The sequence below is a fragment of the Sphingobium sp. FG11 genome, assembly GCF_057809915.1.
In genome coordinates this window covers 1-57,671 of sequence record NZ_JBMDKW010000017.1, presented here as the reverse complement: position 1 = coordinate 57,671, position 57,671 = coordinate 1, and the positions used below count along the sequence as shown (strand labels likewise).

The window sequence follows — 57,671 nt, the reverse complement described above, 5'->3', positions numbered from 1 at the left end:
CACCAACGATACCCAAGAAAAGGACCACTCATGAGTGAGACCGCGGATCGCGTTAAGAAAATCGTCGTCGAGCATCTGGGCGTCGAAGCCGAGAAGGTGACGGGGGACGCAAGCTTCATCGACGATCTGGGCGCGGACAGCCTGGATATCGTCGAGCTGGTCATGGCGTTCGAAGAGGAATTCGGCGTCGAAATCCCTGACGATGCCGCCGAGAAGATCGCGACCGTCAAGGACGCGATCGATTATATCGACAGCAAGCAGTAAGGCGTCTTGCGGCCCGCCCGGCCAGGCGCGGGCTGCTGACCGCTTTCAAGTGAATCGGCTCCCTTGGTCCGGCACAACCGGAGCGTGGGGAGCCTTTTCGTATCTGGCGCGCCGCCAGCCCCGCTTTCCCATTTCGACAATCGCGTTCGAAACGGTTAGGGCACGGCGCAAGTTGAAGTAGTTCGGAGCAAGATATGCGTCGCGTCGTCGTAACCGGCCTTGGCATGGTCAGCCCGCTGGGCGGGGATGTCGAAACCACATGGAAAAATATCATCGCGTCGAAATCCGGCGCGGCGCGGATCACCCGCTTCGATCCCACCGACTATAAATGCCGCATCGCCTGCGAAGTGAAGCCGGCCACCCATGAATATGGTTTCGATCCCAATCTGGAAGTGGATCACAAGGTCCAGCGCCAGGTCGACCTGTTCATCGTGTTCGGCATCGCGGCGGCGAGCGAGGCGCTCAGGGATGCGGGTCTGCTCGACATGACCGAAGAGGAGCGGCTGCGCGCCGGTTGTTCGATCGGATCGGGCATCGGCGGCCTGCCGGGCATCGAGAGCGAGTCGCTGGTGCTGGCCAACAAGGGACCGAGCCGTGTTTCGCCGCACTTCGTCCATGGTCGCCTCATCAACCTGATCTCCGGGCAGGTGTCGATCAAATATGGCCTGATGGGTCCGAACCATGCCGTCGTCACCGCCTGTTCGACCGGCGCGCACTCGATCGGCGACGCTGCGCGCATGATCGCGATGGACGATGCCGACGTGATGCTGGCGGGCGGCGCGGAAAGCGCGATCTGCCCGATCGGCATTGCGGGCTTCGCGCAGGCGCGGGCGCTGTCCACCAATTTCAACGATTCGCCCGAACGCGCGAGCCGCCCCTATGATGTCGACCGCGACGGCTTCGTCATGGGCGAGGGCGCGGGCGTCGTCGTGCTGGAGGAATATGAGCGGGCCAAGGCGCGCGGCGCGAAAATCTACGCCGAAGTGCTGGGCTATGGCCTGTCGGGCGACGCCTATCATGTGACCGCGCCGCACCCCGAAGGATCGGGCGCGTTCCGCTCGATGCAGATGGCGCTCAAGAAGTCGGGCCTCAGCCTTGAGGATATCGACTATGTGAACGCGCATGGCACCTCCACGCCGCTCGGCGACGAGCTGGAGCTGGGTGCGGTGCGCCGTCTGTTCGGCGACCAGATCGGCAATATGTCGATGAGTTCGACCAAATCGGCGATCGGCCATCTGCTGGGTGGCGCGGGCGCGGTGGAGAGCATCTTCTGCATCCTCGCCATGCGTGACGGGATCGTGCCGCCGACGCTCAACCTCGATAATCCGAGCGAGAGCTGCCTTGGCGTCGATCTGGTTCCCCATGTCGCCAAGGAGCGTAAGGTGCGCGCGGTGCTGAACAACAGCTTCGGCTTTGGCGGCACCAACGCATCGCTCATCATGCGCGCGATCTAAGAGGCATCGTCATGCGGCGGCTGGGCCTTGGCATATTGCTGATCGGCCTTGCCGTCGCGGCGTTCGTCGGCTTCCGCTTCTTCCATGGATGGACCGAGGCCGGTCCCGCGCCGCGCGCGATCACGCTGGTCGTGCCGGAAGGATCGACGCTGAGCGACGCGGCGGTGCTGCTCAAGCGTTCGGGCGCGGTGCGCTCCGCCGACGCCTTCCTGACCCGCGCGAAGTTTCTCGGGCGTGGCGCGTCGATCAAGGCGGGTGAGTTCGTCATCCCGAAGGGTGCGAGCAACCGCGATATTCTGAAAATCCTTCAGGGCGGCAAGACGCTGACGCGCCTCGTCACCATCCCCGAAGGCATGCCCTCGATCCTCGTGTACGAACGGCTGATGGCGAATGACGAGCTGACCGGCGACATTGCCGTACCGGAGGAAGGCAGCGTGCTGCCCGACAGCTATGCGTTCGACAAGGGCGAGGCGCGCGCCGCAGTGCTCAGGCGGATGCAGACCGCGATGACCAAGCTGCTGGCACGCATGTGGGCGGAGCGGGCGTCGAATACCGTCGCCAAAACCCCGCGCGAGGCGATCATCCTCGCCAGCATCGTCGAGAAGGAAACCGCGCTCGGCAAGGAGAGGCCGATGGTCGCGGGCGTATACAGCAACCGGCTGCGCGCCAATATGATGCTCCAGGCCGATCCGACGATCATCTATCCGATCACGCGGGGCAAGCCGCTCGGCCGCCGCATTCGCAAGTCGGAAATCGCGGCGGTCAACGACTATAACACCTATGCCATGGTCGGCCTGCCCAAAGGACCGATCGCCAATCCGGGCAGCCTGTCGATCCTCGCCGTGCTGCACCCCGCGTCTACGAAGGCGCTCTATTTCGTCGCCGACGGCAAGGGCGGGCACATCTTCGCCGATACCTATCAGCAGCATAACGAAAATGTCCGCAAATGGTTCGAAATCCGCCGCGCGCGCGGGGAATTGTGATCGTCAGCGCAGCACGCGCCGGATCACCATGGAGCGCGCGTACAGCCACTGGCCGACCGCGATCAGGAAGATGACCGCGGGGAAGATCGCCGCCGTCCCGCCTTTGACATGCAGCAGGTCGGTGGCAAGAAACGTGTATCCGAACTGCACGATGACGGCCATCATCGACAGCAGGAGCAGCGATGCGGCGAGCGCCTTGCGCATCAACAGGGCGATCGCGCCCAGCGTGCCCGCGCCGACGGCGATCGCGTAAACGACCCAGGCCCATTGCGGCATCGCGGCAAAGGCGCGGGCGGTGTCGGGGTCGGTCTTGGCCAGTTGATCGAGGTCCGCGCCATATTGCATGACGAAGGCGGCAACGCCCATCAGGTTCCATAAAGCCAAGATAATGCCGATGACGATGAAGGATCGAGTGGCGCGCATGATCGTTTTCCCCTCCCGGCGCCCCGTTGCGGGTTCACCAATTGCCGATCATATACCAAATGAAGGTTGCGCGAAACCGCGTACCCAGCCGTAAAGGAGATCCTCCATGCAGGGACGTTCCGTACCCGATGTGACGCTCAAGACCCGTATGCGGGACGACAGCATCGAAGGCCCCAACCCGTTCCGCTGGCAGGATGTCCAGACCGGCGACCTGTTCCGGGGCAAGCGGGTGGTCGTATTCTCGCTGCCCGGCGCGTTTACGCCCACCTGTTCGACCGAACAATGTCCGGCTTTCGAACGCTTTTACGATGATTTCAGGGCGCTTGGCGTCGATGACGTCTATTGCATCGCTGTCAACGACGCCTTCGTCATGTATCAGTGGGGCAAGCATCTGGGCGTGAAGAAGGTCAAGCTGTTGCCTGATGGATCGGGCGATTTCACCCGGCGCATGGGCATGCTGATCAAGAAGGACCATCTGGGGTTCGGCGACCGCAGCTGGCGCTATGCGATGGTGGTCGATGACGGCAAGGTCGTCGCATGGTTCGAGGAGCCGGGGATCAACGATGTCGGCGAGGATGACGACCCCTATGGCGAGACGCGGCCCGAGCCGGTGCTGGAATGGCTGAAGGCGTACGCATCGGCCTGAATCGATTGGCCGATAGCGCAAACAGCGCGCCCATCATCGTGACGGCGCTGATGGGCGCAGCCGACTTCGCCTGGGCGGACGGATTGCGCCGCGCGCATTTTCCGCCCGAGCGCAATGTGCTGCCGGCGCATATCACGCTGTTTCACCATCTGCCGCCGTCCGCGCTGGCGGAGGTGAAGCAGCGTTTGCGCCTGCTGTGCGCTGCGCCGCCGCCGCCCGCTCGGCTGGCCGAACTAATGCTGCTGGGGCGGGGTGTCGCCTACCGGATCGAAAGCCCGGCGCTGATGGCGATCCGCGATGCGCTCGCGGAGGCATTTGCGGGTATGCTGACGCCACAGGATCAGGCGCGGCCCCGGCTGCATGTCACGGTGCAGAACAAGGTTTCGCCCGCCGAGGCGAAGGCGCTCGCTGTGCGGTTGCAGACGGACTTCCGGCCCCGGTCTTTCGCCATTGCCGGCCTCGCCGCATGGCATTATCGCGGCGGGCCGTGGGAACTGGCGGCTGAATACAGGTTCAGGGGGTAAGGTCAGGCCGGATCAGGCCAGCCCGACTTCCTTCAGCGGCACCGAAGCATCCGCCAGTTGCGCCTGATCGAGCGCCGCACTCGCAATCACATGGGCGCGGCCCTGCACATAATCCTTCACCGCGTTGACGCAATCGAGCGCGAGCAGCTTGCCGCCACGCAGATAGATGACCGAAAAGCTGCGCGTCGCCGGATCACCGCGCACGATCGTCTGGTCAAAGCCGGTGGAGAGGCCGACGGTCTGGAGCTTGAGATCATATTGGTTCGACCAGAACCAGGGCACGGCATGATAGGCTTCTTCCTTGCCCATGATGTGCGCGACGGCGGTCTTGGCCTGATCATTGGCGTTCTGCACCGATTCGAGCCGCATCCGCGCGCCACGGGCGAAGTGATTTTCATGCGCGGCGCAATCGCCCACGGCATAGATGTCGGGCAGCGAGGTGCGGCAATATTCGTCCACATCCACGCCATTGCCGCCCACCGCGCCCGCCGCGATCAGCGGGCCGGTTTCGGGGACGATGCCGATGCCGACGATCACCATGTCGGTTGCGATCCGCTCGCCATCCTGCATCAGCACGGCGGTCGCCTGACCGTCCGTCACTTCGATGCAATCCATCTTCGCGTCGGTGCGCAGGTCGACGCCATGGGCGCGATGCTCGCCCTCGTAAAAGCGCGACAAGGGTTCACCGGCCACCCGCGCCAGCACCCGGTCGAGCGCTTCGAGCAGGACGACCTTCTTGCCGAATTTCGACAGCACCGCCGCCGCTTCCAGCCCGATATAGCCGCCGCCGATCACCGTCACATGGTTGATGCTGTCGATCTTCGCCATCATCGCGTCGACATCATCGCGGCGGCGCACGCCATGGACGTTGGGCGCATCGGCGCCGTTGCAGGTCAGCATGCGCGGATTGCCGCCGGTGCACCAGATCATCTTGCCATAGCCGATCTCGCGGTCGCCCACGGTCACGAATTTCCCGACCGGATCGACGCTTTTGACGCGGTGGCCGAGCAGCATGTCGATCTTTCGCTCTTCCCAGAAGGAGGCGGGGCGGATCAGGATGCGGTCGAAGCTCTTGTCGCCGGCGAAATATTCCTTGGACAAGGGCGGGCGCTCATAGGGCGGGTCCTTTTCGTCGCCGATCATCGCGATCGACCCTTCAAAGCCCGACTGGCGCAGCGAAATTCCCGCCTGAGCGCCGGCATGGCCCGCACCCACGATCAGAACGTCATAATAGCTCACTGCATCCCCCTAGCATATTCGTTGCGGCGTGATTTGGCCCGCTTTGGACAGGCTTTCAAGGGGAAACCGCAGCGGACGATGGGTGGCCGCGGTGAGCGAGGCGACCGGATAGGGTCGCCTCGCTCGATCTTCATGACGGTCAGAAGCGGGCTTTGAAGCCGCCATAAGCGGCGCGGCCTGCGGTCTGGAAGCCGATATTCTCGCGATACTCCTCGTCAAACAGATTTTCGACCCGCCCGTATAGTGAGAGGCCCGGCATGATCTGCACATCCGCGCCGATATTCACCACCGTATAGGCCTTGAGCGTCTCGACGTTGAAGGTCGCGAAATTGGTGTCCAGCGCCTTGCCATTATAGCGCGCCGTTACGTTCGCGCCGAAACGGTCATCCTTCGACCGCCAGGCGAGATTGGCGCTGCCGATATTGCCGGGGCGACGCACCAGGCGGAGGTCGTTTTCGTCCTTCGCGGTCAGATAGGTGTAGGCGCCATCGAACCGGAAGCCTGCGGGCAGCACGAAGTTTGCCGACACTTCGACACCCTCATGCGGGGATTTTCCCGCGAGATTATCGACGGTGTAGACGGGAAAATAGACCGTTATGATGCGGTCGCGCAGCTTCGCGTTGAAATAGGTCACGTCGATCCGGCCATGGCCGCCCAGGAACGACTGTTCCGCGCCCACTTCCCAGCCGGTCGACTTTTCAGGCTTCAGGTCGGGCTTGCCGACGAAACCGCTCGTCGGTGAAAATCCGAACAGTTCGAAAAAGTCGGGCGCCTTGACGCCAGTGCCGCCCGCCGCGTGGAGGCGGGTGCCGAAATCGAAGCGATAGCTGGCCTGTGCATGCCAGGTGGTCGAATCGCTGAAACGGTTGTTGAAATCCTTGCGGATCGATCCGCCCACGCCGATCCGGTCGCCGACGGTCAGCTGATACTGGCCGACGATGCCCCAATTATCCGTCGTGTTGAACGGGTTCGGACCAGTGAGGAACAGCGAGGTGCCCTGAAACTCCTCCCGCTCATAATCCACCGCGCCGGTGATCGCATGGGTGACAGTGTCGTCGCCCAGTTTCAGCGTCGAGGCAAGCGACACTTTGCGGCGGCGGCCGGTATTGCCGAAAGTCTCGACGCCATTGTCATCAAAGGCGCGGCGGCGCGAATTGTTGAGCTGGGCGCTGAGGTCGGTGGTCCAGCGGCCATCCTGTGTGCTGTAATTGGCGCCCACGAGCGCATAGAAGGCGCTGTTGGTATAGTGGCCGCCGGAATCGATCGCATTGCCGGTCAGGAAGTAATCCTGATCGTTGAGGTCCGCATCGGTGTAATTGTAACGCGCGACGGCCCGCAGCGTGAGCTGGCCGATTTGATAGCCGAACTTGCCATGCACGGTTCCGATCTTCGATCCGATGTCGCGCGAGCCGCCCGGCGCGACGACGAAACCGCCAATGCCCGAATAGGAGCCGCCAATGGCATAATCGAGATCGCCCACGACGCCCGCGCCGCGCACCGCTCCCTCAAGGGTGCCGAAGGATCCGCCCTCCAGCCGCGCCGCGAAGCCCGGCATCTCGCGCCCGCTGGCGGTGATATAGTTGATGACCCCGCCGATCGCGTCGGAGCCGTAGAGCGCGCTCTGCTCGCCGCGCAGGATTTCGACCCGCGCGCCTGGATCGGACGTCAGCGTCGCGAAGTCGAACTCGCCGGCATAGGGATCGGCCGCTTCGATACCGTCGATCAGCACCAGCGTATGATTGGCCTCCGCGCCGCGAATGCGAACCTGCGTCTTGCCGCCGACCGGGCCGGTGCGGTTGACCGCAATGCCCGGCACATCGCGCAGCACATCGGAGAGGATCGTCGTCTGGCGATTTTCCAGATCGACCGGCTGGATGACCGTGGCCGACGAGCCGAGGGTCGCGGTGGAAATGCCGCCATCGCCCCGGCTGGCGGTGACGAGGATCGTGTCGGTCACTTTGGCCGGCTCGTCAGCGGCGGCGGCCTGCGCGAAGCCCGCGACGGGCAGGAATAATGCACTGCTCATCAGCGCGCGGAATCTGGATGTCGTCATGGTCAATACCCCCTTGGCGCCTTGGAGCAACGTCCGGCGGGGGCTTGCCGCTATCGCTTGTGCCGGCGTCGGCCTGCACGCGAACGAACGGTCGGCGCAGGGCAGGGGGCAGGCACATTACCCCCGACCGCGCACCGATGCGGCCCTGGCCGCATGGATTCGTCGCTCAGACGGAGAGTGACCGTGCCATGACCTTTCCCTGGACCATGACAAAGAGCGACCGGTGCGCTGGCAGGTCTCCTGGCTTGCGGGTCGTCGCTTGCTGTGCGGCCTTCCCGGAACGCGCATCCTTATGCGTTCGCCCCAGTGACCTCCGTCATGCGGCATGACGGAAGATGCACATCTCGCTCACCGCTCACAGTTGCAGGGACAGCCGCGGATCGGGTGATCCGACCCGAAAGCCGATCATCCGCACCGCATTCCCGTTTTAAGCCCTTGCGGGCACCAGCGCGATCTTCGGCAAGGCAGAACCTCGCCAAGCCGGCCCTTAATCCTGTTTGCGCGTCAGGCCAACGGCTTTGTTTGGCCGCTTCATGCCGAGGGCGCGAGGGACGCGAGGAAATCATCGTCCGGACGCATGCCGTAGCCCGACGTCATCCGGTTGGTCAGGTTGAACACGCCGATCAGTTCGATCACATAATAGATTTTCGCGTCGCTCAGGCCTGCATCCCGCAACGCCCGCACATCGGCGGCTTCCATGCGTCCGGGCTGTTCGGTCAGCTTGACGCAATAATCGGCGATCGCGCGCTCCTCGACGGTCAGTTCGACCGTGCGGTAATTGATCGCGATACGCCGCGCGCGACCATGATCGCCAATCTCTTCGCCCAGCTTGTGCCCGTGAATGAGCAGGCAGGTGGGACAGGCATTGATCGAGGATACGATCACGCCGATGAACTCGCGCTCGGCAAGGGTCAGCAGCCCATAGGCCGGATCAAGGAAGATGGGAGACATGAAAGCGCCCGCACGCGCATAACCGGCCTCGTCATAGCCCGCGAGAATGCGCGTGGAATGGAGTTCGGGTACCGGCATGGTATCGACCCATTCCTGCGGCAGCTCATAGCCTTCAACCCCAGGCAGATAGGCATAAGGGTCGTTGGATTTGAACTCCGGGGTCAGGGTCGATTTGCGGTCAGCCATCAGCGTCTCTCCAATTATCATTTCGTGTGGTGATAATCGGATATGGTTGCGCTGTCATCTGCGGAGGCCGCCGCTACTTCCGGTGTTTCGGGAATTTTTCTGGCTGAATCTTGGCTGCTACGGACACACCTTAAATCTGCTTACTATGCTTTCCTGCGATATCTTAACTGCGCACCAGCCTTGGCCGACGATTTACCTATTATGATGATCGCGATCTCATTCACGCCCTTGCCACGCTCCTCTGGGGCATATGGGCAAAGCGGCGCTTCAAATCATGGGGAGTGTGCTCCCCATGATTTGAACACGCAAACGCTGACATTAACGACAATTGGAATGAGCTTAAGTTATCCCGGAATGGAATATAATCCCATCACACCGACCATTGCGGCGGGCCGTTATAGCCGCGCTGCGGCATTTCGCGGCCGCGGTTGATGGTCATATTTTTGATACGCCAGCCTTCGCCGGTGCGCTCGAACTGCAGTTTATAGATTGCCAGCGACCAGTGACCGTCATTGTCCTCGACCGGCCGTCCATTGGGCCATTTCGACAGCGCGATCAGATGCCAGTGTCCGCGCGCGACATCGCCGTCCACATCGATCAGCGGGTTCATCACATTGTGCGAAACATAGGGAGTGGCCCGCAGCGTGTTGAAAAGCGCGCGCACTGCCTCGCGCCCTTTTGCCTGGCCGATCGTGCCGCAGTCGTCCCAGATGCCATCTTCCGTGAACAGATCGGCAGACGGGCCCATATGGCTTGGTCCCTGACCTTCCCAGCCGCCGTCATTATAGTGAGTGTAGAGCGACATCAGCCGCGTAATATCTTCATGATCCTCGATCAGCTGCACTCGCTCTTCGAGCGTCGTCGGCCGCTTGCGATTGGGACCGAAGGATGTTCCTTCGAACGGGTCTGAGGCATTGGCCATGATTCACTCTCTCCTTGATAAGCTGATTGATCGGGCGAGGGGGGCGACGAGCATCGTCAGCCCTGTCGAACCCTCGCGGCCATCACTGCGCCGTCAGCCCGCCATCGACCAACAGAGCGGTGCCGTTGCAGAAAGACGCATCATCCGAAGCGAGGAAGGCGATCGCCGAAGCCATTTCCGAAGGGTCTCCCAACCGCCCGGCGGGTATGATCGCCTTGATCTGGGCGGTCTGGACTTCAGGATCGTCCAGCGAATCCCCGAGCATCGCGGTTTTCGTCCAGCCAGGGTGCACCGAATTCACGCGGATGCCATGTTTCGCATTTTCGATCGCCACCACCTTGGTCAGCATCAGGACGGCGCCCTTGCTCGCGCAATAGGCGCCACCATATTCGCCGGCCACGAGCGATGCGGTCGACGCGACGTTGACGATCGCGCCTACGCGTCCGGTCGATTGCCACTCGCGCGTCGCAATCCGGCAGCCCAAAAACGCCGTGGTCCCGTTGACATCAAGCTGGCGACGCCAGTCGGAGAGTTCCATGTCGACGACATGGGCCTGAATGGCGATGGCGGCGTTGTTCACCAATATGTCCAGCGCGCCCAGCTCATCCCGCGTCGCCTGGAGAACATTCTCCCATGACGCTTCGTCGACGGCATCATGCGCGATTCCGATCGCGCGATAGCCCGCCTGTCGAAGCTCGGCAGCCCGTTCCTCGACACCGGCCTGATTAAGGTCGGTCAGCGCAACCAGCGCGCCCTCTTCCGCCAGGCGCTTCGCCGTCGCAAAGCCAATCCCGATCGGAGAGGCCGCTCCTGTCACGATCGCTACCTTGTCCCGCAATCCTCTCATACCCACTCCCGCTATTGAAATTCGTTTCCGCTAGAGCGGATTCCGATCGGTCCGCTTTGATTGCGCCAATTTTGTCTGATTGGTCGCGTCTCGATCAAGTCGTTGAGTGATCTTCCCCGACTGGAAACCGCCCTAAACCGGCTCGCTCGACGGCCTGAAGAATTCCCGCGGGCCGTAAAGGACCACCTTGTGCGATCTGAACAGCCATTTTCCGTCGACCCGCACATAGGTGTCGTCCAGATAGGCATGAACTTTCACGACATTTCCGTCATGCAATCCGCCCTCGAAGAAGCAGTTGAAGAAGCCTTTGGCCTCATTCTCGGTCTGTTCCGATATGACATGGCCGGTTGCGTAGTGCGCCATGAAGGTCATGGCAGGGTCAATTTCCTCTTTGAAGAAAGCTCTTATCTGCTCCCGCCCGTACGAGCATGGCCCGCCGACCGCGGTTTCATCGAACACGCCGCTTTCCGCGAAACATTCGGCGGCTTCGTCCCACATCCGCCGGTCCTCATAAGCCGAGAACCGACTTACCAAATCGCGAATTTCCTCACGATCGATAAGCTGCTGCAATTTTTTTTCCATGCCGGTTTCCATCCATATCGCCTTTCGGAGCAAGGCACGAGGCGGCGCTTCGTGCAACAGAAGGCGCTGCGTGGCTCAATCGATGGCGAAACGAGGCACGCAAGCCGTCAAGAATAGTCCAGCCAGGGCAACCGATACCGGCAACCTGCAGGATGGCGTCACTGATTCCTGAGCTGACCTTCCAATGGCTTGTCGCCCAGAGCCGTATGCAGTCTCCGGTGGAAATGATGAATGGCGCTTTCATTGCGGCCAAAGGTGAAATGTTCCTGAGCGCCGGAATAGACTGTTTCCTGAATGCTCTTCACGACCGGGCAATCCTCATCGATCACGACCTGATGCGTACTGCTGGCCCAGTTGAGAACATCTTCTTCCATCGGCGTGTCCTTGAACGGACCGCTGACCACGGTGCGCGAAATCGTCACAGATTCGCCCGGATTATTGCCCGGCAGAATCTGGTTCATGAACATACGCTCGAGCGCGACGAACCCTTCGGGCTTTTCGCCACCGGAAAACGCGCTCACGCTTGCACAGGTCATGAATGTGGAAGGGAAGAAGGTGACGCCACGTTGCACGAAGAGCTTCAGATCGTCCATCGATTCAGGATCGCACTGCTCGTCGATACCCAGAACCGGGGAAATCAGTTCACCATGCAGGCCCCTGTCCTCGATCTTGAGCACGCCCGGAATGACGAAACTGCCAAAGCTTTGCGCGTGAAGGCTGGGGAAATGGTAAGTTTCGACATAGCCCTCATAAGCCAGCTTCCAGTTCGCGGCAGGCACCTCTTTCAGGTTGACCACATGGAAGCGGTCAAAGCCGAATTTAGGAATGAGGGCGTTGATTTCCGGGCCGAGAAACTCGTCGAGGTTAAGCGGCAGGTCGGGGGTCAGCATCGCCCAGATCAGGCCATCGCGCTCCTCGACGGCGAGTTCGGTCAGGCCGTAATCGGCCTTTTCGACTTCGCCGAAAATTCCCTCGCTGGGCAGCGCCAGAAGGCGGCCGTCCAGTCCATATGTCCAGGCATGATAGACGCAGGTGAAGCGCGGCTTCTTGCCCTGACCTTCCTGCACCACGATCGCGCCACGGTGACGGCAGGCGTTGATGAAGAGCCGAACGTCGCCGGATTTCTGACGCACCAGAAGCATTGGCACCCCAAGGCGGGTCAGCGCCCAATAGCTGCCAGGCTCGGGCAACTCCTGCGACAATGCCAGCATCATAGGCGTGGTGCGCAGCAGCTGCACTTCCCGTTCCCAACGATCGGGATCGGTATATTCGCTCACAGGAACCTTGAAGATGTCGGGCGCAAGAGTGGGACTTTTCTGCGCAACCAGCTCGACCAGCTCGTCGTACAGAGCGCGCATCTCGGATTGCTCGAAGCCAATCATGTCACACCGCTCCTATGGACTTTATTTTCCAAACACTTCCCGCCTGTTTTTGGCGCGATTCGAAATTCTCTATGTCTGGCTAATTTCGCATGTCGCCCGGCGGAAAGTCAATCAATTTTAGAATGATCGCCCTATATTTTGTCCCGTTCTTCCACCTATGCGGCGAGCGGCAGGAGGTTCAGTCCTTATAGCGATCGTTTCGACCCATCCTGAAGGATCTTGGGTAGGAGCGGTGTCGGCGCAACGGCGCCAACACCGCAAGTCTCGTAAGTCTTATCCCTGTCGGGCAATTACCCTTGGAAGTATCGGCGGTTATATTCGGCGAAGGCCGCGTCGACCTGCGCGGGTGTCAGGCCATATTGTTCCAGACTATAACTATAGCTGCCGAACTCACCATGCGTGTCGGTTTCTTCCCACGTCCGCAGCGCCTGCTCGCGAGCGGGCGTCAACTCGCGGCCCATCAGTTTGTAGACGTCGCGGACCACGCCAAACGTGTCTTTCCTGAGATCGTCATACTGGACATCGAGGAGATCGATTTGCGAGCCGAGGGCATCGAGCTGTTGCAAATGCCGGTCCATCTCCGTCGACCAGAGCCGAAGGACATAGGCGCCCACTGCATGCATATCGATCACATCCATGGACGTGCGGAACAGCATTTCAATCAGGCGGCAAGTCGACGCGATGACTTCATGGACATCGCGATGCATGAATATATATTTGGCATTGGGAAACTGCTCGACCAGCAGGTCCATATTCCCGATGTGCGGCGGTGTTTTCAATATCCAGCGCCGGTCGCCATTCGCGCTCGGGCGTCCACCCTTCTGCCATTGCAGATATTGCAGCATCTGCTTGAGAAAGACGTAAGAACTTTCCAGAGACTGCGATCTTACCCAATCATAATAGTTGGGAGTCGGCAGAACCCAGCAATGTCCCACCGTCTTGAAGGTCGGCAATTGCACGAAAATATCTTCCTCGGCATCGTCAACCTTCACCGAATGGGACTGCATCAGGCCCAGATTATTTTTGATCATGGCATCGATAATTTCGCGATCGGCCGCAATGCGGGGATCTTCTTCGCCAGCCACTGCATTCGGGACGCGCGAGGGATTGAGCGACTCCCAATGTTTGACGCTCAGCGTGTCCGGATCGGCCGCGAGCAGGCGCTGCAACTTGGTAGATCCGACCCGCGTCATGCCCAGAATGATGAGCGGATCATCGACTTGCTCGTCGAGAATTTCGGGATGCTTCTTCAGGTCGTCGGCGAAACGCAGGCCATTGACCAGCCAGCGATGGACGATGGCGGACATGGTCGCCCTGCCATCCTCGTTCAGCAGGACGTTCTCGTTAATATCCTTCAGGAAATGCGCCATCCCCTCGCGGGGATCGAAGTCACCGAAATCACTCAGCCCGGTATCGGCACAGGCCGCAGCGATCATATTTTCCATCGATAATTTCGATGCGGGGTGAGACGTCTCCATTGAAGGCTCCTTTAACCTTGATACCTGCTGTGCCCAGATCAGGGCGATGCGAAATGTGGTGGGAATGGTCTTGCGTTCGGCTTCGGCGATCAACCGAAGCCGGAACGACGATGCGTGGCTTCAGCCTTCGATGAACCTGCACTCTATGCCGCAGCGCGACTTATAATCCGCTTCACGGCCGGCGAGTTCGGCTGCCCGCTCCGCCGGTCCCACAGACGGGAAATCTGCGGGAAGTGCGGAACGGATCATGTCGAGCTTGACGACCCTGGCGCCCGTTGTGGCGTCATGGGGATCGGCTACCGGCGCATGCATCCCTTCCCAGCGCATGGCCATGCAGCCTTCGTGCAGACCGTCCGTATCCATCCAGTTCGCGACGCCGGGATCACGGTGGCTCACGATATAGGTATAGGTGCCGTCGGCATTCTGATGCGATTGACAGCCCGTCCGGGTTCCCGACTTGCTGACGGTATTCCGTGAGATCAGCCAGGGAGACGTGACGCTCAGGCTCATATATTCCGCGCCCTGCGGAAGGATGTTGAAGATCAGCGCCTCGTCATCGGCCAGCTGATACCGGCCTTGCGTAATCATCGACGGTTTCGTCGAGTGACCGCGCTGGAGCGCATCCCCGAAATCGTTGATCGGGATCGATTTGTACAAATTCTCAAACTGGACGATCGTTTGCGCGCCGAACTTCATATAGCGTGCGGCGATGGCGACACGGTCATCGAACGTCAGCGCAGGGGTTTGCGGCCCGGCGACCTTGCGGAAGGACATGGCGCGCGGCCGCTGCGTGTGCCAGTCGTTCAACGCTTCCCGGACAATGACGAAAACGCCGCCCTTCGATTTCAGGTGCAGGCTGCCGTCCTTGGGGTCGTCGGGTCCGATCGTGATGCGCGATGCGCCCTCGCTATCCGTGATTATTCTGTTCTCGTCCGCCGCATCCACTGTCCGTTCCCAATCGGCCCAGCTTTCCACTTCGGCACCCGTCAGGGCGACGTAGATGGCCACGCTGAACCGGCCCGTCGGTCCTGTCGGCCTGGCGTCAAGGACATAGGTGGATGCGTCATCGATGAAGGCGTACCGATATATGTTATCGGGATTATCGAAGCAGAACCGCGATCCCGTTACCTCATCCCCCATCCACTCTTTCCGGGGCGTTTGAATCCAGACCAGGCCTGGATTCTGGGGATCCCTGTTTGCGGCAGACAAAGTGGCATAGCCAGCGCATTCGGAAACGACCTGTTCGAAAGTCTGCCGGGCGTCCTCTGAATTGGCCCAGGCCAATTTACTCAGAAGTTGCCGACCCTCCTCAATCGCCTTTTGCATTTCGTCTGTCTTGAGAATGGCCGCTGTCGTCGCTTCAATTTCGAACTGCTGCGCGGTCGCCAAAGGGTGAACGGATCCTACGTCCGAAGAAGAGATGGGAGCCTGCTGGTCAACGCCCGGCATGTTGTCGATCTCGTTCATACGATATTCTCCAGTTGCTTTTTTCAGGCTGAAAGCGGTCGTCATCTTCTTGCGTAAAGGATCGGCGTGGCCGCGGCATCGGCAAGCGGCATTCCGCTGGGGACGCGGCGACGTCCGACGCCGGAAACTTTGCCCGCAGCGTTCAAACCGCCATAGGCCGCTCTCGCTCGTGCGTCGTCGACGGATGCCCGTGGCTGTTCCCGTCCCGAAATGCGGAGCGATCCGGTGATATCGGCGAAATCCGCGACAAAAAAAGGCTGGTCGATGTGAAGAGCATATCCGTCACCGCGCCAGCCATCGCCGATCATTTTTTAGACGATGCGTCTGCGTTTGCAGCCATGACGTCATAGGGCAGTTCTTCAGGCTGCACGTTGCGGCGCAGGTGATTGCCGTTATCGACGTTGAGCGTATCGCCGGTTACAGCCGCATCCGGATGGCAAAGCCACAGGCAGGCCGCCCCGACCTGCCGGGGCGTGACAGGCCGACCGAGCGGAATTTCCTTCAAAAGGACTTTCCGGGCCACTTCATGTTCCAGCAATATCTTCGACATCGGCGTATCGATGAGGCCTGCTTCCACCGCGTTGATCCGGATGTTCCGCGGCGCATATTCAAGCGCGGCATGTTCAACCAGCACCTGCGCCGCGGCCTTGGCGCTGCCGTAGCTGCTATAGCCGGGAACCGGCATCGACGCGGCGGTCGACGTGATCACCACCATCGCGCCGCCATCGCGCATGTGCCGCGCCATATGTTTGATGAAATAGAACGGGCCAAAGAAGTTGATGTCGAACGCTCTCTTGACGTCCTCCGGGTCGATGGCGTCGATCATGCCGACAAAGGGCACGCCCGCAGCCATGATCGCGATATCGATGGGACCATGGGCGGCGGCGGCGGCTTCGGCCATCGCCGCGACTTCCGCCTCGATCGAGGCATCGCACCGTACCGCAAGGCCGCCGGTAAGACCGGCCAGTTCCCGCACGCCGTCGATGCTCCGCGCGCCGACAGCTACGCGGGCGCCCTGTTCTGCGACTAACTTTGCGGTTTCCCAGCCAGTGCCGCCGCGTGCCGAAGCACCAAGAACAACTGCGGACTTATCCTGGAACGGCAGCATGCATATATCCTTTCCGTGTACTTTTATGATCATCGGCCGCATTGAGACGCCGACTATATTTCCGGTTCACATGCGCGCTGCATTCATCCGACGCCGCTCGCAGATCGTTGACATCATCTTCCAGTCGATACCGGCCTGGCGACAGGGAACTACAGACCTTCAGATCCGAACGGGTTAGCATAGGCCCAATCGCACTGGATCGGCAATTCTTTCACGTTTCTCGAACAACAGAGCGGCAGCACGCTCGCCCCCGTCGCCCTTCCGTGAGAAGAATTGGCACGTAACCAAGGCTGCGGAAAAACCTCCGCTCGTTCTAAAAGATAGGAAGCTCTGTCACCTCTCCGGCCAATTAACATTTCGGCCGTTTTTCGCCGACCTCTTAGCGCGGCACTATCGACATGGGGGGTCAATCTGTCAATAGAATGAACGTCCTTTTTATTACGAAAAGACGTATGAATTGGGTAGTCTGCATCGCTGCGCTACTGTGAGTCAGCCGATATCCGGACGGCGGAATGAGGACTCATCTTGAGCCTCATTCCGCCCGGATTTGAGAGCGCCTTCCGCATCGCAAGCGAGACTGGCCGACACCTGTCAGATTGCTTCCTTCGCCTCCGCGATCATCCTCAATACCTCGTCCGCATGCTCTTTCCGGCAGATGAGCAGGTCGGGGAGATACACGTCGCGCTGGTTATAGACGAGCGGCGAACCGTCGATGCGCGAGCAATGGAGGCCGTGCGCCTGGGCGACGGCGGCCGGGGCCATGCTGTCCCACTCATACTGGCCACCGCTGTGCAGATAGATATCCGCCTGTCCCAGAATCACCGCCATCGCCTTGGCTCCGGCGGAACCCATGGGAACCAGTTCGGCGTTCAGATATTCGGCGACAGCGACCGCTTCCGCTGCGGGCCGGGTCCGCGAAACGACCATGCGCAGCTTGTCCGGCGCCGCGGGAAGCGGACGGGGCTGGTCGGTACGCAGGACGGTGCCGCCGTCCAGACCCGGCAACGCCACCGCGCCGATGCTGGCGACGCCGTCGATGGCCAGGCCCACATGGACCGCCCAATCTGACCGCGCCTCGCCATATTCGCGTGTACCGTCGACCGGATCGACGATCCACACCCGGCTCTTGCCGAGCCGTTCCTCATTGTCCTTTTCCTCTTCGGACAACAGGCCGTCATCGGGCCGCTGCTCGCGCAGCGCATGCACGAGGAACTGGTTGGCGGTCTGATCCCCCGCCTTGCCCAGCGCCTTTGCCCCGAACATGCCCGACGCCCGCACCTCCAGAAGGATGCGGCCCGCCGTTTCGGCCAGATGAACCGCGAGTTCCGCGTCGCTCATCTGGTTCATGGGATCAATCGGGCGATGATGGCATCGGCCGCCTGTTCCGCCGTCATTTCTGCGGTGTCGATGTGGATTTCAGGGTCTTCGGGCGCTTCATAAGGGCTGTCGATCCCGGTGAAGTTCTTGAGTTCGCCCGAACGCGCCTTCTTGTACAGACCCTTGACGTCACGGGCCTCCGCCTCGTTCAGGGAGGTGTCGATATGCACCTCGATGAACTCGCCGGGCTGCATCATCGACCGCACCATGTCGCGCTCCGAACGGAAGGGCGAGATGAAGGCGGTGATGACGACCAGACCAGCATCCGTCATCAGCTTGGCGACTTCGCCCACCCGGCGGATATTTTCCACCCGGTCGGCATCGGTGAAGCCCAGATCCTTGTTGAGACCGTGGCGGACATTATCGCCGTCGAGCAGGAAGGTGTGGCGGTTCATCCGCGCCAGCTTCTTTTCGACAAGGTTGGCGATGGTCGATTTGCCGGCGCCCGAAAGGCCGGTGAACCACAGGACGGCGGGTTTCTGGTTCTTGAGACCGGCGTGGAATTCGCGGGTGACATCCGTCGCCTGCCAATGGACATTCTGCGCGCGGCGCAGGCTGAAGTGCAACATGCCCGCAGCAACCGTGGCGTTGGTGATCTTGTCGACCAGAATAAAGCCGCCCAAGGTCCGGTTGGCCTCATAGGCTTCGAACACGAGTTGCTTGTCGGTCGACAGGTTCGCGACGCCGATGGCGTTGAGATCCAGCGTCTTGGCCGCCAGATGCTCCATCGTATTGACGTTGACCTGATATTTGGGCTGCTGGATCGTCGCGGTGACGGTCTGTGTGCCCATTTTCAGCCAATAGGGGCGGCCGGGCAGCATTTCCTCGTCCGCCATCCACACGATCGTCGACTCGAACTGGTCGGCGGTCTGCGGCGGATTGTCGGCGAGCGCGATGACGTCGCCGCGCGAGCAGTCGATTTCATCCGCGAAGCAGAGCGTGACCGACTGGCCGGCGGTTGCGACATCGAGATCGCCTCCCAGCGTGACGATGCGGCTGATCGTGCTGGTCTTGCCCGAAGGCAGAACGCGCACGGCGTCGCCCGGCCGCACCGTGCCGGTCGCGATCAGGCCTGAAAAGCCGCGGAAGTCGAGATTGGGACGGTTGACCCACTGCACCGGCATGCGGAACGGCTTGTCGGCGTCGGTGGCGCTGTTCACCTCGACGGTTTCGAGATGCTCCATCAGCGATGGGCCCTGATACCAGGGGGTATTCTCGCTCCGGCTGGTGATATTGTCGCCCTTGTAGCCGGAAATCGGCATCGGCACGAAATGATCGATGCCGATCGAACGGGCGAATTCGGTATAGTCCTTCAGGATGCCGTCATAGACCGCCTGGTCGTAATCGACGAGGTCCATCTTGTTGATGGCGAGGACGATATTCTTGATACCGATCAGATGCGCCAGATAGGAGTGGCGGCGCGTCTGGACCAGGATGCCCTTGCGCGCATCGACCAGGATGACGGCGAGGTCGGCGGTGGAGGCGCCGGTCACCATGTTGCGCGTATACTGCTCATGACCGGGGGTGTCGGCGACGATGAACTTGCGCTTTTCGGTGCCGAAGAAGCGGTAGGCCACATCGATGGTGATGCCCTGTTCGCGCTCGGCGGCGAGGCCGTCGACCAGCAGGGCGAAATCGATTTCCTGCCCCTGCGTGCCGACCTTCTTGGAGTCGGCGGCGAGCGCTTCGAGCTGATCTTCGAAGATCATCTTGCTGTCATAGAGCAGGCGGCCGATCAGCGTCGATTTGCCGTCGTCCACCGACCCGCAGGTGATGAAGCGCAGCATCGTCTTGTGCTCGTGCACTTTAAGATATTCGTCGATGTCCTCCGCGATCAGGGCGTCGGTCTTGTAGATCGGGTCTTCGGATTGGGTGAGGGTGTCGGTCATGTCGCTTACCTCGTCGTCCCGCGCGAAGCGGGAATCATATGGTCATGGAAGGTTCGTGTCAGGCGGCGAGTCCCCGGCTTTCGCCGTGGCTGGCGCTCCGTCATCCGCGCGGCGGATGACGGAATGCGTCAGAAATAGCCTTCCTGTTTCTTCTTCTCCATGCCGGCGCCGCCGGCGTCCTTGTCGATGGCCCGGCCTTGCCGTTCCGACGTGGTGGTCAGGAGCGTTTCCTGGATCACCTGAGGCAGCGTCTTGGCCTCGCTTTCGACTGCTCCGGTCAGCGGATAGCAACCCAGCGTCCGGAACCGGATCGAGCGCATCACCGGCTCTTCGCCTGGCTTGAGCGGGAAGCGCTCGTCATCGACCATCAGCAGCATGCCGTCGCGCTCCACGGTGGGGCGCTTGTCGGCGAAATACAGCGGAACGATGGGAACGTCGTTCAGATGGATATACTGCCAGATGTCCAGCTCGGTCCAGTTGCTGATCGGGAAGACGCGGATGCTTTCGCCCTTGTTCTTCTTCGCATTGTAGAGGTTCCACAATTCGGGCCGCTGGTTTTTGGGGTCCCAGCCGTGCGAAGCGGTGCGGAAGGAAAAGATGCGCTCCTTGGCACGGCTCTTTTCCTCGTCGCGGCGCGCGCCGCCGAAGGCCACATCGAAGCCATAAAGGTCGAGCGCCTGCTTCAACCCTTCGGTTTTCCACATGTCGGTGTGCAGCGCGCCATGATCGAACGGGTTGATGCCGCGGTCCTTGGCTTCCTGGTTCTGATAGACCAGCAACTCCATGCCGCTCTCCTGCGCCATGCGATCGCGCAGCTTGTACATTTCCTTGAACTTCCACGTCGTGTCGACATGGAGCAGCGGGAAGGGCGGGGGCGACGGGTAGAATGCCTTGCGGGCAAGATGCAGCATCACCGCGCTGTCCTTGCCCACCGAATACATCATTACCGGCTTTTCAGCCTCCGCGACGACTTCGCGCAGAATGTGAATGCTCTCCGCCTCAAGGCGTTCGAGATGCGTTAATGTGGATTTATCGGTCAATTCAGCCACCCCTCGACACTTCATTTTTCGTTACCACCGCGTCATCGCAGCGGAAGCTTGACCCCAAAGCTCCCATGTGGGAACAAAATGAATGTCGACGCTTTCCGGCTATCAGCGAGAATTGTCGCTTCCGTTGATAAGCGGGATTCACGAGGATCCGCCGTGGACGACATTCATGCGTTCGCTGCTCGAGCAGACTTATGCACGGCGCGCTTTTCTGGTCATAACCCTGGCCAACGCCATGCCGTCGCAGGCGCCGGCGGTCGTTCATATCGCGGCGGGCCGGGCCGCGCATGAGCCTCCACTGGATTTCCAGCGAATCGCCACGATGGGACTAAATCCCTACGGCGCCATGCGTCCTGGGCGGGTTTATGCGCTTGAGGAAATGCTCGATCACAGCGATTCGGCCCAACGCGACCAGCAGCGGGACGCGCTGAATGCCATGGGCGTACATTTTGGCCGCTGGTTACGAATAAGGGCGAGCGGCTTTGCGGACGCATGGGTGCTGCTGGTGCGGGAACGGGAAGATTTCAGCGCCTTTGCTTCCTCGTTGCTGTCCTCCATCGTCCCCCATTTCGCCGCCGCTCTCCAGACCTTCGTTGCGCTTAGCGAGCAGCGGTTATCGTCTGCGATGGCGAACCGGGCATTGGAACGAGCAGGCGTCGGGCAAGTTGCGTTTGATAGCAGCGGCCGGGTCATTTCGGCCGATGCGCTCGCCGAAACGCTTTTGTCCTTCCGCCCGGAAGCGGGGCCGATGGCGGGGCGGAGGCTGCAACTGCGCCCCGATGTCGCGCAGGCGCTCGAGTCCGCATGTGCCGCGCTGGCCAGTGGCTCTAAAGATTTGCGGCGCTTGATCTGCCTCGAAACGCAGCATGATCTGAACATGCTTTTGCGACCGTCCGACCTCAATCTGGGAAAATTCGTACCGCATCCCTCGGTGATCGGCACCCTGAAGATCGGGGTGCGAGAGATGCCGAACGGTGCCGTGCCCATATTGTCAGCGCTATTCGGGCTATCGCATAACGAAGCCTCTCTCGCGCACGGTCTGGCAACGGGAGAATCGATTGGCGAAGCCGGTCGCCGCCTTCACCTCACGGCGGAAACGGCTCGCATATATTCAAAGCGAATCTACGCAAAGACCGGCACGAAGGGGCAGGTCGATCTCGTTCGCGCGATCATGGCCAGTCTGGCGCCATTTGCGTAATGCAGGGGGCGGGGAGGGCGCGCATTAGTGCGCCTGTTCAAACACGCCGGGTGCGGGCTGAAGCAATAGTCTGGCCGCGTCGCGGTTCGCCATGGCGATGGCCGGATCACGCATGGATTGCGCCATCACGATCGAACCATGCATCAGCGATAAAATCTGGACCAGCGCCCTTTCGGGGTCGGCAAGGTTCAGTGGCGCGAGCAGCGCCGCGACGAAGGTGCGCAATCCATCGAAATAAGCGGAGATCGCCCCCTGAACGTCGGGGGAATTGGCTTCCGGGCCGAATTCGGCCATGCCCTTCACGAACGGACAGCCGCGGAATTCCTCGGCCTGAAACGACTCGTCCATCACGTCGAACATGACGAGCACGCGCTCCAGCGGCGAAAGCCCGGCCTGTGCGGTCGCCGTGACCAGCATCTGCATCCAGAGCGCGTTCTTGTTACGCAGATAGGTGGCAACCAGATTGGCCTTGGACGGGAAATGTTTGTAAAACGTCATCTTGGCCACACCGCTTTCGGCGATGATACGATCGATCCCGACCGTGTGGATGCTGAATCGGTAGAACAGGTCTGACGCCGTTTTCACGATCCGCTCGCGTGGCGCGAGGGCGCTGAGCGGCTGGGCGTCCAGATCCATGACATCGAGCACCGCGCATTCCTTTCGTTCGTCCGGGCCAAATTCAGCGCCGCGCCGGCACAGACTGGCCCGCCATTTTTCCGGTTGCAAGAACATACAGGTCTGTATATCTAGCCGCAACATCAAATGTGGAAGGACCCAGCATGAACGCAAAAGTCGTTGTCGTAACCGGTGCAAGCAGCGGTTTCGGAAAGCTTACGGTATTGGAGCTTGCCCGGCGCGGGCATAGCGTCATCGCCACCATGCGCGACGTCGATGGTCGCAACAGCGCGGTACGCAACGAACTGATCGAAGCCGCCAAGGCGGAAGGCCATGTGTTGCAGGTTCTGGAAATGGACGTCGCCGATGACGCATCGGTCAATGCGGCGATCGATCAGGTCGTCAAGCAGCATGGCAAGATCGATGCGCTCATTAACAATGCCGGGTTGATGCCCATCGGCTTGACGGAAGCCTATACGGTCGCCGATGTCGAAAAGCTGTTCGCCGTCAACGTGTTGGGTGCCATCCGCACCGATCGTGCGGTCCTGCCGTACATGCGCGCCGCCAGCAGCGGACTTCTCGTTCAGGTCACGTCCCTGATGGGGCGCTTTGTCATGCCCTTCTTCGGCGTCTATTCCGCGAGCAAATTCGCACTCGAAGCGCTGGCCGAAACCTATCGCTACGAATTGTCGGGCTTCGGGATCGATTCGGTCATCGTCGAGCCGGGTCCGTTCCCGAGCAACCTGATCGCGTCCAGCCCCGAGCCGTCCGACGCCGCCGTCGTGGCGGCCTATGGTGACTTCGCGGCGATCGCCGGCCAGATCAAGGACAATTCCGACCAGTCCCACGATCCCGCCAATCCGCCCCGGCCGCAGCTCGTCGCCGACGCAATCGCAAATCTGGTCGAGGCGACTGAGCGGCGTCCCCTGCGCACGGTCGTCATGCCCGAAGGCCTCGATTTCGGCGTTCAGCAGATCAATGAAGCCGTTGCTCCCATTCAAAATGGCGTCCTCAAGGCCATGGGTATGGAAGGCTTGATCTGACGATGTGTCGGAGGAACGGCAGGCAGGTTCGCGCCCGCCTGCCGTTCCTCACATTATCTCTGCGTAAGGCCGACCGCGCGAGAGTAAGAAACCTCGATATAATTCCGTACCCTTGTTCACGGCCTGAAACTATCTGCGCTCGGTCTCGGCTGCATGGAGATGTCCGGATATTTCGGTGACTCGCAGCAGAGGAAGGGACCAACGATAAGCCATTTGTTGGACGCCACATGCGACCGAGAAATTCTGCCCTGGCCGCGTGACTTTGGCGAGATGCCGATTTTATCCTTGACCCTATCGCGACTTCAGGGCGCATAAGACCGGCGCTCAGGGTCCGAATCGGATCGGGGCAGGGCGCATGAATGTTGTTTGACCAAAAGGGTGACCCGCTCGTGAAACGAGCCGCAAGGAACGATCAACGAGGCGTCCTCATTTCGTTATGATCATCACTCGTGCCATATTCTTTTTCTTTGCCGGGGCCGGGGCGTGATCGCCCGATCCGTTCACCTGCGCGTTCAGCCGCTGCGCCTCATATCGCGATGTGCCTCGGGAAACCTCCTGTGATCGCGTCGCCATGTCTCACGCGCATCTTCGCGACCGGGCGGGTGGGTTTCATGGTTTTCGCGCTGCTTTTGTGTGCGCTTCTGACGAGCGCTTCTGTTCATGCCCAGGAACAGCCCGGACAAAATAATCCTGAATGCAGCATATCGGCACAAGCGGGCATGGCCGACGATGTGTCGATGGAGGACGGCAAGGCTGTGCTGCATGGCGCATGCCATGGCCCGGCCGTCTATCTTGCCGAACGTATCGGCCCGATGCCGCGGTTGTTCCCTATCCTGGACGTGCGCGCGCCTGAACGCATGACGTCGCTCGTCACCCGATCCGCATCGCCTGATCTTCGCCCTCCCAAATCCTGATCGTCTGACCGGCCGCTGTCGCTCGTCCGACAGCCAATCCCCCATGATCAGGACTGATTTGATGAACAGGTTCGTCGCGGCGCTCATTGCCGCATCAACATCCTGCGCCGTTTTCGCGCAGGCCCAAAGCGCTGCGGTCGCCGATCGGGCACCCATTCCGCCGCTTACGCTCGATGACGCAGTGGCTTTGGCGGGCGGTAGCGCACCGGCCGCCGACGCCGCAAAGGCAGGCATCGAGTCCGCGCGCGCGGCGCAGGCGATAGCGGGCCTTCGGCCCAATCCCAGCGTCCAGAGTCAGGTCGAAAATATAGTGGGATCCGGCCCTTATGGCGGCTTCAGCCAAGCTGAAGTCACTGTTGGCCTCAACATCCCGATCGAGCTTGGCGGGAAGCGATCCGCGCGCATCGCGGTGGCCGACGCCCAGACCAATCGGGCGATGCTGGTCGCCGCGATCGCCCAAAGCGACATCCGGCTGCAAGTGACCAGTCTGTATGTCGAGGCGGTGGCGACGGAGCGTCGTCTTGCCACCGCCGCCGATCAGCTCCTTATCGCGCGTGCGGCGTTCCATGCGGCGAAAGTGCGCGTCCAGGCCGGCCGCGCCTCTCCGTTGGAAGAACAGCGCGCCGATGTCGCACGCATCACCGCCGAAGTGGCGCTTGAACGGCAGCAGCGGCTGGCAGAGGCCGCGCGCCGCAATCTGCAACGCCGCATCGGTCGGCCGATCCCAGGTCCGCTCGACACGGGTATGTTGGACCGTCTTCCGGTCAGCACCTCTGGCCCACACGATACGACCGGGGCTGGCACCCTGACGCTGGCGGCGGCCGATGCCGACGTGGCGATCGCTGATGCCGGCGTTGGCGTGGCCAGGTCGCAACGCATGCCGGACGTGACCGTCGGACCCGCGTTTCGCCGGCTGGAGGCGACCAACGACACCGCCGCAGTCTTCAGCCTCTCCGTCCCGATCCCGCTCTTCAATGCCGGGCATGCGGCGGTGGCGCAGGCCAGTGCGGAGCGGACCCGCGCCGAAGCGCAAAGGCGCGCCACCGCCCTTGATGTCGAACAGGCCATCACTGACGCGCAGGCAGAATCGGATAATGCGGCGACGACAGCCCGCGCGGCCAGCGGACCGGCGCTCGCCGCAGCGCAGGAAGCAGCCCGCATCGCGCGCATTGGCTATCGGGAAGGCAAGTTCGGACAATTGGACCTGCGCGATGCCGAGCGAACGCTTGCCGAGACGCGCATTGCCGCGATCGATGCGCTTGCAGCCTATCAAAATGCCAAGGCCCGGTTGGAGCGTCTGACCGCTCCCGTGCCGCACAAGGGGAATTGATCCATGAAGACCAGCATCGCAGCATTGCTGCCGCTCGCTTTGCCCTTTCTGCTCGCAGGTTGCGGCGGCGCGAACATGCCGGGCGATAAAACCGCACCCGGCGAGGAGCATGTGGAAACCTCAGCGGGGCATGAAGAGGGCCTGATCGCGCTTACTGCCCAACAGATCAGCACGGCCGGGATCGAACTGGTCTCTCCCACCATCGGCGGAAGCGCGGGCGCTATCGAATTGCCAGCGACGATCGATGGCGATCCGCAAGCCACCCAGGTCGTATCGGCCGGGATCGGGGGGCGTATCGTGTCGCTCACACGCAATCTGGGCCAGTCCATCGCGCGCGGCGAGACGCTGGCGGTGATCGAGAGTCGAGAGGCCGCTCAGCTCAACGGCGCAATCGAAGCGGCGCAGGCCCGCCTCGCCCTTGCCCAAAGCAATTACGCACGGGAGCGCCGGCTGTTCGCCGAGCGGGTGTCACCCGAACAGGATCTGATCGCCGCGCGCACCGCAGCGACCGAAGCGCGCATCGCCCTGCGGCTCGCCCGCCAGCAGCTTGCGGCGGCCGGTGCCGGTGGCGCCGGTCTGAACCGTATCGCCATCACCGCGCCGATCTCGGGCCAGGTCATCGCCCGCTCCGCGACGCTGGGACAGACGGTGGTGGCGGATGCCGAACTGTTTCGTATCGCCAATCTCGATGCAGTGTTTCTCTCCCTTGCCCTTCAACCAGCGGATGCGGGCCGCGTGAAGCCCGCAGCCACCGTCCGCGTCACGGCGCCCGGCAGACAAGGCACGGCACGGATCAGCTTCGTCTCGCCGGCGCTGGACGCCGATACGCGCCTGGTTCCCGCGCTCGCGCGCCTCGACAACAAAGCGGGCCTGTGGCGGGTCGGCGAGCCGGTCAGCGCTTCGATCCAGCTTGGCGGCGGGGTCGATGGCACGATCCGCGTACCATCGACTGCGGTTCAGACCATCGACGGCAAGGCCGTCGTCTTCGCGCGCGCCGGTAAAGGCTTTCAGGTCATGCCCGTGACGCTCGGCAATCAGGATGGGAACATGGTGGTCGTGACCGGGGGGCTGACCGGCCGCGAAAGGATCGCGGCGCAGAACAGCTTCACCCTCAAATCGGCGCTGGGCGCATCCGAAGCCGGGCATGAGGACTGATCCATGATCGAGCGTATCGTAACGTGGGCCGTGGACCGCCGCTGGCTGGTCCTCCTGCTCACCGCCATCGCCGCAATCGTCGGCGCCGTCAGCCTTTCGCGGTTGCCGATCGACGCCGTCCCCGACATCACCAACAATCAGGTGCAGGTGAACGTCGTCGCGCCCGCGCTATCCCCCGAACTGATTGAAAAGCAGGTCGCTTTTCCGATCGAGACGGCGCTGGCCGGTATCAGGGGGCTGGAAAGCACCCGATCGCTCAGCCGCAACGGCTTTGCCCAGGTCACTGCCATATTCAGCGATGCGACCGACATCTATTTCGCGCGCCAGCAGGTGCAGGAACGGCTGACATCGGCGCAGGAGGCGCTGCCCGGCGGTGTCCGGCCCGAAATGGGACCGATCGCGACCGGGCTGGGTGAGGTCTATATCTGGACCCTCCACTTCGCCGAGCGCGCGCATGACCGGCACAATCCCGGTGAGCCAGGCTTGCAGCCCGATGGCAGCTATATCACGCCCGAGGGCGATCGCCTCGCGAACGAGGCCGACAAGGCGACCTATCTCCACACCGTTCAGGACTGGATCGTGGCGCCGCAGATCAAGTCGGTCGATGGGGTGGCGGGCATCGATTCCCTCGGTGGCTACGAGAAGGAATATCTCGTCGTCGCGGATGTTCAGAAGCTGGCGGCCCTGCGCCTCAGCCTGTCCGACCTCGCCACTGCGCTCGAACGGAACAACGTCGCGACGGGGGGCGGGACCGTCAATCGTAATGGCGAAGGGCTGGCCGTACGCGCCGACGCCCGCATCCTCAGCCTTGCCCAGCTTCGCGATCGTGTGATCCTGTCCCGCGAAGGAGTCCCGATCACCTTGGGTCAGGTCGCGCAAGTGCGTCTGGGGCAAGGGCTTCGCATGGGCGCCGGATCCGAAAATGGCCGCGAGGTCATCACCGGCACCGCGATCATGCGGATCGGCGAGAACAGCCGTACCGTCTCGTCGGGTGTAGATGCCAAACTGAGGCAGATCGCGCCCTCGCTCCCCCGCGACATTGTGGTCGAGCCGGTGCTGGACCGTACCAGACTGGTCGATGCGACCATCACCACGGTCGTCTGCAATCTCGCCGAAGGGGCGTTGCTGGTCATTGCGGTGCTGTTCCTGCTGCTCGGCAATTTCCGCGCGGCGATGATCGCGGCGCTGGTGATCCCGATCACGATGCTGCTGACCGGCTTTGGCATGTTGCGCTTTGGTGTTTCCGCCAATCTGATGAGCCTGGGTGCTCTGGATTTCGGTCTTATCGTCGATGGTGCGGTCATCATCGTGGAAAACGCGCTGCGCCGGATCGCCGATCACCAGCATCGTGAAGGCAGGATGCTGACGGTTTCCGAACGCCTCGAAACGGTCGCGGCAGCGGCGCGGGAGATGATCCGCCCGAGCGTATATGGGCAGGCGATCGTCATGATCGTCTATGTGCCATTGCTCACGCTGACGGGGGTAGAGGGGCGCACGTTCGAGCCGATGGCGATGACGGTTCTCATCGCGCTTGCTTTCGCCTTCATTCTCTCCCTGACCTTCGTTCCGGCCACCATCGCCATCTGCCTGTCCAGGCGGGTGGAGGAAAAAGAGAACCGCATCGTCGGCTGGCTCCGCCAGCGCTACGAGCCGGGCCTGGATCGGGCCATGCAGTGGCCCAGGACGATGATCGGCATCGCGTTGGGCGCCCTTGCCTTGGGCGGGATCGCCTTCGCCACGCTCGGGCAGGAGTTCCTTCCGCAACTGGACGAAGGCGACGTGCTGGTCTCGGCCTTCCGTGTGGCCGGTACATCGGTCGAACAGAGCCAGAAGATGCAGGCGCAAATCGATCGCGCCCTTTCCGGCATGCCCGAAATCAGGACCGTTTTTTCACGCACCGGCACGGCGGAGGTCGCGGCGGACCCCATGCCGCCCAACGCCACCGATATCTTCATCATGCTCAAGCCGCGCGATGAATGGCCCGATCCTTCCGAGCGGAAAGCGGCTGTGGTCGAACGGATCGAAGCGCGGCTCGCGCAGGTGCCGGGTCATGCCTATGAGGTGACGCAACCGATCCAGATGCGGTTCAACGAACTCATCGCCGGCGTCCGCTCCGATGTGGCGGTGAAGATATTTGGCGAGGATTTTGGCGAGATGAATGCCACCGCCAGCTGCATCGCCGCCGTGCTGCGGCGCATACCGGGCGCGCAGGATGTGAAAGTCGAACAGACAGAGGGCCTTCCCATGCTCGACATTGCCTACGATCAGGATCGCGCGAGCCGCATCGGTGTGACCGCTCAGGATGTCACCGACACGGTGGCGATTGCGGTCGGCGGGCGTGAGGCCGGGCGCATCTATGAAGGCGACCGCAGTTTCCCCGTGGTCATCCGCCTTGCCGACGCCACCCGCGCCAATCTGGAAGCATTGGGCCACACTCCGGTGGCGACGCCCGCCGGATCGTTCGTACCGCTGGCCAGCGTTGCCGACATTGGCGTTGTCGATGGTCCTAACCAGATCAGCCGCGAAAACGGCAAACGCCGCGTCGTGGTTCAGGCCAACGTCCGGGGCCGCGACGTGTCGAGCGTCGTTGCCGAAGCGCAGGCCGCGATCGAGAAGGATGTGGCGCTTCCGGCGGGCATCTGGCTGACGTGGGGCGGGCAGTTCGAAAATCTGGCGTCCGCGCGCGATCGTCTGGCGATCGTGGTGCCGGCCTGCTTCGCTCTGATCCTGCTGCTGCTCTACGGCGCCCTGAAAAGCGTGCGCGACGCCGCCATCGTGTTCACCGGCGTTCCACTCGCGCTGGTGGGCGGCGCGCTCGCGCTTCTGCTGCGCGGCATGCCTTTTTCGATCTCGGCAGCCGTGGGATTTATCGCCTTGTCCGGCATCGCGGTGCTGAACGGACTTGTGATGCTGACGTCGATCCAGCAACTGGTCGAGGAGGGGCGTGATGCGGCTGCGGCGGCTCGAGACGGGGCGCTCGCCCGCTTGCGTCCGGTGGCCATGACCGCGCTGGTGGCGAGCCTCGGATTCTTGCCCATGGCGCTTGGACATGGCGCCGGCGCCGAAGTGCAAAAGCCCCTGGCGACAGTCGTTATCGGCGGGCTGATGTCTGCGACGCTGCTCACATTGTTCGTCTTGCCCACGCTCTATGCCCGCTTTGGTCGCGATCGCGGCCGCGCGGGCATCGGGGAAGGCTGTCCGCGCAAGACGCCGGACGCATCCTGCGGGCGCGCGCCGAGCGTCCCTTTGCCGACATCGCCGATCTCTGGCGACGATCGGGGGTAAAGCTGGCGGCGCTGGAAAAGCTGGCCCAGGCCGACCTGACGCCGCTGCTGCGTCAGGTGGGCGATATCGACATGCCGAGGCTCGTCTCACCGGGCGACGCCGCGACCTATCCCGGCGCGCCCGACCGGGGCGACCGCGGATGGCGACCGCAGGTGCGGTCCGACTGGCATTGGAAAGGCGAGGACGACCTGATCCCCATCAAAAGCCATGATTTTCATTAGGATATGCGATGTAGACAAATAGATTAGAGGCGAGCTTTCCAAGTGTCGTCCGGATATTAATGGTCTGCCATCGCGCTACCCAAAATGTGCGCGGAACCTTCTTCACAGCGGGGCCTTATCTGAAAATATGGCGCGACCCACCCCATTTAGTCTGGCTTTCGATAGCTGGATGCTCGGCCTGGACGCCTCGATGGTCATTGGCCAGCGCCTGTCCCGGCTCATGGCGGGCGACGCCGCGGCCGTCAGGGAGGCCCAACTGATGGTAACGGAGAAGGTGGCCGCCGTAGCGATGCTGCAATGGAAGGCGATGACAGGTGATTTGGGGCACACATCGCCGCAGATTCTCGATGCCTCGCTGCGGCATTACCGGAATGCCGTCCGCAAAAACCAGCGCCGTCTGTCGCGTATCAAGAAGCCGTCCTGACCTTGCTGTCCGGCAGACGATACTGCGTCGTCGCGGTTCTTCGTTCCGACAGTCGCCCCGATCCAACGGCATGCCGCAACATGTAGGATGATCGGCCCGGAAGGCATGGCTTAATCGCGATCGACACCCTATTTCGCATTTCATGAATATCGGTTCATATTTTCGGCTCGAAGGCGTCCTGCTGGCGGGCGCGGTCAGCTTCTATGTGCAGGCGCGCGATGGTGCGCTCTGGGAGATCGGCAAGCTCAAGAATGTGCGCCACCTCCTCCAGGGCCATGTCGTCGTCGAAGGGATAAGGACTGGCGCAGAGGCGATGGCGGTCAACTGGATCGAGGCGATCGAACCGCTGCCGAAGGTTTTGCTTCGCGCGATGTGACGATCGTTGAAAGCGGACGGAATTTTCCGGAAGTCGACCCGCTCAAGGCAGGCGGAAAGCCGTTGGATCGCCATCGCTGAACAGAGGAGCGCGGGTGTCTAACCCGTCTAAATCCTAAGTCTCGCTGTACTTCACGCACCAGATCGACAGCATCACCATGACGGTCGAGCTTTAAGGGCGATCATCATGCCAACACGCTACTCATGCTATCAGCCCGACGGCCGCGCAGAATCTGCATATATTTTCAGAACCGCCAGAAAAAAACACGGCCCCTGCTTCCAGGCGCCGTGTTTCATTTTCAGCATTCACAAACCGCCGAAGATCGGCCGTTAGAAGGCATATTCCACACGCAGGCCGTAAGTGCGCGGCCGGGCGGCGTTGTGATAAACGCCAAAGGTCGTGTCGGTCTGAATGAACGAGACATATTTCTTGTTGAAGACGTTGACGGCGTAGAAGCCGATCCGGAGATTCTGTCCGGGCGGGCTGATGTAGCCGGACGCGTTCACAAGGAAGCGGCTGCCGTCGCGATCGGCCTGCAATTCGCCGCCAGCGCCCGGCGTATACAAGACCGACGAGCGATATTGCGCAATGCCGGAGAGCGATCCGGTCCACGACCCGATCGGGAATTCGTAGCTCGCGTTGAACGAACCCGACCAGTCGGGCGCCTGTGGCGGGGGAGTGCCGGTAAGATCGGTATAGCAACGGCTCAACGTCGGGAGTAGCGGGCCCTCGTTGCCATCATTGATGGTAGGGTTATAGCAGGCGATCGCGGCGTTGAGATAAGGCTTGAAACGGGCATGCTGCCATGCGCCGGTGAAGCCAAGCGTCAGGCCTTCGGTCGGTACGACCTGCGCCTCGACTTCGACGCCATAGTTTTCCAGCGCACCCGCATTGGCTGTTATCGTGCCACCCGACTGCAAATCGATCGTCTGGGTCTGCAAGTTTTTGTTCTTGAAGTAGAAAGCAGCCGCATTCAGGCGAACCTTGTTGTCGAACAGCGATTGCTTGATGCCGACTTCGTGGCTGAAGATCTTCTCCGCCTTCACAGGTTCGATGACGCCGAAGATCGGCCCTGGGAAGCCGCCGGCCTTGAAGCCGCGCGTGAAGCTGTAATACACATTGGTCGGCCCGTTATTCCAGGCGAGTACGAAACGCGGCGTGAAGGCGCGCTGGGAGTCGCTCAGACCGAATGCAAAGCCGGTTGTGAACATAACATCCGCAGACCGTTCTTCATAGGTATAGCGTCCACCGAACGTCGCCTTGAGGTGGTCGTTGAACTGAAGATATCCCTCGGCAAAGGCCGCGAAAGACTTCGTCCTTGCGGTATTATTGGCGCCGAATGCGGTGTCCGCCGTGAGGCCGGTGCCGCCAAGACCCAGGGCCGGATCACCCACGAAACGGGTGTTGAAAATGCCCTTGTCGTCGAGATAGCTGAGGCCGAACAGATAGTTGAACATCCCGTCCAGCTTGGAGCTGACCTGGAGGTCCTGGGTGTAGGAGCGCCCGCCCGACTGCGGCACGGCGAATTCGAAACCGGGCACCTGGGTCAGGTCCGCATCGCCGGCGCTGTTGCGCGTCTTCTGCTTGCGATAGGTGGTCGTGCTGCTCAATTCGAAACTATCGAAGTCGAAGTTCATCTTGAGCGTAGCGCCGTAGAATTTGGTCCTGACCGGCTGCATCTGGACGACGGTTTCGGTGTCGAACAGGTTGGCGGCGTTGGGACCTACCGAACCCGGGAACAGGACGCAGGCATAGCAGGTGTTGTCGTTGCGCTCCAGCGACTGGAGCGGCCCCAGGCGATAGGCGGTATCATAATATTCGCCGCCCAGAACGATGTCGGCGTTGCCGGGAGTCCAGCGCAATTTCCCGCGCGCGCTGTAAGTGCGGCCGCCACCGGCCTTGCCGCCGGTGATCAGATTGCGGACATAGCCGCCATCATGCTTGTAGGTCGCGCTCCCACGGAAAGCGAGATCTTCGCCCAGCGGGATATTGATCATGCCGTTCAGCTGCTGATGATCGAGATTGCCATATTCGGCCCGCATCCGACCTTCGAACTTGTTCGTCGGATCGGCGCTGTTGATGATGATGACGCCGCCGGTTGCGTTGCGGCCATAGAGCGTACCCTGCGGCCCGCGCAGCACCTGGATGCTGCCGATATCGAAATTGTCGACGATCTCGTTAACGGTCAGGGTGCGGGTCAGGTAAGCGCCGTCCTCATAGACCGCGACCGGCGATTCCAGGCCGACGGATACGAAGTCCACGCCGATGCCGCGAATGCGCGCGGTGAAAAAGCCGTTCGTCGTCGTGAAGCTGGCGCCCGGCGTAACGGCCGCGATGTCCTTGATTTCGGTCAGGCCGAGGCTTTGCACGGCTTCGGCCGTGACCGCCGTGACCGCGATCGGGGTCTGTTGCAGATTTTCCGACTTGCGCTGGGCGGTGACGATGATTTCACCGATCTAGCCGGCGCTATCATTGCCCGAAGCGGCTTGCGCATCGGCCGTTCCAGCCGTCGTCTGCGCATAGCTGGTAGAAGCAAGCATCGCGCTCAACGCGACAGCCACAGGCCCCAATTTCCTCATGCAATCCTCCCGGTAATTTTTGTTAGACACTTCTCCGCCTTTGGCGGATAAACCATATTTAAGGTTGTTGCCTGACTTCCTATGGCCAACATGCCGACGCCGCAAGATGCAAATTCGGGCCGATGACAATAATGCTGGAGACTGTGATAATTATGCACTTTAGCTAATGTTGGCATCGACAGGGTACGCGGATTTCAGCCTGTCGAGCCGGCCCTGGACGCCCGGCGGCGCTGAATATCTACTAACGATTATAAAGAGAGGGCGCGGCCAGGATTGTGCGGCGCTCCGGTCGAGGAGAGAACATTGGACGCATCCGAACTTATGCGCGCCGCTTCCGCGCAGACTGGCCTGAATGATTTTGGTCCCGACGATTTCCGCGAGGGCTTTTCCCTTCTGGTCGATGCGATCGATCGCGAGGCCCAGATCCGCGATGGTTGCCGGGCAAAACTGGAATGGAAATTCGTCAACCTGCTGGCGCAACGGCTGTGGTTCGCCAGGGATATGCAGGACCATCCGGAAATCGCCCGCGAGCGCATCCGTTCGCCCCTCATCATTCTGTCTCTGCCACGCACGGGCAGCACCAAACTCCATCGCCTGCTTGGCGCGACGGGCGATTTTCAGACGCTGAATTTCTGGCAGACGATGCGGTTCGCGCGCGTGCCGGGCGCGCCGGATGGGGGCGTGGCGCAGCGGATCGCCGAGGCGAAGGATTATGAGGCATGGATTTACGCCCAGTCGCCCGCGATGCTCATCGGCCATCCGCTGCATGCCGAAGAGCCGGAGGAAGAATGTTATCTGATGGAGGCAACCTATCGCCATCCCACCATATTCGGCCATTATGATGTGCCGACCTTTGCCGCATGGATCGCCAACGCGGATCTGAAACCGGCCTATGATTATCTCGTGTCGGTCATCCAGTATCTGCAATGGCAAAATGGGTCGCCCAACAAGCCGTGGCTGTTCAAGGACCCCAATCATCTGGGTCAGGAAGATTATCTGACGGCGGCCTATGACAACCCCCGCTTCATCGTCACCCATCGTGACCCGGTGAAGTGCGTGCCCTCGGTGACGAGCACGGTGATGGCGAACAGGGCCATATATTCCGATCTCGACAACAGACATGCTTTCGCCGACAAAATGCTGGGCCACCTGTCGTCGGCGGCTGACCGCCATATGGAATGGCGGGCGCGTAATCCGCATATCGAGATACTGGACCTGTCCTTTGCCGATGTGGTCAAGGATGGTCAGGCGGCCGCGCGCAAGGTGTACGACTTTGCCGGCCTGACCCTGACACCGGAGGCGCTGTCGGCGGTCCGGCAATGGGAAGCCGACAACCCCAAGGGCAAGCATGGCGAACCCAAATATTCCGCGGAGGAAGTGGGCAGCACCGACGAGGAAATCCGGCGCACCTTTGCCCGCTACACCGATGCATTCGGTGCCTATCTTTGACGCAATCCGATTTCTAATTTTCTGGAGAGTCCCATGGTGAATTATGCCTTCAAACCGGAAGATCGTCCGCAGGAATGGAGCCTCGATTACAGCAAGCGCGACCATGAGATCGTCGATTACCAATATTATGAACTGGAGGGGATTTCCGGCGTCAAGTTTCGCGGCCCTCCATTGCCTGCCGATGTTCTGGAGAGCGGCAATTATTTCACATGTCTTGGCGGCGCGCAGGCGAACGGCATCTTCGTCAAGGACACGTTCGGCGACATCCTTGCCGACCGCATCGGCCTGCCTGTGCTGAATCTCAGCGTGGGCGGTGGCGGCGCCGGATTTTATCTACAGGCGCCGGGGCTGCTGAACCTCGTGAACGGGGGCCGCTTCACCATCGTTCAGGTCATGACCGCCCGGACCGAGCCGAATGCGCGCTTTGGCCCTTATGGCTTTGTCGAGGCGCTGTGGGACATTCAGAACGGCCAGCAGATTTCCACGATGGAAGCGTGGATGAACATCTTCAACGAAGAGCGGGCGCTGGCCCCGACCTATGTCGCGCAAAGTCAGGAAAATTGGGTGCGGCGATATCAGGAGCTGGCCGGGAAAATCCATGTCCCCAAAATCCTTTTCTATTTTTCGGACAAGGACCCCGCCGAGCCGATCGATTATGAAGCATCCGATATGATGAGCATCATCGGCCGGTTCCCGCAATTCGTGGACTTAGCCAGCCTGGATGCGATCCGGCCGCTGTTCGACGCCTATGCGCAATGCGGGAGCACGCGCAATTATGGCTATCCGCTCGTCAGCCGCTTTACCGGCGAACCCGTGGAGGTCGATGGCGGCACCATGGCCGCCTATGCTGCGGGTATGAAATGGAGCACAAACCATTATTACCCATCCCCGGAAATGCACGAGGATGCCGCGGATGCGCTGGCCGACGCGGTGTCCCGCTTCAGCCCCGCCCGCTAAAGGCGTTTCAGGGACCCGACAGGAAGGATGTTACGATCATGCAAAAACTGATGATGTTCATGAAGCGGAAGGAAGGCATGTCCTTCGAGGATTTTCGCGCCCATTATGAAAATGTGCACATCCCCGGCGTCGCGAAATGGGTGGGGCATTTGTTCAGCGCGTCGTCCCGCTATTATCCGCAGAACCATATCAACCTCTATGTCGGCCGCCCCGATGCCGATCAGGCGCCGCAGGATGATGGCGGCATCGATTATGACGCGGTGTCGGTCTATACCATCCGGGACGAAGCGGCGCTGGGCGAGCTGCTCCGTATTGCCGCAGATCCGGAATTCACGCGCTGGGCGACGGAGGACGAGGCGAATTTCGCCGATCGCGCGCGGTCGCGGCAGACCCTTGCCGAAGAAATCACGCTGCCCGGCATGAGCTGACGCCTTCGCACCTCATGCGGTGGCTTCCACGCGCGGTTCGTCACTGGGCCTGATCCGATACCACAGGGCGTAAAGCGCCGGGAGGAATATGAGGGTCAGGATGGTGCCGACCGCCGTCCCGCCGATCAGCGTGAACGCCATCGCGCCCCAGAACACCGAGTGGGTCAGCGGCACGAACGCCAGCACGGCGGCCAGCGCGGTCAGGATCACCGGGCGGGACCGCTGCACCGTCGCCTCGACGACGGCGTCGAACGGCGTCCGGCCCTGTTTCTCATTCTCGTGGATCTGGTCGATGAGGATCAGCGTGTTGCGCATCAGGATGCCGGCCAGCGCGATCAGCCCCAATATCGCGTTGAAGCCGAAGGGCTGGCCGCTGATGAGCAGCGTCGGCACCACCCCGACCAGCCCGAGCGGCGCGGTCAGCAGCACGATCGCCATGGCGGAGAACTGGCGGACCTGAAGCATGATGACGATCATCATCAGCAGCAGCATGATCGGGAAGATCGGCGCCAGCGCGGCATTCGCCTTGCCCGCTTCCTCGATCGATCCGCCCATCTGGATATGATAGCCGCCGGGCAGCCCCGCGATGATCGGTTGCAGTCGCTTGAAGATGGCGTTCGACACGTCCGGCGGCTGGAGACCGTTGGCGATGTCGCCGCGAACCGTGATGGTGGGCAGGCGGTCCCGCCGCATCAGGATCGGGTCCTCCATCCGCGTTTCCAGCTTGCCGATCTGGCTGATCGACACCCGCTCGCCATTCGCCCCGGTCAGGGTGAAGTCGCCGATCCGCGCGGGATCGAGCCGGGCCGGACCCGCCGAGCGCGCCACCACGTCGACCGTGCGGATATCCTCGCGGACCTGCGTGATCGTCACCCCGGACAGCAGGAACTGGAGCTGTTCGCCGACATCGCCGGAGGTCAGCCCAATCGCCCTCAACCGATCCTGATCGAGCGTGAAGTGCAGCGTGGGCACGCGCTCGCCCCAGTCGCGGTTCACCGTCCGCATCATCGGGTCGCTCGTCATCAGCGCCTGAACCTTGTCGGCGATGGCGCGCACCTTGGCGGTATCCGGGCCGCTCACGCGGAAGGCGACGGGGAAGGGCGAGTAGGGACCGAACACCAGTTGCGTCGCGCGAACCCGCGCCGCCGGGGCCAGCCCGTTGGCGACCGCGCCCCGCAACCGTTCCTTCAGCGCATCGCGCGCCTCTTCCGAAGTGGTCAGCACGATGATCTTCGCGAAGGACGGGTCCGGCAGCTCCGGCGAGAGCGACATGAAGAAACGCGGCGCGCCCTGTCCGACATAGGCGGTGACGATCTTCGCCTCGGGCTGCTTGCGCAGCCATGCCTCGACCTGCTGCGTGGCGGCGTCGGTGCGCTCGATCGCGGTGCCCTTGGGCATCTGCACCTCGACCAGCACCTCGGGCCGGTCGGATGCCGGGAAAAACTGTTTCTTGACCAAAGTCATGCCAAGGCCGGACACCAGAAACGCCGCCAGCGTGGCGACCGTGACCAGCGTCTTGTGCCGGATCGACCACTGGATTCCGCGCCGCAGCTTCTGATAGCGCGGCGTTTCATAAATGGCGGCATGGCCCCCCTCGACAGGCTTGATGTGGGGCAACAGCTTCACGCCCATATAGGGGGTAAAAACCACCGCCACGACCCACGACGCGAGCAGCGCGAAGCCGACGATCCAGAAGATGTTGCCGGCATATTCACCGGCGGTCGATCGGGCGAATCCGACCGGCATCAGGCCGATCACCGTCACCAGCGTCCCCGCCAGCATCGGCGCGGCGGTATGGCTCCAGGCATAGGCGGACGCGGTGACGCGTTCGAACCCTTCCTCCATCTTCACCACCATCATCTCGATCGCGATGATCGCGTCATCGACCAGCAGGCCGAGCGCGAGGATGAGGGAACCGAGCGTGATACGGTCGAGCACCCGGCCCGTGGCCCACATGATGACCAGCACGATGGCGAGCGTCAGCGGCACGGCCGCCGCGACGACGATGCCCACGCGCCAGCCGAGCGCGATCAGGCTGACGATCATGACGATGGCCAGCGCTTCCAGAAAGGTTCGCATGAACTGGTCGACGGCCGCGCTGATGTTCACCGCCTGATCGGTGACGGCGGCGAACGTCATGCCCAGTGGCAGGTCCGATGCGATGGCCTGAACTTCCGCCTTCAGCGACTTGCCGAGATCAAGCCCGTTCCAGCCCTCGCGCATGATGACGCCCAGCAGCAGCGACGGTTCGCCCTGATTGCGGATCAGGAAAGTCGCCGGGTCCTCATAACCGCGTCGCACCTGCGCGATGTCGGAAAGGCGCAGCGTGCTGCCGTTCACGACAATCGGAATGGTGCGGATCTTTTCCAGATCGTCGATCGCGCCGTCGAGCCGCACCTGCATTTGCGGGCCTTTGGCTTCGATCGAACCCGCGGGCGTCATCAGATTCTGCTGCGCCAGCGCGGCGAAGATCGCGCGCGGCGCGACGCCAAGCGTGGCCAGCCGGTCTTGCGAAAACTCCACGAAAATGCGCTCGGGCCGCTCGCCGATAATGTTGATTTTCTTGACGCCCGGAACGTGCAGCATGCGCTGGCGCAGCCGTTCGGCTTCGCGCGCCAGTTGCCGCTGCGGCTCTCCCCTGGCTTTCAGGGCATAGAGCGCGAACGTCACGTCGCCATATTCATCGTTGACGAACGGGCCGACTGCGCCACGCGGCAGGTTGGGCGCTTCGTCCAGCATCTTCTTGCGCGCCTGATAAAATTCGGACTGCACCTCCGATGGCGGCGTATTGTCGCGCAGGGTGAGCGTGGTGAAGGCGAGGCCGGGGCGCGTGAACGTATCGCTACGGTCGTACCAGCGCAGTTCCTGCAAGCGCTTTTCCAGCGGCTCGGCGACCTGATCCTGCATTTCCTGCGCGGTCGCGCCCGGCCATGCGGTGACGATCGTCATCACCTTGATGGTGAAGCCGGGATCTTCCGCGCGGCCAAGGTTGAGGAAGGCGACGATGCCCGCCAGCGTGATGATGATAATCAGGAACAGGGTGACGGCCCGTTCGCGCACAGCCAGCGCGGACAGGTTGAACCGGCTCGTTGGTTCGGGTTCGGCCGGATGATGGGGCGACCCGCTCAACGGCCTGCTCCCGTATCGATCCGCACCTGCTGTCCCTGATGCAGCATGTGGGCGCCAAGCGCGATCACGCGCTCACCCGGCCGCAATCCTGCGGACAACGCCGCCGTCTCTTCACCCATGGCGGCGAGTTTCACCGGACGCCAGCTCACCGTGGGACGCGATTGCCCAACGACGATCCAGACGCCCGGTCCATGTCCCCGATCGGAAATACTGCCCAGCGGCACGGACACGGCCGATGATTTGGCGGCGTCGCCCAGCCGCACCATGACGGTCGAACCGAGCGGCGCGGACGCCGGCGCACCGGCCAGCACGAAACGCGCCTCGAACGTGCGGGTGGCGGCGTCGGCGGCGTCGCTCAACTGCCGCAACCGCGCGGTGCCGGTCAGGCCGCTATAGGTGCGGGCCTGCACCACCATGCCGGTCGCGGGACGAAGCGTTTCGGGCAGGGCGACGATCGCTTCGCGCGGCCCGGCGTGGGCGAGCCGGACGACGGGCTGCCCTGCGGCGACCACCTGCCCCGGCTCCGCCATCGTCTGGGCAACCGTGCCATCGGCGTCCGCGACCAGAATGGTGTAATCGGCATTGTTGCGGCTGACGCGCGCCTGCGCCTGTGCGGCGGACAGGTCGGCGCGCGCGGCGCGGGCTGCCGCCTTGATCTGGTCATAGGCGGATGCGGAAACGGCGCCTGCCGCCACCAGATCGCGATAACGGTTCTCATCGGCGCTGGTCTGGACGGCGCGCGCCTGTGCGGCATCTACCGTGCCGGACGCGGCCTGCCGGGCGAGGCTGTAGTCGGTCTGGTCGATGCGCATCAGTGGCTGGCCGCGACGCACGGTCTGGCCCGCATCGACCAGCCGGGCGACTACCTTGCCGCCGACGCGAAAGCCCAGGTCGCTCTGCACGCGCGCGCCGACGATTCCGGTGAAGCCGTAAGCGCCCGCTTCGGCCGGCGTCGCGGCGGCGACGCGCACGAGCGGCGGCATGGTGCGCGGGTCAGTGTCGGAATGCCCGCAGGCGGTCAGCGTGGCGGTCATCAGACCCAGGATGCCGATGGTGCGCATGCAATGATGTTCCGACACGAAGAATCCTCTCGCTGGGTCGGAACCTCATCTGTCGATATATGACTAATATGTCAACTGGTCACAAACAAAATCGCCGTTCAGGGGGCCAGGCTCCGCAACACCAGTCCCATGACTTCATTTTCCGCGTCCGGCAGAATATCCAGACTGTGCTGAAGCAGCATGGGGTCGATAAATTGTCGAAGGCTGTAAAATATCGATCGCCGGATCTCGTCGAGCGGGGTTTTTCTTTCAAATACGCCGCTTTCGCGGCCCTCCTTTAATATGGCTTCCAGCAATTGTTCGAGGCGCTGATGATAGGCTTGTGCGCTCGACCATTTCTCCAGCGACGCATGGGCGGCGATTTCGTAAAGCTTGCGATCCGTGAAAAACATCTCAACGCTTGCATTTGCCACGGTTTTGGAAAATTTCCGCAGCTTGTCTATGGGGTCGGCCCCGTCATCGACGGCAGCGCGGACCTGATCGAACAACAGGGTCAGTCGGTCATTGCAGATGGCCTGTCCAATGGCCTGTTTCGATTCGAAAAAGCGGTAGATATAGGCTTTCGAAAAGCCGATCTCGCGCGCCAGATCGGCCACGGTCGTCTTGTCATATCCATAATGCGTAAAATAATCACGGGCGGCGGCGATGATCTGGTCGCGCACGGCATGCTCGGCCGGCCCGCGCCTCGCGAGGCTCTTGTCGGTTGCAGGAGTTTTCATGGCGACCATCCTTATCGTGGAATGGCGATGTTGACAAACTGTGACTAATAATGTCAACGGTTACACATCTGCAAAGGTGGGTTAAGGCATGCGACGTTTTCGCTCGATCATGATTTCAGCCATGGGGGTAACATCGCTCGGCGGTTGTGCGGTGGGACCGGCCTATGTCGCGCCTGCCACACCCGAGTCGCCCGCGTTCGTCAATAGCGCGGCGATCGACGCGAGCGGGCAGGGCGCCGCGTCGGTCGATCTCATAAGCTGGTGGAAATCCTTTGACGATCCCTTGCTGACAAGCTTCGTCCAGCGCGCGCTGGAGCAAAATCTCGATCTGCAACAGGCCAGCGCACGCGTCATTCAGGCACGCGCATCGCTGCGCGCCGCCAACGCCGCGCTCCTCCCCTCCGGTCAGATCAGCGGGCAGGCGAGCGAAAATTATCAATCGCTCGAAACCCCATTGGGGCGAATGGCCAGTGCACAGCCGGGATATGAGCGTGAGACGCAAGGCTATGAGCTGGGTCTTGGCGCGAGTTGGGAGGTGGACCTGTTCGGTGGACGGGATGCGGCGCGGGATGCCGCGCGCGCCAGTTGGCAGGCCTCAGCCGCTGCCGCTGCCGCCGCCCGCTTGACGGTCGCAGCGCAGACGGCGGACACCTATGTTGCAATCCGCAGCCTTCAGGCGCGGCTGGACATCGCCCGGAACCAGCGAGGGGTGCAGCAGCAGTTGGTGGATCTGGTCGCCCTTCAATATCGCAAAGGGGTGGCGGCGGAACTTCAGTTGCGACAGGCTGAGGGCGCTTTGGCGCAGGTGAAAGCGGCCGTGCCGGAGCTTGAGCAAAATCTCGATCAGGCGATGAACGCGCTTGATGTGCTGATGGGACTCCAATCGGGATCGACGCGGGCCGAGCTTGCCGTGGCCACCCCCATTCCAGCACCTCCGTTGGTGTCGAATGCGGGCGGGCCGGCGGCCCTGCTGCGGCGTCGCCCCGATATCATCGCGGCGGAGCGCATGCTGGCGGCCTCCAATGCGCAAATCGGGGTCGCCATGGCGGAATATTATCCCAAATTCTCGTTGAGCGGCTTGCTCGGTACGGCGACGATGGAGGTCGGCGGCCTGTTCAGCGGAAACGCTACGCAAGCCAGCGGCATATTGGGCATGCGCTGGCGCTTGTTCGACTTTGGCCGGATCGATGCGGAAATCGCCGCCGCGCGAGGGCGCAATGCGGAAGCGCTCGCCGCTTATCGCCTGACGGTGCTTCGCGCGTCGGAGGATGTGGAAAACGCCTTTTCCAGCCTGATCAAACAACAGGAGCGCGCGGCAATCCTCGCCTCGGGCGGGGCCTCCCTCACCAAAGCGCGCGTCGCTTCTTTCGCCGCCTATAAGGGCGGGGTCTCCAGCCTGCTGGATGTGCTGGACGCCGACCGGCGCCTGCTTGAAAATCGCGATGCCCAAGCGGTGTCCAGAGCGGGCGCGGCGCGGGGTGCTATCGCCTCATTCCGCGCCCTTGGCGGGGGATGGAACCCGGCTGCACCTCTTGTCACGGCCGGGGCGCAGTAGCGATAAGGGCTATTACAGGCGGTTGGACCGAATGCCGGAACCGACCCTAAAAGCCGGTTGCGCCTAGCCGCGCCATCCTGCACGACAGGCCCGAAGATCGCATCGACGGGAGAGTGATATGGGACGTTTGGCGGGCAAGGTAGCGGTCATCACCGGCGGCGCTTCGGGAATCGCGTTCGGCGTTGTCGAGATGTATGTCGCGGAAGGGGCGAAGGTCGTCGTCGCCGATATTCAGGTGGAAAAGGGCGCGGCGCTCGAACAGCGCTTCCCCGGATCGGTCTGTTTCAGTGCTTGCGACATCCGCAATGAAAGCGACATCGCCCGCACGATGGCGATGGCGGAAGAGAAGTTCGGCGGACTGGACATCGTCGTCCACGCCGCCGCTTCGGTGGATCATAAACAGAAGATCGCCGACTTGACGACAGAAGCATGGGACGACGGACAGGCCAATTTGCTGCGTAGCCACGTCATGTGCATCAAGCATGCGATCGGGCCGATGGAAAAGCGCGGCGGCGGATCGGTGGTCCTGATCTCGTCGGCGGCGGCGGAGAATTTTTCGCCGGCCGCCAGCATGGTCTATGTCGTGTGCAAAGGCGCGGTGCTCTACCTCGCGCGCTGGGCGGCATTCGAGCTGGCGGGCAGCAAAATCCGGGTGAACGCGATCGTGCCGGGCGCCTATGCGACGTCGATGTGGGGCCAGCTGGTCGGCGCAAGCCGCGACGTGGCGGATATCATGCCGGCGCATCTGGACGAGATGATGTCGGGGTCGCAGCCTCTGCCCGTCGCGGGCAAGCCGGTCGATATCGCTTATGCGGCGACGTTTTTGGGATCGGACGAATCGCGGTTCGTGACGGGCACGCAACTGGCCGTCGATGGCGGCCTTTCGGTGTTCCGGCCGGCGGTTCCGCGCGAAAAGGTCATGGCCTATCTCGAAGATGCAAAGGCCGAGGCGGAGAAGATCTTGCAGTCCGCGGATTGAAGGTCCGACGCCACCCCGTGGCGGGGGTGGCGCTTTAAGGTCGTGCGCTTTTACGGGCGGCCGCCGTCCACCTGGATCAGCGCGCCGGTCGTGAAGCTCGAATGGTCCGACGCCAGATACAAGACGGTCGAGACGATTTCCTCCGGCTCGCCATAGCGTTTGATTGCGGATTTGATGTTCGCGGCCTTGTCCGGCGACCAGGCCTTGGCGATGTCGGTGCGGAAGCTGCCGGGCAGGATCGCATTGACGCGCACCTTGGGGGCATATTCGAACGCATGGGCGATAGTGAGTGCGTTCAGCGCGGCCTTTGCACCGGAATAGGGCGCATATTCGGGCTGCGGCCGGATCGATCCGATCGACGATATGTTGATGATGCTGCCACCGTCGCCTTCCGCCATGCGGCTCGCGACCAGCGCGGTCATGCGGAACGGACCCTTGAAATTGACGCCGATCACCTTGTCGAACAAGGCTTCCGGTGTGCCGAGCGAGCCGTCGGACAGCGGCGACATGCCGGCGTTATTGACCAATATGTCGATCTTGCCGAAATGGGCGTAAGCGACCTCTGCCAGCCGGTCGATATCGTCCCAACGGCCCAGATGCGCGCCGACGCCCAGCGCCCGCACGCCGAATTCGGCCTCGATCTCGGCCGCCAACTGCTCGCAATTTTCAGCATTGCGGCTGGCGATCACCACGTTCGCGCCCTGCTCGGCGAAGGCGCGGCAGATCGCCGCACCAAGGCCACGGCTGCCGCCGGTGACGAGCACCACCTTGCCGCTGAAATCGAAATATTGCTTCATGACCGACCTATTCCGATTCCGTGAGGGTTTTGCGCGCCAGCGCGGCGATCGTCGCGACGCGATCCTGCGTATGTTTGACGGCGCGATTGACGCCCGTGCCGATGCTCGCGCGCTTCAATATGCCCTGGATCATCACGGCATAGCGAAACTGGACGAAGCTGAAATAGAAGCCGAGATCGGGGATCGCGTCCAGCCCCATGCGGCGGCAATAGCTGGCGACATAGGCGTCGAGCGAGGGGATGCCGAGCGCGTCCAGATCATGCCCGAACAGCGTCGTCGCACTGCCTTCCGCAAAGCCGAGCGGCTCCCACCAGGCACGCGTATTGTGTGCCAGATCGATATAGGGATTGCCGAGCGTCGACAGCTCCCAGTCGAGCGCGGACAGCACCTTCGGCTCGGTCGGGTGGACCATGGCGTTGTAAAGGCCGAAATCGCCGTGCAGGATCGTCGTCGGCTCGCTCTGTGGCAAGCGATCGTGCAGCGCCTGCATCAGCCAGTCGATATCGGGCACATCGACCAGTTTCGACTGTTCGTAATTGCCGCACCAGCGCTTGAGGTTGCGCGCGGTGAAGCCGGTTTCCTTGCCGAACCCTTCAAGCCCCAGTGCCTTGTAATCCAGCTTGTGCAGGTCGGCGAGATAGACGTTCATCGAATCATAGATGGCGGTGCGGTCCGCCTTTGCGACGCCCGGCAGGTCTGCGTTCCAGAACACGCGGCCGTCGATGAATTCGGTGATGTAGAAGGCCGAGCCGATCACCGCTTCATCGTCGCAATAGAGCGCGGGGCGGGGGACCGGGAAGCCCGCATCGGCCAGCGCCTTCGTCACGCGATATTCGCGGTCGATCGCGTGGGCCGACGCGAGCAACTGGCCCGGTGGCTTGCGGCGCAGGACATAGCTTTTGTCCGGCCCGACCAGCTTGTATGTCGGGTTCGACTGGCCACCCTTGAACTTTTCGACCGCGAAGTCGCTGCCCAGCCCGTCGACGCGCGGGGCGAGATAGGCGGCGAGTTTCCGCGTATCGAGCGCCAGATGTTCGGGCGGCGCTTCGGTGCCGGTGAGCAGGTCCTGACGATCAGCCATGGGTCGACGCCTCGCTTGCCTTGGGAGCCTTGTATTTCTGCAACTCGTTGCGGGCGATCACGCGGTTGTGCACTTCGTCCGGCCCGTCGCCGATCCGCATGACGCGCAGGCGGGCGAAGGTGTAGGCGAGACCGAAATCGTCGCACATGCCCGCCGCGCCATGCGCCTGCTGCACCACGTCGCACAGATGCTGGGCGAGTTCGGGGACGATGACCTTGATCTGCGAAATCTCGTTGCGCGCCTGCTGCACGCCGACCGTGTCCATCAGCCAGGCGGTCTTATAGACCAGCAGGCGGCTCATTTCGATGTTGATGCGGGCGCGGGCGATCCGCTCCTTCCACACGCTCTCGTCGGACAGCCGCTTGCCGAACGCGACGCGGCTCGTCAGGCGAAGGCACAGCTTTTCGAGCAGTCGCTCCGACACGCCGATGATACGCATGGCGTGATGGATGCGGCCCGGCCCGAGGCGACCCTGCGCGATCTCGAAGCCACGCCCTTCGCCCAGAATGACGTTTTCGGCGGGCACGCGAACATTTTCGAACAGGATTTCGGCGTGGCCGTGCGGGCGATCATGATAGCCGAAGATCGGCAGCGACCGCACCAGCGTGACGCCGGGTGTAGTCGGTTCGACCAGTATCTGCGTCTGTTGCAGGTGGCGCGGGGCCGACGGGTCGGTCTTGCCCATGACGATGAAGATCTTGGTGCGCGGGTTATAGGCGTTGGTGATCCACCATTTGCGCCCGTTGATGACATAATCGTCGCCGTCGCGCTCGATGCGCGTTTCGACATTAGTCGCGTCGGATGAGGCGACGGCAGGCTCGGTCATCGCGAAGGAGGATTTGATCTCGCCCGCGAGCATGGGCTTGAGCCATTTTTCCTGCTGCGCCGGGCTGCCATAGAGCGAGAGCACATCCATATTGCCGCTGTCGGGGGCGTTGCAGTTGAACACTTCGGACGCCCAATGCACCCGGCCCAGCGCTTCGGCAATCGGCGCATAGTCGAGATTGCTCAGGCCCGGCCCGTGGCGCGTGTCGTGCATGTGCATATTCCACAAGCCGGCATCGCGCGCCTTTTGCTGCAATTCCAGCATGAGCGGCGGCACACGCCAGGGATCGTTGGTCTCATCGCCCAACTGCTCTTCATACAGCGCCTCGTTGGGATAGACATGCGCTTCCAGAAACGACTGAACCTTTGCCAGCCATTCTTTTCCCCGAGGGCTGATGGCGAAATCCATATGCTACTCCGTTGCAGGCTGCGGACGGGGGAGGATAAATCCATTCCGCTCCGAAAATTGGCTTGAGGCGAACCCGACTTACCGTCGGGCGCGATGAATAACAATTTGCAACAGGACCGATCACTACGCCGGGAGAGGTGACCGCACAGTCCGAGGCTGAAATTGAGTTCAGATCGGTCCGCCAGATCATGCGAGAATTCACATCGGCGACGGCCAATTTTTCAGAGCCGCGCGAATGGAGGCGCCTAACAATGGCCCCGGCCAATAACCCCCTATCCTGTTCTTTGGAACTTATGTAGGTTATAGGACCTAACAGCAGAGTGTCAATCCGGCCGATCGCGCCATCGGGCCATCGATAAGGATATGACTGTAGGGAGAGTGCACTTATGCCCAATATCCTCGTGACCGGCGGAACCGGCAATATCGGCATGTACGCCGTTGCCGAATTTGTGCGTCGGGGGCACGATGTCGTGGTGCTGGACCGGGTCTCTGCCTCGCCCATTCTCCAGTCCATCGCGCCGACGGCCGAAATCGTTCAGGGCGACATCCTCGACGTCAACCAGCTTTCCGATATCGTTGCGACCCGCAAGATCGATTACATCCTGCATTTGGCCGCGTTTCTCGGGCCGGAATCGTCCACCGATCCCATCAAGGCGATGCATGTAAATTGCCAGGGGACGGCGAACATCTTCGATGTCGCGCTGCGTCATGGCGTCACGCGGGTCTGCTGGGCCAGTTCGATCGCCGCGGTCGGCGTCTTGCCGGATTATGACGGGCGGCTGGTGGACGAAGCCTATCGTGTCGGCCCGACCACGCCTTATGGCGCGAGCAAATATTTCTGCGAGTTGATGACCCCGACCTATATCGCCAGGGGGCTGGACATCAATTGCGTCCGCCCGGCCTTCGCCTTTGGCCTTGGCAAATTATCGGGGAGTTGGGGCGCCAATTATAACCGGATCATCTACAATGCGGCGACTGGCCAAGCGTCTACCTTCCCGTCCTGGTCCAAAAACGGCCTTCAGATCATCTACAATAAGGATCAGGCCAAATTCTGCGTCGATGTTACGCTGAGCGATCGGGGCGAAAACTGGCTCTACAATACGCCGACGGAACCGCCTTTTTCCGAAGAGGAACTTATCGCACTTATCAACGAGGTGGTTCCCGATGCGGTCATCTCGCGTGATCCGACGCCGCCTTTCGGTTCTGCCTTCCCGCCCAATGTGGATGGCGGACGCGCGCTGCGCGACCTTGGCTTCCTTCCCGATTATGGCGTGAAGGCGGGCATTGCCGAGATGGTGGCCTATTACCGCCAATATCCGGATCAGGATCTTTGACCCTCCCGAACTCGGGTCGCCCGATAAAAAATCGGCCGGAGTAGGGCGGCGCGTCTGGATAAGTCGAAATTGCTGCTATACCGGGCCGGAGCAGCATGGCATTGGAACTAGGTTCTAGTGTCTACAGGTTGCGCATCGCGGCGCCTGACGTGAGCGAAAGAGACGGGGAAAGCAGATGGTAGAGGCAAATTCTTCGATCCAGAATCGATCGGAGATCCAGGAATGGACGGTGGGGCAGCTTTTGGCCAACGCCGCGGCCAAGGCGGGCGACACTATCGCTGTCAAGGATGGCGAACTGGTCTGGACCTATACGGAACTGCAAGCTGACTCGGCCCGCTTGTCGCGTTTCCTGCTCAGCCAATTCGCGCCAGGCGACCATGTCGCGCTGTGGGGCGCCAACAGCGCGCCGTGGATATTGTATCAAATGGCGGCGGCGCAGGCCGGCATCATCCTTGTGACGCTCAATCCGGCGCTGCGAGCGGCGGAGGTCGAGGCATTGCTGCGGCAGAGCCAGTCCGTGGGCCTGATCGCGGATACGGAATATCGCGGCATTTCGATGACCGGCATCATCGATGAAATCCAGCCGTCGCTGCCCCATCTGGGCAAGGTGCTGCTGACCAGCGACTGGCGTGCGCATCTTGCTGAAGCGCCCAATGACGCCATCGAGGTCACGGTTACGCCGGATGATACCGCACTGATCCTCTATACATCTGGCACGACCGGCTTGCCCAAGGGGGTGAAGCTTCATCACCGGGGGATCGTCAACAACGCTCTGCTGGGGTCGGAGCTTTATCTTCTGGACGATGGGCTTGCCTGGCTGGGCGTCATGCCCTTCTTCCATATCGGTGGTTCCGTCAGCACCATATTGGGCTGCATCGCGCGCATGAGCACCCATGTCGTGCTGCGCGCGTTCGAGGCGGGCGAGGTTCTGCGCCTGATCGAACAGGAACGGATCGTGTGGTTCCCCTGCGTGCCGACCATGGCCATCGCCATCATGGAGCATCCCGACTTCGACAAGACGGACCTCTCGTCGATCGAGGTTATCCAGACCGGCGGCACCACGGTGTCCCCCGAATTTGTGCGGCGACTGATCGACCGTTTCAACGCCGACGTCCAGATCATGTTCGGCCAGACCGAAGCGGGCGGCGTGATGTGCAAATCCCTGCGCGGCGACCCGGTCGAGGTGATCGCGGGCACGGTAGGCAAACCCTATCCCTATACCGAACTCAAAATATCGGATGCAGTCACCGGCGCGACGCTCGGCATAGGCGAGATCGGCGAAATCCGTATCCGCAGCCCCTATATGACGCGGGGATATTTCGATAATCCCGTGGCGACCACCGCAGCCTTTGACGAGGAAGGCTTTCTTCGGACGGGCGATCTCGGAACGCTGGACGATCTTGGCTACGTCCGTGTGACCGGACGGCTCAAGGAGATGATCATTCGCGGCGGCGAAAATATCTACCCGCGCGAGATTGAGGACCGGCTTGGCGACTATCCCGGCATTGCGGAATGCGCCGTGGTCGGCGTACCGCATGCGCGCTGGGGCGAAGAAGTGGCCGTCGCGATCAAATGCCATGCGGGCACGACGATCGAGGTCGAAGAGGCGCGGGAGTTTCTGCTCAACCTGATCGCGCGCCACAAAGTGCCCAAGATGTGGCGTCTGGTGGAAGATTTTCCCCGAACCTCGTCCGGCAAGATCCAGAAATTCGAATTGGTGAAGCTGTTCGCCGAGCCGGAGGAAAAGGCCGGATAAGCGCGGGTTCCAGCGCCGCTGCCGGCGGGGGCGCAATAGCCCGGCGCGTTCCTGTTATCAGGAACGCGCCGGGCTATTATTTTAGAGGACGACGAACGCGTTCTTTTCGCCGAACTTGTGAACCGCCGACTTGCCGGCCGGGAAGTCATCAAAGATGTGGCGGTCGATGTCCATGCCGCTGAACTGTTCCATGATTACTGGTCCGCTACAGCAATCCAGCAACTGTCGATTATATTCCTGAAACTCGGGAACGAGGCGCAATTCTGCCGCGACTTCATCTTCCCAGGAAGCGAAGACGACGAACTGGTTCGGGTCGCGCGCCCAACCCTGGAACGCGAATGTGCAACCGCGATAATAAAAGGGCTTTGCCTGTTCGCAGACATTCTCGAAAATCTGGAGAAATTCTTCGCGACGCGTGGGGTCTACTGACCAACGTACGGCGAACAGGTTCCGGTCACGGGTAAATGGCGATTCTCTTTCGGTCATGAAACTCTCCTTTTAGGTCCTTGCAAGGGGGCGAAATGGCGTGTCGCGTTCAGTCGTCCGTCCGGCATTCAGATGATGCCATGCTCGGCCGATCGATACCGTTACCGACGCGCTCCTCTCGATCCAATATAGGATATAGTGTCTTGCCGCTCAATCCCGCGCCGGTCAACGCCAATCCCTTCGGTACATGCTGGCGATCAGAGGCTGGGCGCAGGCGTCGAATTGCTCAGTCGCGCGCCTCCGGATCGTCCGCGACAAAGCCGGGGAAGGTGCGCAGATAGGCCAGAAAAGCGTCCGTCACGCCCTCGCCATGCAGATGCGCCCTATCGACCGGCTGCTCGGGCGACTGATATCCCGCATCCTGCCGCACCCGCTCGGGGAAATCGTGACGCAATATGCCCGCGCGGCCGATTGTCACGAAGTCGCAGCCTTCGTCGATGAGGTTGATCGCCGTGGCGGCATCCATGATCTTGCCCGCGACGCCCAGGCGGACATCATGCCGGGGTATGTCGGTGAAATAGCTCAGCAGGCTCCGACCCTGAAACGCCTCTTCATGGGGCTGTTTCAATACGTCCCACAGCGACATGTCGAGATAGTCGATCTGCCCCTGCCGCATGATCTCCCCGGCCAGTTCGCGCACCTCAGCGAGTTGCATCCCGAACCGTTCCGGCGACAGGCGCAATCCGACCTGAAAGTCCGGGCGGCAGGAGCTTCGAATGCCGTCGATCACCTCCAGCATCAGCCGCGCGCGGTTCTCGAAGCTTCCGCCATAGCGGTCATCCCGCCGATTGATGCTGGGCGACAGGAACTGGGCGAGGATATAGCCGTGCGCGCCATGGATCTGAACGCCGTCGCAGCCCGCCTTGTCCGCGCGCACCGCGGCGGCGATGAAATCCTCGCGCAACTGCTCCACCTCGTCCAAGTCGAGACTTCGGGCGCCGTTGCGCGCGCTGTCGGAAGGCGCGACGGGGGTGCCCACTATGTCTGCATCGGCGCGTTCGCCACCATGGTAGAGTTGCACCGCGGAAATCGAGCCATTGTCCCGAACCGCCGTGGCAAAGCGCGTCAGGCCATCAATATGCATGTCGTCGTAGATGCCGAGCTGACCCGGATAGCCTTGTCCCACATGCTGGATAGGCGCGGCGGCGGTCATCACCAGCGAAAATCCTCCGGCCGCGCGCATCGCGAGCCAGCGGATTTCATCGTCGGAAAGCCGGCCGTCGTCATGGCTCTGCTGATTGGTGAGGGGAGCCAGCATCAGCCTGTTCTTGAGGGCAGGGCCGCGATTTAAAGTGAGCGGCTCGAATAATTTGGCATGCGACATGAAATTCTCCCATCAGGGTGATTGGGCAGGGCGGAATCGTGCCCGATCGACCGCACTGCATTGCCTATGCAACGCTGCAATCCATAAAGCCGGGCGATCAGGGCATGCGGCGATCGGGAAAGCCGATCGCTCATCCCGATCATCCTCTCTTGTGAGTTCTGTTATTTCCCCGCTGAGCCGATTTTAGGATCGATATACGGAATCGCTTTTGGCGGCAACGGCCGGGGATTCGCGGTCGTTATCCACACTTCCATCGACCCCCGACCTCCTTTTTCAGAGGGATATGGGCGTGCGAAAATAGGTGCGGGCGATATAGTCGCGATGGTCCAGCAGGATCTGCGGCACCGGCTCACCCAGATATTGTTGCAGCAATGGCGCGAAACTACGAAAATAATCTGGCATCGTGCACAGGTCGGCGGCCATCGACCCGACGAGATTACTGAACGCCGTCCAATATATGTCCGGTGCCGTCAGCTTTTCTCCCATGAAATAGCGCTTGCCTTGCGCTGTTTGCGCCTCAAGCCGCCGTGCCAGCGCGGCGAGGATCGCCAATACCCGCTGACGGGCATAGTCGGTGGAGACCGGCGAACGATATTTCTGCCGCAGGCTACTGCCGCCATCGCCTCCCTTCTCGCCGGACAGGAGCATCAGGCGAATATTCCAGCCCAAACCGTCATGACCGCAAATTTCGTGGCACAGCCCCATTACGGCGATGCGCGCTTCCTCATCGGCGGGTATGAGCCGAGGCTCGGGCGCCAGTTGTTCCGCCAGCACCAGCATCTCTGCCCAGCCGGTGCGGGGCAGATCGTCGTTGAATATCGCGACGGGCGCAGAGTTTTGCCCGGTCCAGGCCTTCAACATCTCATTGGGTTCGCCGGGCACCTGCGGGACGGGGATATAGTCGATGCCCTTGAGTTCCAGTACCGCCTTGATCGCCACGCTCCACGCCCCCGGCACCCCTTGCGTGAATGCGATCCTCAGCCCCGGCATCGTGCGGGCCTGTTCGACAGGAACATAATTGAGCATGGTGTTCGTGGTCATCTGCCCCCCTTGATGCGGTCTGTTCTGGTTAGCGTCCTTCGCCGATCCTAGTTGCCGGTTTAGGATGATGCAACTAATCAGGAAACTACCTTAGACGGCGCTGGGACATGACCGCCGATGTTCAGGATCATGTGGCGGATTAAAGCGCAGGCGAGGCGCCTCGGTTCGCGACATGATCGACTAACCGGATGCAGTTTCAAAATTTAGGAGGATATGAAAATGAAGATTGGAATATTGGGCACGGGACATATCGGCAAAACGCTGGTCCTGTCATTGAGCGAAGCTGGCCATGATGTGAAAGTCGCGAACTCGCGTGGACCTCAGTCGATCGAGGCGGACATGCTGGTGAATGGCGCGCGCGCGGTCACGGCGACCGAGGCGCTGACCGATGTAGAGGTGGTCATTCTTTCGATCCCGCTCAACCGGCTTGCCGGTGTCGCGCCCCAGATTGCGTCCTTGCCTGCCGAGACGGTAATCATCGACACATCGAACTATTATCCGGTGCGCGATACCGAGATCGCCGCGATCGACGCTGGTCAGGTGGAAAGCCTCTGGGTGGTCGATCAACTGGGCCGGACGGTCGTTAAAGCATGGAACGCCATCGGGTCGGATTCCTTCGCACGTCTGGGCAAGCCCGCGGGCGATCCAGACCGTCTGGCGATTCCCGTTGCCGGGGATGACGACCGGAGTCGCCGCATCGGCATGGCGCTGGTGAACGATACCGGCTTTGATGCGGTCGACGCGGGTCCGCTCTCGGAATCCTGGCGGCAACAGCCGGGCGCGCCCTGCTATTGCACCGATCTGACGCGGGACGAAATGCCGTCTGCCCTTGCCGCTGCCGAGCGTGAGCGGCTGCCGAAGCGGCGGGATCTGGGTTTTGCGGCGGTGATCGAACGGATCGCCGGTAACGCCACCAATCCGAGCGCCGATTATCTCGTCCGCTTGAACCGGGCGCTGTTCATGTGATCAATCCGCCGCTTGTCCATGGGCAAGCGGCGGTATCGCCCCGGTGTTCGCCGGTCTCTCGAAATACGCGGATCAGATTGCCGTCTGATGCGCGGGCAGGCATTCGCGTGCCACGCTCTCACCGGCCAGCTTGCCGAAGGTCAGCGCATTGGCGACGCCGATGCCTCCCCCAATGTAGCGACGTCCCAACGTACAGCCTAGAACTTCGCCGCCTGCGTAAAGGCCGGGGATCACGCGGCCATTGCCATCCATGACATGGCCATCATTGTCGATTTCCAGACCCGCATGGCATGACACCATCGACGTCGCGCGGATTTCCACAGCGTAGAAGGGGCCGGTGCGAATGGGGTAGAATTTCGCGGGCTTCTTGAAGAAGTCCTCGTCTTCCCCCTGATCTACGAGTTGATTGTAGCGCTCGACCGAAAGCTCCAGATTAACGGGATCAATGTCGGACCGCTTGGCGAGATCCGCGATCGTATCGGCGACCTTCACCCGGCCTTTGGCGACCTGGTCTCGAATGACGCTGACGCGCCAGCTGTCCGAGCCTGGATCGTTGATATAGATTTTGAAAACGCTGTCGTCGGCGCAGGCTTCCTCCAGTGCCGGCTCGTCAAAGATCGCGAAGCAGCGCATCTCGGGCTGTTCGTTGACCAGATAACCACACACCGCATAGGACGCATTTTCCGTTATGAACCGCTTCCCGTCGCGGTTCACCACCATCGCCCATTCGGGCAAGGTATAGGATAGATCAGGCAGGAAATTGGGCGAGGGCACCAGCAGGCCATTGTCGATCCCGGTGATGTTCGCACCGGCACGTTCGCCCAGAAGAATGCCATCGCCCATGTTGAAGGGTGAATCGGCATAGAAAGACGTCAGGCGCGTACCATGCGCAGCCGCCGTCGGCCAAAGCCGCTTGACCATCGCGGGGTTGTTGGCAAAGCCGCCCGTCGTGATGATGACCGCATGGGCGCGCAGGTCCACCTCACCGGAGCGGATGCCCACGACCCCGCCATCTTCGACCAGCAGGTCCGAGACCCGCGAACCCAGCGCGACCTCAACCCCGAGCGCGCCTACGGCGTTAATGAGCGACTGGACGATGCCATATCCGCTGCCGAGAGCCTGATGCCCGCGCGGACGTCCGCCTACCCCGGACTCCATGACCAGTTCTGGCGGGAATTCATTGCCCAGTTCGGTAAGCCAGTCGATGATGTACGCGCCGGCTTCGGACAGGCGCTTTGCCAGCGCCGGTTTGATCGACCACTGGTTGAGCGTCATGATATATTGGTACATGTCTTCGGCGGAATCGGTGATCCCGGCCGCCTGCTGCACGCTGGTGCCCGCCGCATAGACGACCCCGCTCGACAGGGCGGTCGCCCCGCCCAGTTGCGTCGCCGCCTCGACGAGCATGACCGACGCGCCCTTCTTCGCGGCGTGATACGCCGCCGACAGCCCGGCGCCGCCCCCGCCAATCACGATTACATCATAATCTACCGACATCGCACTCTTCCTAACAAACGGCTCGCAGGGATCAGGCCGTCGCCCTTTGCGCCGCAAAATGCTGGTTCAGCCCCTTGAAGATCATGTCGTAAACCGCCTCCACCACGGCGCGGACATACTCGGCACTGCCCGGATCGACGACGTCGAACACCGAGGAAATATGCATCTTCACCTTGCCGTCGGGCAGCGTGTCGAAGGCCCAGGTCGCGATATAGTTGCGGACGCCCTCGATGAAGCCGTCAGTGCCATTGTAGAACAGGCGGCGGGCGACGGCATCCTCGTGGATCAACGTCTCGCGGTTGATGATCGGCAGGCCACCTTCCTCGGTGTTCGACCGCTCGATCACCTTGGTCCGCGGCACGCTGCCAGGCTCCCCTTCGAGATAGCATTTGCTGACCTTCATGCCAGCTTCCTCCACCTCATTGCCCCACCAGTCCATCGAACCCCAGTCGGTCACCAGCGCCCACAGCGCGTCCGCATCCGCATCAATGATCCCCTCGCGGCAACCCGTGCCTCGCTGAACAGACGTCATGATCGTCTCCTATATTCTTCAAGGGGCCGGGCGGACGCGGCTTTGCCTGCAGCAATGTCTCGTATGCCGACGCCATTTCAAAACAACGATAGCGACGCCGTCAATAGCGCCGCTATCCTCGTCTATACGGCATTTCAGGCAGGAACGGTCTGCGCCTTCTGCCGTTCGAAATATTTCCTGAACCCGTTCAGGATCGCGTCCGAATAGGTCCGTTCGATGAGCGAGATCATCAGGTTCGTGTCGGCTTCTTCCACGATGTCGAATTCGGACTTGAAGGTCATCAGGGTCTCGCCCGTCGGCAGGCTGTCGAGCATCGTCGTCGCGAGATAGTTGCGGAACTCGCTGCGCAACACTGCGCCGTTCGGGTTCGGACGGAACACCATGTCGTAGACGATGCGCTTGGTCACATCATCCTGCATCCACAGTTTTTCATCGACCGCCGATCCGGTGACGTGCCGCACGATGCGGGTACGGGGGACTTCGTTCGGCGCACCGACCAGTTCGACACTGGCGATATTCGGGCCGGGCCGGCCGCCATCTTCGGGCTTTACCCACCAGCGTTCGAAATTGGCCCAGTCCGTCAGCAGTTCCCATACGTCGTCGATCGGCGCATCGACGATCCCGCGAAATTCCGCATGGCCTCTCTTATACTTCTGCATATACTGCTCCTTAGAAACCGGTATTTAGTCGGACCCGCCCGCCATCTGCGCATTGCTTTTCGCGATCTTCGCCTGCTGGACAAATGCCTGTCGGCCAACTGGCTATATCGCGCTTATCTCACGGCATTCGAATGGCCATTTGACAGGTCTAGTATTGAAATACTACATATTCTGCTCCTTCGTGGTGTCAAGTGCGCGCGCCTGGTCGCCTAACCTTTGGGGTGCGCATCATCGCCCGAATGCCACGATGCAGAGAGGATAAGATATGTTGAATGCCGACGACAGGTTCGCGCTACAGGAACTGGTCAACCGATATGCCTATCACATCGACCTGTGGCAGATCGACGCATGGGCTGGTCTGTTCACACAGGATGGGATGCTGGACGAAAGCCCGGCGGGCATGGGCATTTACACCGGGCGTCAGGAGATCGCGGCTTATGGCGCGGAATTGAAGGCCGATGTGCTGCATGTGGTGCATCTGATGATGAACCATGTGATTCTCGACTATAGCGAAGATCGGGCGACGGGGGGCGTGTTCGCGCTGGTGGAAGCCGACACGCGCAGCAGCGGCCATATGCGCCACTATATCCGTTACGACGACAGCTATGTCAGGACGGCGGACGGCTGGAAATTCGAACGGCGCAACATCATTCCCATGTTTCCGCCGCAGATTCTCTCGACCAATTGATATGATAAGGCGCGGGGGGGGGGGGGGGGGGGGGGGGG

General features: G+C 61.7%; 52 protein-coding genes and 1 riboswitch. Of the genes, 23 read left to right on the top strand and 29 right to left on the bottom strand.

Features of this window, described 5'->3' with window-relative positions:
* Positions 1-30: 30 nt before the first annotated feature.
* From ACODSN_RS13935 to mltG, 3 genes are all read left to right on the top strand, one after another.
* Positions 31-264, top strand: coding sequence for an acyl carrier protein (locus ACODSN_RS13935; RefSeq protein WP_489056091.1), 234 nt, complete (start codon positions 31-33; stop codon positions 262-264).
* Between the two features lie 194 nt (positions 265-458).
* Positions 459-1,718, top strand: a complete 1,260-nt coding sequence (fabF, locus tag ACODSN_RS13930) for a beta-ketoacyl-ACP synthase II (protein WP_489056090.1) — start codon at positions 459-461, stop codon at positions 1,716-1,718.
* A gap of 11 nt (positions 1,719-1,729) precedes the next feature.
* The gene (mltG, locus tag ACODSN_RS13925) at positions 1,730-2,701 is read left to right on the top strand and encodes an endolytic transglycosylase MltG (RefSeq protein WP_489056089.1); all 972 of its coding nucleotides are present in this window, start codon (positions 1,730-1,732) and stop codon (positions 2,699-2,701) included.
* Between the two features lie 3 nt (positions 2,702-2,704).
* On the opposite strand, the gene ACODSN_RS13920 is transcribed toward mltG, so the two are convergent.
* Entirely contained in the window at positions 2,705-3,124 is a 420-nt protein-coding gene (locus ACODSN_RS13920; RefSeq protein ID WP_489056088.1) for a sugar transporter, read from the bottom strand.
* Between the two features lie 106 nt (positions 3,125-3,230).
* On the opposite strand from ACODSN_RS13920, the gene ACODSN_RS13915 reads away from it, so the two are divergent.
* Both ACODSN_RS13915 and ACODSN_RS13910 read left to right on the top strand, forming a co-directional pair.
* On the top strand, positions 3,231-3,770 hold the full coding sequence (locus ACODSN_RS13915; protein ID WP_489056087.1) for a peroxiredoxin: 540 nt from the start codon (positions 3,231-3,233) through the stop codon (positions 3,768-3,770).
* Entirely contained in the window at positions 3,743-4,294 is a 552-nt protein-coding gene (locus ACODSN_RS13910; protein WP_489056086.1) for a 2'-5' RNA ligase family protein, read from the top strand. Before ACODSN_RS13915 ends, ACODSN_RS13910 begins: the two co-directional genes overlap by 28 nt.
* A gap of 12 nt (positions 4,295-4,306) precedes the next feature.
* On the opposite strand, the gene ACODSN_RS13905 is transcribed toward ACODSN_RS13910, so the two are convergent.
* The 14 genes from ACODSN_RS13905 to cysD form a co-directional block, all read right to left on the bottom strand.
* Positions 4,307-5,533: an NAD(P)/FAD-dependent oxidoreductase gene (locus tag ACODSN_RS13905; protein WP_489056085.1), complete on the bottom strand. Its 1,227-nt coding sequence runs from the start codon at positions 5,531-5,533 to the stop codon at positions 4,307-4,309.
* A 139-nt stretch (positions 5,534-5,672) separates the two neighbouring features.
* Positions 5,673-7,586: a TonB-dependent receptor plug domain-containing protein gene (locus tag ACODSN_RS13900; protein WP_489056084.1), complete on the bottom strand. Its 1,914-nt coding sequence runs from the start codon at positions 7,584-7,586 to the stop codon at positions 5,673-5,675.
* 213 nt (positions 7,587-7,799) lie between these two features.
* Positions 7,800-8,050: riboswitch (cobalamin riboswitch) on the bottom strand.
* Positions 8,051-8,117: 67 nt separating this feature from the next.
* Positions 8,118-8,723, bottom strand: coding sequence for a peroxidase-related enzyme (locus tag ACODSN_RS13895; RefSeq protein WP_489056083.1), 606 nt, complete (start codon positions 8,721-8,723; stop codon positions 8,118-8,120).
* A 370-nt stretch (positions 8,724-9,093) separates the two neighbouring features.
* Positions 9,094-9,645, bottom strand: a complete 552-nt coding sequence (locus ACODSN_RS13890) for a nuclear transport factor 2 family protein (protein WP_489056082.1) — start codon at positions 9,643-9,645, stop codon at positions 9,094-9,096.
* Positions 9,646-9,727: 82 nt separating this feature from the next.
* On the bottom strand, positions 9,728-10,492 hold the full coding sequence (locus ACODSN_RS13885; protein ID WP_489056081.1) for an SDR family NAD(P)-dependent oxidoreductase: 765 nt from the start codon (positions 10,490-10,492) through the stop codon (positions 9,728-9,730).
* A gap of 132 nt (positions 10,493-10,624) precedes the next feature.
* Positions 10,625-11,086, bottom strand: coding sequence for a nuclear transport factor 2 family protein (locus ACODSN_RS13880; RefSeq protein WP_489056080.1), 462 nt, complete (start codon positions 11,084-11,086; stop codon positions 10,625-10,627).
* A 146-nt stretch (positions 11,087-11,232) separates the two neighbouring features.
* Positions 11,233-12,456 (bottom strand): aromatic ring-hydroxylating oxygenase subunit alpha, encoded by a 1,224-nt coding sequence (locus ACODSN_RS13875; RefSeq protein ID WP_489056079.1) that lies wholly within the window; start codon positions 12,454-12,456, stop codon positions 11,233-11,235.
* Between the two features lie 290 nt (positions 12,457-12,746).
* Positions 12,747-13,934, bottom strand: a complete 1,188-nt coding sequence (locus tag ACODSN_RS13870; protein ID WP_489056078.1) for a sulfotransferase family protein — start codon at positions 13,932-13,934, stop codon at positions 12,747-12,749.
* Between the two features lie 120 nt (positions 13,935-14,054).
* Positions 14,055-15,446 (bottom strand): hypothetical protein, encoded by a 1,392-nt coding sequence (locus tag ACODSN_RS13865; RefSeq protein WP_489056077.1) that lies wholly within the window; start codon positions 15,444-15,446, stop codon positions 14,055-14,057.
* Positions 15,443-15,709, bottom strand: coding sequence for a hypothetical protein (locus ACODSN_RS13860; RefSeq protein WP_489056076.1), 267 nt, complete (start codon positions 15,707-15,709; stop codon positions 15,443-15,445). Before ACODSN_RS13860 ends, ACODSN_RS13865 begins: the two co-directional genes overlap by 4 nt.
* Positions 15,706-16,509, bottom strand: coding sequence for an SDR family NAD(P)-dependent oxidoreductase (locus ACODSN_RS13855; RefSeq protein ID WP_489056075.1), 804 nt, complete (start codon positions 16,507-16,509; stop codon positions 15,706-15,708). The genes ACODSN_RS13860 and ACODSN_RS13855 overlap by 4 nt, the downstream gene beginning before the upstream one ends.
* Positions 16,510-17,100: 591 nt before the next feature.
* Complete coding sequence (locus ACODSN_RS13850; protein WP_489056074.1) at positions 17,101-17,847, bottom strand: 3'(2'),5'-bisphosphate nucleotidase CysQ; 747 nt, start codon at positions 17,845-17,847, stop codon at positions 17,101-17,103.
* A gap of 5 nt (positions 17,848-17,852) precedes the next feature.
* The gene (gene cysN / locus ACODSN_RS13845; protein ID WP_489056073.1) at positions 17,853-19,775 is read right to left on the bottom strand and encodes a sulfate adenylyltransferase subunit CysN; all 1,923 of its coding nucleotides are present in this window, start codon (positions 19,773-19,775) and stop codon (positions 17,853-17,855) included.
* 128 nt (positions 19,776-19,903) lie between these two features.
* Positions 19,904-20,839 carry a sulfate adenylyltransferase subunit CysD gene (cysD, locus tag ACODSN_RS13840; protein WP_489056072.1) on the bottom strand — a complete coding sequence of 312 codons (936 nt, stop codon included), beginning with the start codon at positions 20,837-20,839 and terminating at the stop codon, positions 19,904-19,906.
* A gap of 151 nt (positions 20,840-20,990) precedes the next feature.
* Between cysD and ACODSN_RS13835 the strand changes: the two genes are divergently transcribed.
* On the top strand, positions 20,991-22,019 hold the full coding sequence (locus ACODSN_RS13835; RefSeq protein ID WP_489056071.1) for a helix-turn-helix transcriptional regulator: 1,029 nt from the start codon (positions 20,991-20,993) through the stop codon (positions 22,017-22,019).
* A 24-nt stretch (positions 22,020-22,043) separates the two neighbouring features.
* On the opposite strand, the gene ACODSN_RS13830 is transcribed toward ACODSN_RS13835, so the two are convergent.
* A complete protein-coding gene (locus ACODSN_RS13830) occupies positions 22,044-22,667 on the bottom strand; it encodes a TetR/AcrR family transcriptional regulator (protein ID WP_489056070.1) in 624 nt (207 codons plus the stop codon).
* Between the two features lie 131 nt (positions 22,668-22,798).
* Between ACODSN_RS13830 and ACODSN_RS13825 the strand changes: the two genes are divergently transcribed.
* The 8 genes from ACODSN_RS13825 to ACODSN_RS13790 all read left to right on the top strand — a co-directional run bounded on the left by ACODSN_RS13825 (position 22,799) and on the right by ACODSN_RS13790 (position 31,382).
* Entirely contained in the window at positions 22,799-23,677 is an 879-nt protein-coding gene (locus ACODSN_RS13825; protein WP_489056069.1) for an SDR family oxidoreductase, read from the top strand.
* Positions 23,678-24,234: 557 nt separating this feature from the next.
* The gene (locus tag ACODSN_RS13820; protein WP_489056068.1) at positions 24,235-24,591 is read left to right on the top strand and encodes a hypothetical protein; all 357 of its coding nucleotides are present in this window, start codon (positions 24,235-24,237) and stop codon (positions 24,589-24,591) included.
* 61 nt (positions 24,592-24,652) lie between these two features.
* Positions 24,653-25,921 carry a TolC family protein gene (locus ACODSN_RS13815; protein ID WP_489056067.1) on the top strand — a complete coding sequence of 423 codons (1,269 nt, stop codon included), beginning with the start codon at positions 24,653-24,655 and terminating at the stop codon, positions 25,919-25,921.
* Positions 25,922-25,924: 3 nt separating this feature from the next.
* The gene (locus ACODSN_RS13810) at positions 25,925-27,076 is read left to right on the top strand and encodes an efflux RND transporter periplasmic adaptor subunit (RefSeq protein ID WP_489056066.1); all 1,152 of its coding nucleotides are present in this window, start codon (positions 25,925-25,927) and stop codon (positions 27,074-27,076) included.
* 3 nt (positions 27,077-27,079) lie between these two features.
* Positions 27,080-30,361 carry an efflux RND transporter permease subunit gene (locus tag ACODSN_RS13805; RefSeq protein WP_489056065.1) on the top strand — a complete coding sequence of 1,094 codons (3,282 nt, stop codon included), beginning with the start codon at positions 27,080-27,082 and terminating at the stop codon, positions 30,359-30,361.
* Positions 30,271-30,582 (top strand): helix-hairpin-helix domain-containing protein, encoded by a 312-nt coding sequence (locus ACODSN_RS13800; RefSeq protein WP_489056109.1) that lies wholly within the window; start codon positions 30,271-30,273, stop codon positions 30,580-30,582. The genes ACODSN_RS13805 and ACODSN_RS13800 overlap by 91 nt, the downstream gene beginning before the upstream one ends.
* 169 nt (positions 30,583-30,751) lie before the next feature.
* Positions 30,752-31,006 carry a hypothetical protein gene (locus ACODSN_RS13795; protein ID WP_489056064.1) on the top strand — a complete coding sequence of 85 codons (255 nt, stop codon included), beginning with the start codon at positions 30,752-30,754 and terminating at the stop codon, positions 31,004-31,006.
* Positions 31,007-31,148: 142 nt separating this feature from the next.
* Positions 31,149-31,382 carry a DUF5818 domain-containing protein gene (locus ACODSN_RS13790; RefSeq protein ID WP_489056063.1) on the top strand — a complete coding sequence of 78 codons (234 nt, stop codon included), beginning with the start codon at positions 31,149-31,151 and terminating at the stop codon, positions 31,380-31,382.
* A gap of 329 nt (positions 31,383-31,711) precedes the next feature.
* On the opposite strand, the gene ACODSN_RS13785 is transcribed toward ACODSN_RS13790, so the two are convergent.
* Positions 31,712-33,796 carry a TonB-dependent receptor gene (locus ACODSN_RS13785; protein ID WP_489056108.1) on the bottom strand — a complete coding sequence of 695 codons (2,085 nt, stop codon included), beginning with the start codon at positions 33,794-33,796 and terminating at the stop codon, positions 31,712-31,714.
* 468 nt (positions 33,797-34,264) lie between these two features.
* Here ACODSN_RS13785 and ACODSN_RS13780 point away from each other — a divergent pair, with 468 nt between their 5' ends.
* The 3 genes from ACODSN_RS13780 to ACODSN_RS13770 are packed head-to-tail and all read left to right on the top strand — an operon-like array spanning position 34,265 to position 36,795.
* On the top strand, positions 34,265-35,410 hold the full coding sequence (locus tag ACODSN_RS13780) for a sulfotransferase family protein (protein WP_489056062.1): 1,146 nt from the start codon (positions 34,265-34,267) through the stop codon (positions 35,408-35,410).
* Positions 35,411-35,443: 33 nt separating this feature from the next.
* Entirely contained in the window at positions 35,444-36,367 is a 924-nt protein-coding gene (locus ACODSN_RS13775; protein ID WP_489056061.1) for a DUF6473 family protein, read from the top strand.
* Positions 36,368-36,405: 38 nt separating this feature from the next.
* The gene (locus ACODSN_RS13770; RefSeq protein ID WP_489056060.1) at positions 36,406-36,795 is read left to right on the top strand and encodes an EthD domain-containing protein; all 390 of its coding nucleotides are present in this window, start codon (positions 36,406-36,408) and stop codon (positions 36,793-36,795) included.
* Positions 36,796-36,807: 12 nt separating this feature from the next.
* On the opposite strand, the gene ACODSN_RS13765 is transcribed toward ACODSN_RS13770, so the two are convergent.
* The 3 genes from ACODSN_RS13765 to ACODSN_RS13755 all read right to left on the bottom strand — a co-directional run bounded on the left by ACODSN_RS13765 (position 36,808) and on the right by ACODSN_RS13755 (position 41,704).
* A complete protein-coding gene (locus tag ACODSN_RS13765; protein ID WP_489056059.1) occupies positions 36,808-39,924 on the bottom strand; it encodes an efflux RND transporter permease subunit in 3,117 nt (1,038 codons plus the stop codon).
* Entirely contained in the window at positions 39,921-41,003 is a 1,083-nt protein-coding gene (locus tag ACODSN_RS13760; RefSeq protein ID WP_489056058.1) for an efflux RND transporter periplasmic adaptor subunit, read from the bottom strand. Before ACODSN_RS13760 ends, ACODSN_RS13765 begins: the two co-directional genes overlap by 4 nt.
* 80 nt (positions 41,004-41,083) lie before the next feature.
* A complete protein-coding gene (locus tag ACODSN_RS13755) occupies positions 41,084-41,704 on the bottom strand; it encodes a TetR/AcrR family transcriptional regulator (protein ID WP_489056057.1) in 621 nt (206 codons plus the stop codon).
* A gap of 88 nt (positions 41,705-41,792) precedes the next feature.
* Here ACODSN_RS13755 and ACODSN_RS13750 point away from each other — a divergent pair, with 88 nt between their 5' ends.
* Together ACODSN_RS13750 and ACODSN_RS13745 are read left to right on the top strand one after the other, a co-directional pair.
* Positions 41,793-43,259 carry an efflux transporter outer membrane subunit gene (locus ACODSN_RS13750; protein WP_489056056.1) on the top strand — a complete coding sequence of 489 codons (1,467 nt, stop codon included), beginning with the start codon at positions 41,793-41,795 and terminating at the stop codon, positions 43,257-43,259.
* Between the two features lie 118 nt (positions 43,260-43,377).
* A complete protein-coding gene (locus ACODSN_RS13745; protein ID WP_489056055.1) occupies positions 43,378-44,238 on the top strand; it encodes an SDR family NAD(P)-dependent oxidoreductase in 861 nt (286 codons plus the stop codon).
* 50 nt (positions 44,239-44,288) lie between these two features.
* Here the strand turns inward: ACODSN_RS13745 and ACODSN_RS13740 are convergent, their stop codons facing one another.
* The 3 genes from ACODSN_RS13740 to ACODSN_RS13730 are packed head-to-tail and all read right to left on the bottom strand — an operon-like array spanning position 44,289 to position 47,350.
* Complete coding sequence (locus ACODSN_RS13740; RefSeq protein ID WP_489056054.1) at positions 44,289-45,035, bottom strand: SDR family NAD(P)-dependent oxidoreductase; 747 nt, start codon at positions 45,033-45,035, stop codon at positions 44,289-44,291.
* A gap of 7 nt (positions 45,036-45,042) precedes the next feature.
* Positions 45,043-46,116: a phosphotransferase family protein gene (locus tag ACODSN_RS13735; RefSeq protein WP_489056053.1), complete on the bottom strand. Its 1,074-nt coding sequence runs from the start codon at positions 46,114-46,116 to the stop codon at positions 45,043-45,045.
* Positions 46,109-47,350: an acyl-CoA dehydrogenase family protein gene (locus ACODSN_RS13730; protein ID WP_489056052.1), complete on the bottom strand. Its 1,242-nt coding sequence runs from the start codon at positions 47,348-47,350 to the stop codon at positions 46,109-46,111. Before ACODSN_RS13730 ends, ACODSN_RS13735 begins: the two co-directional genes overlap by 8 nt.
* A gap of 386 nt (positions 47,351-47,736) precedes the next feature.
* Between ACODSN_RS13730 and ACODSN_RS13725 the strand changes: the two genes are divergently transcribed.
* Positions 47,737-48,684: an NAD-dependent epimerase/dehydratase family protein gene (locus tag ACODSN_RS13725; protein ID WP_489056051.1), complete on the top strand. Its 948-nt coding sequence runs from the start codon at positions 47,737-47,739 to the stop codon at positions 48,682-48,684.
* A 229-nt stretch (positions 48,685-48,913) separates the two neighbouring features.
* Entirely contained in the window at positions 48,914-50,440 is a 1,527-nt protein-coding gene (locus tag ACODSN_RS13720; protein ID WP_489056050.1) for a class I adenylate-forming enzyme family protein, read from the top strand.
* A gap of 81 nt (positions 50,441-50,521) precedes the next feature.
* Here ACODSN_RS13720 and ACODSN_RS13715 read toward each other — a convergent pair whose 3' ends face one another.
* The 3 genes from ACODSN_RS13715 to ACODSN_RS13705 all read right to left on the bottom strand — a co-directional run bounded on the left by ACODSN_RS13715 (position 50,522) and on the right by ACODSN_RS13705 (position 53,291).
* Positions 50,522-50,926, bottom strand: a complete 405-nt coding sequence (locus tag ACODSN_RS13715) for a putative quinol monooxygenase (protein ID WP_489056049.1) — start codon at positions 50,924-50,926, stop codon at positions 50,522-50,524.
* A gap of 226 nt (positions 50,927-51,152) precedes the next feature.
* Positions 51,153-52,250: an NADH:flavin oxidoreductase gene (locus ACODSN_RS13710; RefSeq protein WP_489056048.1), complete on the bottom strand. Its 1,098-nt coding sequence runs from the start codon at positions 52,248-52,250 to the stop codon at positions 51,153-51,155.
* A gap of 273 nt (positions 52,251-52,523) precedes the next feature.
* On the bottom strand, positions 52,524-53,291 hold the full coding sequence (locus ACODSN_RS13705) for a glutathione S-transferase family protein (protein WP_489056047.1): 768 nt from the start codon (positions 53,289-53,291) through the stop codon (positions 52,524-52,526).
* A gap of 213 nt (positions 53,292-53,504) precedes the next feature.
* Here ACODSN_RS13705 and ACODSN_RS13700 point away from each other — a divergent pair, with 213 nt between their 5' ends.
* A complete protein-coding gene (locus ACODSN_RS13700) occupies positions 53,505-54,257 on the top strand; it encodes an NADPH-dependent F420 reductase (RefSeq protein ID WP_489056046.1) in 753 nt (250 codons plus the stop codon).
* Positions 54,258-54,329: 72 nt separating this feature from the next.
* Here the strand turns inward: ACODSN_RS13700 and ACODSN_RS13695 are convergent, their stop codons facing one another.
* The 3 genes from ACODSN_RS13695 to ACODSN_RS13685 all read right to left on the bottom strand — a co-directional run bounded on the left by ACODSN_RS13695 (position 54,330) and on the right by ACODSN_RS13685 (position 56,945).
* Positions 54,330-55,754 carry an FAD-dependent oxidoreductase gene (locus ACODSN_RS13695; RefSeq protein ID WP_489056045.1) on the bottom strand — a complete coding sequence of 475 codons (1,425 nt, stop codon included), beginning with the start codon at positions 55,752-55,754 and terminating at the stop codon, positions 54,330-54,332.
* A 31-nt stretch (positions 55,755-55,785) separates the two neighbouring features.
* Complete coding sequence (locus ACODSN_RS13690; protein WP_489055909.1) at positions 55,786-56,286, bottom strand: SRPBCC family protein; 501 nt, start codon at positions 56,284-56,286, stop codon at positions 55,786-55,788.
* A 134-nt stretch (positions 56,287-56,420) separates the two neighbouring features.
* On the bottom strand, positions 56,421-56,945 hold the full coding sequence (locus tag ACODSN_RS13685; protein ID WP_489056044.1) for an SRPBCC family protein: 525 nt from the start codon (positions 56,943-56,945) through the stop codon (positions 56,421-56,423).
* Between the two features lie 265 nt (positions 56,946-57,210).
* Between ACODSN_RS13685 and ACODSN_RS13680 the strand changes: the two genes are divergently transcribed.
* Complete coding sequence (locus ACODSN_RS13680; protein ID WP_489056043.1) at positions 57,211-57,633, top strand: nuclear transport factor 2 family protein; 423 nt, start codon at positions 57,211-57,213, stop codon at positions 57,631-57,633.
* Positions 57,634-57,671: the final 38 nt, after the last annotated feature.

Coding starts and splice junctions, on each gene's coding strand:
- ACODSN_RS13935 (WP_489056091.1), top strand. CDS start 31: ATGAGTGAGACCGCGGATCGCGTTAAGAAAATCGTCGTCGAGCATCTG.
- fabF (WP_489056090.1), top strand. CDS start 459: ATGCGTCGCGTCGTCGTAACCGGCCTTGGCATGGTCAGCCCGCTGGGC.
- mltG (WP_489056089.1), top strand. CDS start 1,730: ATGCGGCGGCTGGGCCTTGGCATATTGCTGATCGGCCTTGCCGTCGCG.
- ACODSN_RS13920 (WP_489056088.1), bottom strand. CDS start 3,124: ATGCGCGCCACTCGATCCTTCATCGTCATCGGCATTATCTTGGCTTTA.
- ACODSN_RS13915 (WP_489056087.1), top strand. CDS start 3,231: ATGCAGGGACGTTCCGTACCCGATGTGACGCTCAAGACCCGTATGCGG.
- ACODSN_RS13910 (WP_489056086.1), top strand. CDS start 3,743: ATGGCTGAAGGCGTACGCATCGGCCTGAATCGATTGGCCGATAGCGCA.
- ACODSN_RS13900 (WP_489056084.1), bottom strand. CDS start 7,586: ATGACGACATCCAGATTCCGCGCGCTGATGAGCAGTGCATTATTCCTG.
- ACODSN_RS13895 (WP_489056083.1), bottom strand. CDS start 8,723: ATGGCTGACCGCAAATCGACCCTGACCCCGGAGTTCAAATCCAACGAC.
- ACODSN_RS13890 (WP_489056082.1), bottom strand. CDS start 9,645: ATGGCCAATGCCTCAGACCCGTTCGAAGGAACATCCTTCGGTCCCAAT.
- ACODSN_RS13885 (WP_489056081.1), bottom strand. CDS start 10,492: ATGAGAGGATTGCGGGACAAGGTAGCGATCGTGACAGGAGCGGCCTCT.
- ACODSN_RS13880 (WP_489056080.1), bottom strand. CDS start 11,086: ATGGAAACCGGCATGGAAAAAAAATTGCAGCAGCTTATCGATCGTGAG.
- ACODSN_RS13875 (WP_489056079.1), bottom strand. CDS start 12,456: ATGATTGGCTTCGAGCAATCCGAGATGCGCGCTCTGTACGACGAGCTG.
- ACODSN_RS13870 (WP_489056078.1), bottom strand. CDS start 13,934: ATGGAGACGTCTCACCCCGCATCGAAATTATCGATGGAAAATATGATC.
- ACODSN_RS13865 (WP_489056077.1), bottom strand. CDS start 15,446: ATGACGACCGCTTTCAGCCTGAAAAAAGCAACTGGAGAATATCGTATG.
- ACODSN_RS13860 (WP_489056076.1), bottom strand. CDS start 15,709: ATGATCGGCGATGGCTGGCGCGGTGACGGATATGCTCTTCACATCGAC.
- ACODSN_RS13855 (WP_489056075.1), bottom strand. CDS start 16,509: ATGCTGCCGTTCCAGGATAAGTCCGCAGTTGTTCTTGGTGCTTCGGCA.
- ACODSN_RS13850 (WP_489056074.1), bottom strand. CDS start 17,847: ATGAGCGACGCGGAACTCGCGGTTCATCTGGCCGAAACGGCGGGCCGC.
- cysN (WP_489056073.1), bottom strand. CDS start 19,775: ATGACCGACACCCTCACCCAATCCGAAGACCCGATCTACAAGACCGAC.
- cysD (WP_489056072.1), bottom strand. CDS start 20,839: ATGAAGTGTCGAGGGGTGGCTGAATTGACCGATAAATCCACATTAACG.
- ACODSN_RS13835 (WP_489056071.1), top strand. CDS start 20,991: ATGCGTTCGCTGCTCGAGCAGACTTATGCACGGCGCGCTTTTCTGGTC.
- ACODSN_RS13825 (WP_489056069.1), top strand. CDS start 22,799: ATGAACGCAAAAGTCGTTGTCGTAACCGGTGCAAGCAGCGGTTTCGGA.
- ACODSN_RS13815 (WP_489056067.1), top strand. CDS start 24,653: ATGAACAGGTTCGTCGCGGCGCTCATTGCCGCATCAACATCCTGCGCC.
- ACODSN_RS13810 (WP_489056066.1), top strand. CDS start 25,925: ATGAAGACCAGCATCGCAGCATTGCTGCCGCTCGCTTTGCCCTTTCTG.
- ACODSN_RS13805 (WP_489056065.1), top strand. CDS start 27,080: ATGATCGAGCGTATCGTAACGTGGGCCGTGGACCGCCGCTGGCTGGTC.
- ACODSN_RS13795 (WP_489056064.1), top strand. CDS start 30,752: ATGCTCGGCCTGGACGCCTCGATGGTCATTGGCCAGCGCCTGTCCCGG.
- ACODSN_RS13790 (WP_489056063.1), top strand. CDS start 31,149: ATGAATATCGGTTCATATTTTCGGCTCGAAGGCGTCCTGCTGGCGGGC.
- ACODSN_RS13775 (WP_489056061.1), top strand. CDS start 35,444: ATGGTGAATTATGCCTTCAAACCGGAAGATCGTCCGCAGGAATGGAGC.
- ACODSN_RS13770 (WP_489056060.1), top strand. CDS start 36,406: ATGCAAAAACTGATGATGTTCATGAAGCGGAAGGAAGGCATGTCCTTC.
- ACODSN_RS13755 (WP_489056057.1), bottom strand. CDS start 41,704: ATGAAAACTCCTGCAACCGACAAGAGCCTCGCGAGGCGCGGGCCGGCC.
- ACODSN_RS13750 (WP_489056056.1), top strand. CDS start 41,793: ATGCGACGTTTTCGCTCGATCATGATTTCAGCCATGGGGGTAACATCG.
- ACODSN_RS13745 (WP_489056055.1), top strand. CDS start 43,378: ATGGGACGTTTGGCGGGCAAGGTAGCGGTCATCACCGGCGGCGCTTCG.
- ACODSN_RS13740 (WP_489056054.1), bottom strand. CDS start 45,035: ATGAAGCAATATTTCGATTTCAGCGGCAAGGTGGTGCTCGTCACCGGC.
- ACODSN_RS13735 (WP_489056053.1), bottom strand. CDS start 46,116: ATGGCTGATCGTCAGGACCTGCTCACCGGCACCGAAGCGCCGCCCGAA.
- ACODSN_RS13730 (WP_489056052.1), bottom strand. CDS start 47,350: ATGGATTTCGCCATCAGCCCTCGGGGAAAAGAATGGCTGGCAAAGGTT.
- ACODSN_RS13725 (WP_489056051.1), top strand. CDS start 47,737: ATGCCCAATATCCTCGTGACCGGCGGAACCGGCAATATCGGCATGTAC.
- ACODSN_RS13715 (WP_489056049.1), bottom strand. CDS start 50,926: ATGACCGAAAGAGAATCGCCATTTACCCGTGACCGGAACCTGTTCGCC.
- ACODSN_RS13710 (WP_489056048.1), bottom strand. CDS start 52,250: ATGTCGCATGCCAAATTATTCGAGCCGCTCACTTTAAATCGCGGCCCT.
- ACODSN_RS13705 (WP_489056047.1), bottom strand. CDS start 53,291: ATGACCACGAACACCATGCTCAATTATGTTCCTGTCGAACAGGCCCGC.
- ACODSN_RS13700 (WP_489056046.1), top strand. CDS start 53,505: ATGAAAATGAAGATTGGAATATTGGGCACGGGACATATCGGCAAAACG.
- ACODSN_RS13695 (WP_489056045.1), bottom strand. CDS start 55,754: ATGTCGGTAGATTATGATGTAATCGTGATTGGCGGGGGCGGCGCCGGG.
- ACODSN_RS13690 (WP_489055909.1), bottom strand. CDS start 56,286: ATGACGTCTGTTCAGCGAGGCACGGGTTGCCGCGAGGGGATCATTGAT.
- ACODSN_RS13685 (WP_489056044.1), bottom strand. CDS start 56,945: ATGCAGAAGTATAAGAGAGGCCATGCGGAATTTCGCGGGATCGTCGAT.
- ACODSN_RS13680 (WP_489056043.1), top strand. CDS start 57,211: ATGTTGAATGCCGACGACAGGTTCGCGCTACAGGAACTGGTCAACCGA.